Genomic DNA, 53,028 nt, shown 5'->3' with positions numbered 1-53,028 from the left:
GGATGCAGTACCGACCCGGCCTCATCGACGGCCTCATCGCCAAAACCGGCCTCGACCTCCAGCCGCCGTAACCCCAGCCATTGAAGATCTCTAGAAGCTCACTCCACGTCATCGGCACCCCCGTCCAGGATTGGTTGAGGCAGAAGGTCATACCCGGCCTCGAACGAGCGCAAGCGTCTGGCACTGCCGCAGGTGCACACGGCTCCGGAGGGGCTTTCCGTACACGGTAATCGGCCAGGTCAGCGCAATGGACCGGTTAGAAAGCGGTGGGTCCGTCCACAAGGTGTCCACGCCTCTCGGCGGGCGGCATGAGTCCCCCCCCGGGGGCTACATAAACTCTGAGTAGCCCTCGGGGAGGAGGCGGCTGGCGTTGAGGGTGGAACTAGATCGGGAGCTGCCCCTGCGCTGAATCTTGTGTGTCGGGACTGCGAGGCGCGACAACCCGCGGGGCTGCGTCCGGTGTCACCGGCGTCCAGCCGCCGGCCGTTGCTTCGACACGTTCCAAGAAATCCTTGTGTGCCCGCTTCGTGGAGTCGAGTACCTCATGCCATGTCTTCCGTGAAATACGCGGATCGCTGTGTAGTGATGACAGTGAAACCGTATTGAGTCGATCGATGTGATCCACTACAAAGGTTAGCTTACGGTAGGGGAACTGTTGGCCCAGTTCGGGATTATCTTCGAGGAACTGTTCCAGAGAGTTAAGGTAGTTCATCGCGTTTAGAAACTCGGGGTCGGTTAGCTTGTAACCGAGCCTCTTGATTTCCACGATCCAGAGAATTCCAGAGTCGTGCAGCAGGACGAAATCTGGCTCCTTGGCTTTCCGCGTAATCGCGGTCGTGTTGATCTCGCTCCCATTCTTCTTTGCATACCAGACCTCGAAGCTTGCCCGCACGCGCTTCAGAGACTCGTTCATGCCTAGGGGGGTCCATTCGGGGGCAAGAAGCCACGGGGCTTGCTCGATTAGCTCTTGGAGTGGGCGTTCAAGCGTCTTGCCGTCAGTGATGAGGGCTTCCAGTTTTGCTACGACCTCCAGTCGTTCTGCCGCAACCTGCCCAAGGGAATACATTTCCGCTATGTGGGCTTTCTGGAACAAATCCATTACGGCATCGATTGTTGTTTCAGTCGTATCGGCTACTTCTCGCAGTGTCTGAAGCAGACTCCGGTGCGGGCCCAGCGACATTGCTAGTTTACTGATGCGCTCCACGTGCTCGGGGTCTGTGAGGGAGTCTCTGTCGGAGTCTCTAACGAGAAGTGCGGCGGCCTCCTTGACGCTGTCTCGGTACACAGGGTCCGACGGTGCCGCCTCTACAAGCTTCTCGTCCAGCTTCGATGCCTTCATGAAGTCGCGGGTCTTCGCTTGCCTGGCCTGCTCCTCACTTCGTTTCGCAAGTTCGCGCATAAGGGCCTGGCCCCATACACTCAGCGCTTCCCCGAGATCTGAGGACCAGATGATGTCTTGCCGGTCGGATCGGATCAGGTCCTCGTCCTCGTCCAGCCATTCCGCGTGAAGTTCCCCCACAATGGAACTCCGAAGTTTGAACTCCCCATGAAAGCCGGTAGCAATTCCGAAGTCCATGGTCTGAGCCACGAATTTTCCACGAGCGTAGATCCGAACGCCGGCCATATTGGCGTCCTTGTAGGATTTTTCACTGTAAGCAACGTAACCCGTTACCGGCAGATACGATGATTCGAAAGGAACTGGCCGATTGGTTAGATCAATCCTTGTCCCTTCCATCAAGTCAATTTTGAGTTGCCCCAGAGTGAACTGTTCCGATTGCGATGAAGCGTTCTTTACGCAGACGCGCCAGTCGCTACGTTCGAGACCGAAACGGGCTGCTAGCTGTCGATTCAGTTCGTCTCGGCTCGGCACTCGCTTCCGCGAAAAATCTCGCAACTTGATCGTTGTACCGTGGTCGTTCGAGTAGGTTCCGTCCAGCTCGCCGATTTCTGGATTGTAATCGCTTTCTGTGTCCGCAAGCATGGCGGGCAGGTGAAGAATTAGGTGGGACGTCAGATATCCGTCCGGCGTCTTATCGCCACCCGCTGAAATAACCTCGACCGTCTTGCAGATTCCGAAGGGAGCGAGCTTGCCGATACCCTTCCGGCCCATTACGGGCCGGTTCTTGCCGCGGGACTTGTCGCTTCCCGTCCGGGTTCGTCTGTCAGCCCCAACGGTTAGGTAATGATGGTTCACCTCGGCGGGGGTCATGCCATGGCCGTCGTCGGAGATCACGACCTCGTAGGCGGCTGAGAGGTGAGGAGCCTTTGGGTCGTACAGGAATGCGCCCCACGGGAGCGTCACGGTGACGCTCTCCGCGTCTGCGTCGTAGGAGTTCGCGATGAGCTCGGCAAGCACAGCTGCGACGCGGTCATAGAGTTTGATGCCGAGCTTGTCGATCGTCAGCCGGCTGATACGCATGGTGTACACATGCGGTGTGGAAGCGTCCTCCCCGTCGCCCGCTGCGTGTAGTTGCTCGCCCTCGTCGCTGGCCTGCATGGGCAGCTGCGCATGGCCGTCTAACGACTCCGACATCAGGTCCCCCCTGGGATGGCAATGATGGTCCGCCATCTTGCATGAGGCATAGTCAACTTGACTAGGGCGCACGCAGGTTGCAGGAGCGCACACCATGGTCACGACGCGCGGGAGTGAGCTAACATCCAGCCGTGACACAGCCATCTGCCATCGACCTCTTTGCGGGAGCCGGCGGAGCCACCCAGGGGCTCGTGGGAGCTGGCTTCTCCGTCTTGGCCGCTGTAGAGAACGACCCCAACGCTGCCTCCACCCATGCGAAGAACAATCCCGATTCGCATCTGTGGGAAGCCGATATCCGGAAGCTGCCAGCATCGAGCATGCGCAAGCAGTTGCAGCTATCTGCTGGCGAACTGACGCTGTTGAAGACCTGCCCCCCGTGCCAGGGATTCTCCTCCCTGGCTTCCGGGAAAGGGCTGACGGATCACGAGCGTAACGATCTGGTTGTGCATACTACAAGGTTCGTGCGCGCATTCATGCCTAAAGCAGTCCTTCTGGAGAACGTACCGGGCTTGCGGAAGGATGCACGCCTGCAATACGTGCGGAGCTCTCTTGACGCACTTGGGTACACATCGATGGTCTATCGATTTGAGGCTTCAGAATTTCTTGTACCTCAGCGTCGACGTCGCTTGATTATGTTAGCTGTGAGGGGTAAGCGGCAGGTCCTTCCGCAAGATATCGCCGAGATCGTTCCCGATTTTCGAGGAACATCAACAGTTCGGCAAGCTTTTGAGGATCTGGAGTCTCAGGGGCGCACGAACGACCCACTTGCTCGCAAGCGAACCAGTTCGGAGAAAGTCCAGCGGAGGATTGCGGCTATTCCTGTAGGCGGGAGCCGTTTCGATCTACCCGAAGAGCATCAGCTTGAGTGCCATAAGCGACTCGATAAGAAGACCGCGACCGCTTCCTATGGGCGAATCAAGTGGGATGCTCCTTCACCCACGATGACGACGCGTTGCACCACGCCTGCTTGTGGCACATTTGTGCATCCGGAAGAGAACCGAGGAATCACCCTTAGAGAGGCGGCAACATTGCAGACCTTTCCGTACGATTACGATTTCCAGGGTGATTACGGCTCTATCGAGCGTCAAATTGGAAATGCTGTGCCCGTTCAAATGGCGACGGTTCTTGGGGTAGCGGTCCAGAGGATAATCTCTAGCTAGAATCATGGCGCTGTGTGTAGCTACTGCGTGGGACGCGGGTGATTTTCGTACTCACCTCAAGTGACGGGTTAACTCCTGCGGGTTTTCGACTATGTCGGTCGCGAGTGACCCTGTCTACCAGGAGGGCGGTTCCTGCTGTTCGATTTCTGCTCCACGGCTTAACCGGAACGGCGACCTCGACCGGCCATAATCCCGTCGTCCAAGATCTGAAAACCGTGAGGATGACCACCGTTACTACCAGCCAGGGCGATTGCAGCTCGTTCTGGCTTGGAAGCGGCACACTCTGATCAATGATGGTAGCGATATACGTCAGCTCGGTGATCCACTGCCAAGATAGTGACCTTCTTTGCCGCCTGATCGATTTCGTAGATCACACGATACTCGCCCCGTCGAGCACTCCATCGCCCCTCAAAGGGTGCTGACAACTCGGCACCAACACGCCGGGGATTTAGGGCGAGGTCCCCTTGGGCAAACATCAGGACTGAGTCGATAACAGCCGTTGGAACTTTGCCTGAGCCAAAGTCTCGTAGTACCGGTTTGGTGATCTGAACCTCATACGGTTCTAGCGAGGAACTCATGATCACTCCCCCGAGGCCATGGCCCGGCGAACGGCTTCCAGGCTGACGACTTCTCCGGCGTCGGCGGCGGCTTGACCCTCCTGAATCCTTTGGGTCAAGTCTTTGTTGGCTACGACGGCCAGGGTCTCCGTCATGCTGTAGTAGGCGGTCGGAGCTACGACCACTGCCACGACATTGCCGTGATCGTCTTCGACCTCGATCGAAGAAACGTGCTCGTCGTGCATCTTCCCGAGCCATGCGCTGAGCTCTGACCCGAGTTGCCTTGCATTGACTCGGACATTCATAGATTCAGAGTACTGCCGCGCCAGACTTTTGGCGTTGGTTCGGTTAGAGGTCGGCGGAGCGGCTTTGGGCTGGAGCTGCCATGGGGTGAGTGATCATGGCCCCGTAAGCTCATGGCGAGTCGGGCAGTCTGTGGACCTGCCCGTTAAAGCACGACGTTGGGGCCATGATCTTCGTGGCTCGCCCCATGGTGGCTGCCTAAAGCCGTGGAGCCGACCGCCCCAGCCACGGGGCAACGGCCCAGGTAGTGGGTTTGCCCGCCGGGTACCGCCACCACGATCCGGCCTCTTCGGTAACACAAATCTGTCCCTGGCCTGTGGTGCGGCAATCCCCTCATGCCCCATGGCCCGGTGCTGGGTTATTGGCCCCTGGGGTGGGCGACGGACGGGCGGCGGCGCGCAGCTGGTGGCGTAGACATGGAAGCGGCGGGGCGGCGGTCGGCCGGCGCCCCGCCCCCTTGTTGGGGGCCCTCGGTCCTTCGGATTGATCCCTTTCGGGGACGGCTGGGCCTTGTGGTATTCTTGTACGGGGTGGTCCTTCGTCGCGCGCTTCTCGGCCGTGCGGTTGTTCTTGGTCTTTTTCTCCCCTCCAAGGGCGGATCGTGGTGGCGGTACCCGGCGGGCAAACCCGCGTCACCAGGGCCAGAGCCCTAGGCAATGGGTGGTTGGTAGCCCTGGCCGTCCAAGGCGGCCAGCGAGCGCAGCGAGCCTTGATGACGTAGAGAAAGTCTGAGCCACCCGGGCCCCGTTACAGCCTGAACGAGAGCTCCAGCTCGTCGCCCGGTAGGTGGAACTCCTCCAGGGCCAGCGGCTTGTCCGTCTCCGCGAGCGTCACGCGGAGGATGTGCAGGAGCGGGACTCCGTCCGCGAGGCGGAGGGCCTGGGCCTGGTCCGGGAGCGGCATGCGCGTCCGGATGTACTCCGTGAAGTGGAGTTCGTGACCTAGCTCGGTCAGTGCTGTGTAGAGCTCCGGCGCCGGCGGTGGGGCCTCCTCCTCGTACTTGGTGTCGAGGAGTACTGAGAACGGCACGTACGTCCGGTGCAGTTGGCGCACGTGGCCTTGGTCCGCGGTCTGTAGCGCGTCGTACGTGAACATCGGCTCGCCCGGGGGGATGCGGAGCAGGTCCGCCAGAGCCATCGGGGCGTCCGTGCGCGTGGCTACGGGTGGTTCGGCGTCCGTCCAGCGCATGCCGTCGGCCTCGACGTAACGCCCGTCCGTGGTCCGGCGGACGCCGCGCGGGCGCGTGTGGCTGGGGCGGCCGTGGGGCGAGCGGGCGAAGGTTCCTCGGCCCATGATCGCTTCGACCAGGCCGGACGCCCGTAGCTCCGTGAGGCCCTGGCGCACGGTAGGGCGTGTCACTCCGAACTGCTTCGCCAACGACTCCTCGGAGGGCAGCGGTTGGCCGGCCGGGAAGGTGCCGTTCAGGATGCCTTCGCGCAGGTGGTCGGCGATCTGCCGGTACTTCGGCTGCGTGTTCTTCGGCGGCATGTGGGGCCCTCCGTGGGCGTGGGTTCTGCGATCGCGCGCTTCCCGTGAGCAACCTGCCCACGTTTGTGGACAACCTGCCCACGTTCATGGGCAGCTTCGCTTATTCCCAGACGGTTGACAACCCGTAGTACGGGTGGCCCACTCTTGTCTGTGTCACCCGTACTACGGGTGGTTAAGCAACCCGAAGGGTGGCCCTTCGGGTGCCAGAGATGAGGAGACCGAACAGTGGCAGCTCTTCCGATCGACACCGCGAAATTCACGGGGATCATCTGCGCCGTGCCCCCGGCTCCGCGGGTCGCCAACCGCGAGACCGGTCAGCTTCGCGTCGACCGCGAGACCGGAAAGACCGTGTACCAGGTCGGCCTCTGCCTGATGGCCGGAGGCTCGGCGGACGTCGTGAACGTGAGTGTGGCCGGGGAGCCGGCCGGAATTCAGCTCGGCATGCCGGTAGCCGTGCGGGATCTGGTCGCCACCCCGTGGGAGAACGACGGGCGGCACGGCGTCGCCTTCCGTGCCGCGGAGATCCGGCCCCTGAGCGCCCCGGCCACGGCGGGCAAGGGGGCCGGGCAGTGACGATCCTGGCCTCCACTCCTTCGGCTGGGGAGACCTGGTCGAGTGGGGTTCTGTTGGTGGCCGCCGTGCTGGTGTCGGGCCTGCTCATCGCAGGTCCGGCCCTGCGCCGCCGCTACCCCGCGGCTTGGTGGCTGTTACTCGGCTTCCCGGCCACCGCCCTCCGGGTCATGCACACCTGGCGAGCCTTGATGGCCGGGTGCGGACTGGCCGTCAGTCGTCGTCCGGCGCTGACGGTGGTGTCCGGGCTCGTCGGCAATGGGGCGCCTCCCCCTCAGCCGCGCGTGCCCCGGCGCGGCCTCGTACGACCGACCGCCGGTGGGTTCTGGCTGCTGGTGCGGCTGTTACCGGGGCAGGTGCCCGAGGACTTCGTCAAAGCTGCCCCCGCCATGGCTGAGGACTGGCAGGTCCACGCGGTTCGGGTGACCTCCTGGAAGCCAGGGATCGTGCGCGTCGCTGCCTCGATGTCCGACCCGCTGGCGGCTCCTCGGGTCTCGAAGCAGCGCGGGCCCGGTCATCTGCTCCGTGTAGCGGTGGGCGTACTGGAGAGCGGCGCCACGTGGGTGATCGATCTGCGACGCTTGCCGCACTGGTTGATCGTGGGGGCCACCCGCTCCGGTAAGTCGACGCTCATCAACGCGCTCGTGGCGGCCCTCGCGCCGCAACCCGTCGCACTGGTCGGCATCGACTGCAAGGGCGGCATGGAGCTGTCCCTCTACGAACCGCGATTGTCCGCTCTGGCGACCAATCGGAAGCAAGCGGTCCGGCTGCTGACCGCACTCGTCGACCTGACGCTCGACCGCATGACCGTCTGTCGGGCGGCTCGCGTCCGCAACATCTGGGGCCTGCCCGAGAAGGAACGCCCGGTCCCCGTCGTCGTGATCGTCGACGAGATCGCCGAACTCTTCCTCGTCGCGAGCCGGAACGAGAAGGACGAAGCGCAGGCGGCGGGTACCGCGCTGATTCGGCTGGCTCAACTCGGCGCTGCTCTCGGTGTCTTCCTCGTCGTCGCCGGCCAACGTGTGGGTTCGGACTTGGGGCCTGGCGTCACCGCCCTGCGGGCCCAACTCGGCGGCCGTGTGTGTCACCGCGTGGCCGACCCCGGCACGGCCGAGATGGCGCTCGGTGACCTCAACCCCGACGCGCTCAAAGCGGCTCAGGCGATCACCCCGGAACAGGCCGGCACGGCTGTTCTCGCCTCCGGTGACGGCTGGGAGCGCGCTCGGTCGCACCTGGTCACGGAGTCGGAGGCGGAAACCGTCGCAGCCGAGTACGCGCACCTGACTCCAGTCCTGACCGAACTGCACATCGAAGCGGCGTGAGGGGGGGCCTGCCGTGCTGGTGTCCATGTCCGCCGTGCTGCTGCTCGGCCTGCTGATCTGGTTCCTCCTGCGCATCCGCTACCTCCGGTGGGCCGATGCGCTGATCTGCGGAGCTTTCGGCTTCCTGCTCTCCCGAACTGTGGCCGCACCGTTCGTCCAAGCACTTCTCGACGGCGTGAACGGCTTCCTCGGTCAACTCCGCTTCTGAGCAAACCCACTGATCCGAGAAGGGGACTTCCATGTCCGACTACGTCATCCGCTCCGGTGACCGCGCTGCCTTCCTGGCCGGTCTGCGGGAGCTGATCGACTTCCTGACCGTCAATGCGGCCGCCTTCGTACCGCGTCACCTGTCCGTCGTCGTCCTGGTCGACGCGGCCGACTCCGACGCTCGTCGGGCAGGGGTGGAGCGCGTCGCCGTTCCGCTCGACGCACTGACGGAAGACATCGGCCTGGGCTACTTCAGCGCGCGCCGCGATTTCGGTCCGATCTCGTACGGCGTCGCCGCGGTACCGCCCAAGGAGCGGCAGTGATCGCCCGTGCGAAGGGCTCCCGACGGGGCGCGAAGTCGCCAAACCCGACCCCGTCAGGAACCCGCTCCATCCGCCACATGAGCAGTGAAAGGAGTACCTACACTTTGTCCACCGCGCATCATTCGCGCAAATTTCCGTTGCCCGACTGCGTACTCAGGCTGCGTGACGCCCAGGCCTCGGCCTGTGCCGGACGAGAACAGATCGTCCTTGTCGGGCTCGACGGAGCCGAGCAGCGACTGTGCCCCGCGCACGCTGCCGCACTCTGGCTCACGAACCCGACGCTCCGCTTCAGCGCCAAGACCCGGCCGGAAGGCATCGCGGCCGTGATGGGGCAGGCATTCGGTGGCGGGGGTGGTTGCCGATGACCAACGCCCTCCCCGAAAACGTCGCTGCAATTGTCGTCAAAGCATCCGAGCCGGAGTTCAAGGCCTGGCGGCGGAACATCGTCCGCCTCGGCGGCTGCACCAACCCGATCCACCTGGTCGGCGCGGCAACCGTCTACGACACGACCACCGGGGCGGCCCTGCTCTCGTACGGGTCGGACGTCTACGGCGGTCGCCTGCTCACCGCTTGCGGCAATCGGCGGGCGACGGTCTGCCCGGCCTGTTCGGCCCTGTACCGGGCGGATACGTACCACCTCGTCCGAGCCGGACTCGTCGGCGGCAAGCACGTCCCGGAGGTCGTCAGCGGACATCCGCGCGTGTTCGCCACGCTCACCGCTCCTGGCTTCGGCCCGGTCCATACCCGCCGTGAACGCGACGGACGCGTACGGGCATGCCGTCCCCGCCGTGCGGGGGAGCACTGCCCCCATGGAACTCCGTCCGGATGCGGCGAGCGGCACTCGGTCCACGATCCACGCCTCGGCGAACCGCTCTGTCCGCGCTGCTACGACTACGCGGGGGCCGTGCTCTGGCACGCGTTCGCAGGTCGGCTCTGGCACCGGTTCGGGCTGGAGCTGCGGCGGGAGGTTGCCCGGCGGGTCGGCCTTTCGCGTACGGAGTTCAAGGAAGTGGCCCGGCTGTCGTACGCGAAAGTCGCCGAATACCAGCGGCGGGGCCTGGTCCACTTCCATGCCGTGATCCGCCTCGACGGGGCAGAAGGTCCCGGTTCGTCCCTGCCGGGATGGGCGAGTGTGCCGCTGCTGGTGGATACCGTACGGGCGGTGGTCGGCCGGGTGCGGCTGGTCGCTCCGGGGGCGGACGTCATCGGCCCGCGGGTGCTGCGCTTCGGCACTCAGATCGACGTGCGGCCGGTCACCTCGCTCGGGCGCGGAGCGGATGAGCGAGGCCCTGCTTCCGCGGTTGCCGTGGCGGGCTACATCGCGAAGTACGCCACCAAGGGAGCGGAGACCGCCGGCGCGGTGGACGGCCGTATTCACCACGCGCACGACATGGTCACGCTGCCGGTTCGGGCGCATGTGCTGCGCATGATCGGCACGTGCTGGTGGCTCGGCGGCCTGCCGGAGTTCGCGCCCCTCGGGCTGCGCCGCTGGGCGCACATGCTCGGATACGGCGGGCACTTCTCCACCAAGTCACGCCGCTACTCCACCACGCTGACCGCCCTCCGCAAGGCACGTGCCGACCACCGCGCCGAGCAGCAGTGGGCCTCGCTCGGCCTCGCGGACCGCTCGACGGCCAAGGCCGGCCAGTGGCGCTACGCGGGGCGCGGCTACTCGCCGGAAGCGGCGCTCCTGGCCGCCTCCGTACGGGAGAGCGGTGGTCGTCATGGCGCGTGAAAGCGGCACACGACGGGCCGAACTGCTCACCGTGCGCCAGGTGCTCGACGAATTGGGCGGCATCTCCCGACGCACCTTCTACCGCTGGCGAGAGCTGCGCCTCGCTCCGTCCTGCATCCGGTTACCGAACGGGGAGTTGAGGGTCCGGCGGGGCGCGCTCGACGACTGGTTGGAGGAGCGAGCGGAGGGGGTGGCGTCATGAAGTCGTACATAGCCTCCGTCTGGAAGCTTTCGCTCAACAAGACCACCAAGAAGCCGACGTACCTGGTGCGCTGGGTGGTCGACGGCCAACCGTTCAGCGAGTCGCACAAGACCAAAGCGCTGGCCGACCGCTTCCGCGCCAAGCTGGTACGGGCGCTCGACAAGGGCGAGCCGTTCGACACCATCACCGGTCTCCCCGACTCGCTGCGCGGTGGCAAGGCTGCTCTGTCGTTCCTGGACCTGGTGCTGAAGTACGTGGATGCCCGATGGGCTGAGGCATCGGCCAAGCAACGGGACAGCATGACGGATGCGTTGGCGACGGTCGTCCCCACCCTGGTCAAGCCGGGACGCGGGCGCCCCGCTTCGGACGTTCTGCGGCGGGCGCTGCGGTCATACGTCCTTCCGGTCCCCCGCCGGGAACGGGAGCGGCCGGACGGAATCGCGGCGGCGGTCCGGTGGATGCAGAAGAATTCCCTGCCGATCGGAGAGCTTCAAGAGATCGCCCGCGTGCATGAACTGATCGATGCGCTGGGACGCAGGCTCGACGGCAAGCCCGCTGCTACCCAGACGTACCGACGGCGGCGCGCGGTCGTCTTCAACGCACTGGAGTACGCGGTCGAGCTGGAGCACCTGCCGTCCAACCCGCTGAGCCGGGTCCGGCGCAAGCGGGGGAAGCGGGCCGTGCAAGAGGTCGACCGCCGAGTGGTCGTCAACCCGCGGCAGGCCCGGGAGCTGCTGACGTCCCTCACGTACGTGGGTGGCTACGACCGGGCGAGCGGCCGACGGCTGCGGGCGTTCTTCGGGTGCCTGTACTACGCGGCCATGCGGCCGGGGGAGGCCCTGGGGCTTCGCCGCTCCGACTGCACGCTTCCGGCGTCGGGCTGGGGCCGCATCGAGCTGGCGGAGACGCGCCCCACGGCCGGTAAGGCGTGGACGGATTCGGGAGAGGCGCACGACCGGCGCGGCCTGAAGCAGCGGGCCGACGGTGAGGTGCGCATCGTGCCGATTCCCCCTCCGCTGGTCCGCCTGCTCCGCGAACACGTACGGGAGTTCGGCATGGCGAGCGACGGCCGGCTGTTCGCCAGTGAGCGAGGCAACGTCATCGCGGCCTCGTCGTACTCCCGCGCGTGGAAGCAGGCTCGGCAACTGGCACTCGTGCCGCACCAAGCCGCCTCAGTCCTGGCCTTCCGGCCGTACGACCTCCGCCACGCGGGCGTCTCCCAGTGGCTCAACTCAGGAGTGCCCGCCCCGGAGGTCGCAGCTCGCGCCGGCCACTCCGTGGACGTCCTGCTCAAGATCTACGCCAAGTGCATCGACGGCCAGGAGCGGGAGATGAACGGCCGGATCATGCAGGGGCTGGGAGAGGTGGACGACGCCGCGGACTGACGCCGTATCACGACCGACGACCAACGGACCGAAGCCCCGGAGCGCGGAAGCTCCGGGGCTTCCGTCCGTCCACATCTGGTCCACGGAGCTAGGCTGAAGAGCCCGCGAAACGGCCTCTGACCTGCCGCTCGGGCGCTGAAGATCAACACGCCATTACAACGTGATCACTGACAAACGGCTGCTCGCGGCGGCGTCTGCCTGCATACGGCGGTGGATACGCGAAGACCCCGTCCTCAGCGAAACCGCTGATGGCGGGGTCTTCGGGCACCTCATACAAGGTGCCCCCGGCAGGATTCGAACCTGCGCACACGGCTCCGGAGGCCGTTGCTCTATCCCCTGAGCTACGGGGGCGTATCGATCCGCTTGCGCGGCGATGGGTAGAACCCTACCAGCTCTCCAGCGGCTCTCGTGAACAGGTATTTCCGTGATCCATGGCCGCGGGGCGGGGCTCTGGTGGGCGCCCTTCGGCGTGGGTGGTCCAGGCTCGTGGGAGGAGGCGGGCGGAGGGGGGCCGCGGCGTGAGGAGATGTTCCGCGCGGGGCGGAAGTAGGGAAAACCGGGACGCGGTGGTGGGGGCGGACCTACTCTCGAGTTGTGCCAGGCATGCCCGGCCGAGTGCTTGTTGTGGACGACAACAAGGTCATTCGGCAACTGATCAGGGTCAATCTCGAGCTGGAGGGCTTCGAGGTCGTGACCGCGGCTGACGGTGCCGAGTGTCTTGACGTCGTGCAGCAGGTGCAGCCCGACCTCGTCACTCTCGATGTCGTCATGCCCCGACTCGATGGGCTGCGGACCGCCGCCCTTCTTCGTGCCGATGCTCGGACGCGGCATCTGCCCATCGTCATCATCAGCGCCTGTACCCAGTACGAGGTGGAGAACGGGCTCGAGGTGGGTGTTGACGCCTTCCTCGCCAAGCCCTTCGAGCCGAATGAACTCGTAAGGGTCGTACGGCAGTTGGTCGAGGTCGGGCGTGGGCGCGTGCGCGGGGGAGTCGGCAGTGGGTATCTGGGTGCCGAGTCGAATGACGGCGGCGTGGTCGGCGGAGGGTCCGCATGCAGCGACGTCAGCGAGGCCGAGAGTGCCGAGCTCGTTGAGCGTGCCGAGCGTGCCGAGCGCGCCGCTCAGGCCGGTGGCTGACCTCGGCAGTACCCGGGGCTGACCGGGCCAGTACCCGGGGCTGACCGGGCCAGTATTCGTGGCCTGGTCCGCCTCGTTCGCCGCCGTCGTCGGCCGCTCAGAGGTGCATTGCGGAGAAGTGCCGGTCTGCCTTAAGAAACACCAGGTCACGAGGGGGCTGCTTAGCGGCGGGCGGGACTTTTGTGGGATGCGGGTGTGTAACTCGCGGTGGCGTGGGTGTTGTGGGCGTGGGTGTGGCGTGCTTGTTCGTCGGGCATCACCCTGGCCGTACCCGTCCACATCTCGGACCGGGTCCTAAACCAATTCGCGGACCCACCCCCCTCCTCCCATACGCTTGCCCCGTGACCCCCGTCGAGCTCTCCCGTACCGTGCTGCGCGCCATGCGTGCCGCCGTTGATGCCGGGGAGCTCCGGGTGCGTGTGCCGGAGGATGTCGGGAGTGTGCGGGTCGAGCGGCCTCGGCCAGGTGGGTGCGGGGACTACGCCACCAGCGTTGCCCTGCGGGTCGCCCGTGATGCGGGGATGCGGCCCCGGGACGTGGCCGAAGCGTTGTCGCCGTGGATCGCCGCCCAGCCGGGCATCGCCGGGGTCGACATCACCGGGCCCGGCTTCCTCAACGTCACCCTCGCCGGCGCGCCCTCCGAAGCCCTCGTCCGGGAGATCAGCGACAGCGGCCTCCGCTACGGGCACGCCCCCCGCGACTCCGGGCAGCCCGTCCACATCCACGTACCGCACGAAGTCCGCGCCCTCGTCGTCGCCGACAGTGCCCGGCGGATTCTGCGCAGCCAAGGCATGCCCGTCCGCGTCACGTGCGACGCCGCGCCGGAGGTGGCGTGGGTGGACGTCCTCGGCGTACGCGTGGATGGGCATGGGCGCCCCGCGGCCGCCTCGCCCACCCCCCAGCTCCATCCGGCTCACGTCACCCTGCGGCCCGTCCCCGCCTCCGGCGACCCCCTCCGCCTCGGCCGTGACGCCGCCCGCTGGGCCCTGCTGCACCCTGCCCCGCACGACCGCGCCCGCGTCGCCCCGGAGCAGGGCGGCGACGACCACCTCGTGCAGCGGGAGGGCAACCCCCTCTTCCGTGTCCAGTACGCCCACGCCCGCTGCCGCGCCCTCCTCCGCAACGCCACCGCCCTCGGCTTCACCCCCGCCCCCGGCGACCTCAGCCCCAGCGACCCGCACCCCACCCCCCTACTGACCGCCCTGGCGGACTACCCCCCCGTCCTCGCCGCCGCCGCGCGGCACCGGGGGCCCGATCGGGTTGCCCGGCAGCTTGTCGTGGTCGCTGATGCTCTGCTCGCGTATCAGCACGCCGTCCTGCCGCGTGGTGAGGAGAAACCCTCGGCCGCCCACCGTGCCCGGCTCGCGCTCGCCGAAGCGGCCGGGACGGTGCTCGCCGGTGGCCTGTCCCTGCTCGGCATCAGCGCACCCGAATACCTGTGACACCCCTGAGAGGCGGGTGCCACCCCGTGAGAGACGAGACACGCGAGTCATGAGCCGTTCCGCACACCCCGCCGGACCCCGCCACGCCGACGTGCTGCCCGAGGGGCACTACAGCGCGCCGCCCGCCGATCTCAACGCCCTGGACCCCAAGGTCTGGTCCCGTACGGTCGCCCGTGGCGCCGAGGGCGTCGTCAGCACGGGCGGGATCGAGGTGACGCGGCTCGCCGAGGAGTTCGGTACGCCCGCGTACTTCGTCGACGAGGCCGACTTCCGCGCCCGCTGCCGGGCCTGGCGCGACGCCTTCGGCAGTGAGGCCGATGTCTTCTACGCCGGTAAGGCCTTCCTGTCGCGGGCCGTCGTGCGGTGGCTGCACGAGGAGGGGCTCAACCTCGATGTGTGCAGCGGCGGGGAGCTCACCACCGCCCTCGCCGCCGGCATGCCCGCCGAGCGCATCGCCTTCCACGGGAACAACAAGACCCCGGCCGAGATCGAGCGCGCCGTCGAAGCCGGCGTCGGGCGCATCGTGCTCGACTCCTTCCAGGAGATCGCCCGCGTCTCGCACATCGCCGAGCGGCTCGGCAAGCGCCAGCCCGTGCAGATCCGCGTGACCGTGGGCGTCGAGGCGCACACCCACGAGTTCATCGCCACCGCGCACGAGGACCAGAAGTTCGGGATCGCGCTCGCCGGCGGGCAGGCCGCCGAGGCCGTGCGGCGGGCCCTGAAGCTGGACGGGCTCGAGCTCATCGGCATCCACTCGCACATCGGGTCGCAGATCTTCGACATGGCCGGGTTCGAGGTGTCCGCCCGGCGCGTCGTGCAGCTGCTCGCCGAGGTGCGCGACGAGCACGGCGTCGAGCTGCCCGAGATCGACCTCGGCGGCGGCCTCGGCATCGCGTACACCTCCGACGACGACCCCCGCGAGCCGCACGAGATCGCCAAGGCGCTGAACGAGATCGTCACGCGTGAGTGTGCCGCCGCCGATCTCCGTACGCCGCGTATCTCCGTCGAGCCGGGGCGCGCCATCGTCGGGCCCACCGCCTTCACGCTGTACGAGGTCGGGACCGTCAAGCCCCTCGAAGGGCTGCGGACCTACGTCTCCGTCGACGGCGGCATGTCCGACAACATCCGTACCGCGCTCTACGACGCCGAGTACACCGTCGCCCTGGTCTCCCGCTCCTCCGACGCCGAGCCCATGCTGGTGCGCGTGGTGGGCAAGCACTGCGAGAGTGGTGACATCGTCGTACGCGACGCGTTCCTGCCGGCGGACCTCGCGCCCGGTGATCTGATCGCCGTGCCCGCCACCGGTGCGTACTGCCGCTCGATGGCGAGCAACTACAACCACGCGCTCCGCCCGCCGGTCGTCGCCGTGAACGACGGCGCCGCGCGGGTGATCGTCCGCCGCGAGACGGAGGAGGACCTCCTCCGTCTCGACGTCGGATGACACATCAGAGCCAGGGCTCTGGTTCGGGGTCGCCGGTGTCGCCGGTGTCGAATGGCATCGGATAATGAAATACGTGTCTCATGATTCGGACAATGGACTGAAAGTCCATTCCGGTGGGTGAGACTGGTCCAATCGTAGATGTATGAGAAGTGAGGTCGGATGATGCGTACGCGTCCGCTGAAGGTGGCGCTGCTGGGCTGTGGGGTCGTCGGCTCAGAGGTGGCGCGCATCATGACGACGCACGCCGATGACCTCACAGCGAGGATCGGCGCCCCGGTGGAACTCGCCGGGGTCGCCGTGCGGCGCCCCTCCAAGGTGCGTGAGGGAATCGATCCCTCACTCGTCACCACCGACGCCACCGCGCTCGTCAAGCGCGGGGACATCGACGTCGTGGTGGAGGTCATCGGGGGCATCGAGCCCGCCCGCGCGCTGATCACGACCGCCTTCGAGCACGGCGCCTCCGTCGTCTCCGCGAACAAGGCACTCATCGCGCAGGACGGCGCCGCGCTGCACGCCGCCGCCGTCGAGCACGGCCGCGACCTGTACTACGAGGCCGCCGTCGCCGGTGCCATCCCGCTCATCCGGCCGCTGCGCGAGTCGATGGCCGGGGACAAGGTCAACCGCGTACTCGGGATCGTGAACGGGACGACCAACTTCATTCTCGACGCCATGGACACGACGGGGGCCGGCTACCAGGAAGCCCTCGACGAGGCCACCGCGCTCGGGTATGCCGAGGCCGACCCGACCGCCGACGTCGAGGGCTTCGACGCCGCCGCCAAGGCCGCCATCCTCGCCGGGATCGCGTTCCACACGCGCGTGCGTCTCGACGACGTGTACCGCGAGGGCATGACCGAGGTGACCGCCGCCGACTTCGCCTCCGCGAAACGGATGGGCTGCACCATCAAGCTTCTTGCCATTTGCGAACGAGCCGCCGACGGCGGGTCCGTCACCGCGCGCGTGCACCCCGCGATGATTCCGCTCAGCCACCCGCTGGCGTCCGTGCGCGAGGCCTACAACGCCGTCTTCGTCGAGGCCGAGGCCGCCGGGCAGCTCATGTTCTACGGGCCCGGCGCGGGCGGCTCGCCCACCGCTTCGGCCGTCCTCGGCGACCTCGTCGCCGTCTGCCGCAACAAGCTCGCCGAGTCCACCGGACCCGGCGACTCCGCGTACACGCAACTGCCCGTGGGTTCCATGGGCGAGGTCGTCACGCGCTATCACATCAGCCTCGACGTGGCCGACAAGCCGGGCGTGCTCGCCCAGGTCGCGACGGTCTTCGCCGAGCACGGCGTATCGATCGATACGGTCCGTCAGACGGGCAAGGACGGCGAGGCCTCCCTCGTCGTCGTCACCCATCGCGCGCCCGACGCCGCCCTCACCGGCACCGTCGACGCGCTGCGCAGACTCGACACCGTGCGTGGTGTCGCCAGCATCATGCGGGTTGAAGGGGAGTAGGCAGTAATGACCCACCAGTGGCGCGGAATCATCGAGGAGTACCGGGACCGGCTTCCGGTCTCGGCCACCACGCCGGTCGTGACGCTTCGCGAGGGCGGCACACCGCTCGTGCCCGCGCAGGTGCTCTCCGAGCGCACCGGCTGCGAGGTCCACCTCAAGGTCGAAGGCGCCAACCCCACGGGGTCCTTCAAGGACCGCGGCATGACCATGGCCATCACCAAGGCCAAGGAGGAGGGCGCGAAGGCGGTCATCTGCGCCTCCACCGGCAACACGTCGGCCTCCGCGGCCGCCTACGCCGTACGCGCGGGCATGGTCTGCGCGGTCCTGGTGCCGCAGGGCAAGATCGCGCTCGGCAAGATGGGCCAGGCGCTGGTCTACGGCTCGAAGATCCTCCAGGTCGACGGCAACTTCGACGACTGCCTGAACCTGGCCCGCGCCCTCTCCGAGAACTACCCGGTGGCGCTGGTCAATTCGGTCAACCCGTTCCGCATCGAGGGCCAGAAGACCGCCTCGTTCGAGATCGTGGACGCCCTCGGCGACGCCCCCGACATCCACGTCCTTCCCGTCGGCAACGCCGGCAACATCACCGCCTACTGGAAGGGCTACAAGGAGTACGCCGCCGGCTCCGTGTCGACGCGTACCCCCCGGATGTGGGGCTTCCAGGCCTCCGGTTCCGCGCCCATCGTGCGCGGCGAGATCGTCAAGGACCCCTCGACGATCGCCACCGCGATTCGCATCGGCAACCCCGCGTCCTGGCAGCACGCGCTCGCCGCGCGCGACGAGTCCGGCGGCTTCATCGACGAGGTGACGGACCGTGAGATCCTGCGCGCCTACAAGCTGTTGGCCTCGCAGGAGGGCGTCTTCGTGGAGCCCGCGTCGGCCGCCTCGGTCGCCGGTCTGCTGAAGGCCGTCGAGCAGGGCAAGGTCGACAAGGGGCAGCGGATCGTCTGCACGGTCACGGGCAACGGCCTCAAGGACCCCGACTGGGCCGTCGCCGGTGCTCCGCAGCCGGTCACCGTCCCGGTCGACTCGGCCGCCGCCGCAGAGCGCCTCGGCCTGGCGTAACCGTCACGGGGGTGGCACGGGGGGCCCACGACACGCATCGTGCGCCTCCTGTGCGCCCTATGTCGCCACAGAACCTTCCTTCGATAGGCTGTACCGAACCCACCCCGCCGCATATGCCGCGGTACCGCCGTTGTGCGGGTCGGGGCGCCGCCGTTGTGCGCGGCCTCCGGGTGTTCTGTATATGTGGCACGTAACAAAAAGTGGCACGCGACAAACTACGCAGCCTGAAAAACACGCAGCTCAAGGAGAGTCATCGAGCGATGGCCGGTCCAGCGTTCCGCGCCGCCGCCGTCCGGGTGCGCGTCCCCGCCACCAGCGCCAACCTCGGTCCGGGCTTCGACGCCCTGGGCCTGTCGCTGGGTCTGTACGACGACGTGGTCGTCCGGGTGGCCGACTCCGGCTTGAACATCGACATCGCGGGGGAGGGCAGCGACACCCTGCCGCGCGACGAGTCCCACCTGCTCGTACGGTCCCTGCGCACCGCCTTCGACCTGCTGGGCGGGCAGCCGCGCGGCCTGGAGATCGTCTGCGCCAACCGCATCCCGCACGGCCGCGGGCTCGGCTCGTCGTCCGCCGCCATCTGCGCCGGCATCGTCGCCGCGCGCGCCGTGACGATAGGCGGCGAAGCCAGGCTGGACGACGCGGCCCTGCTCGAACTCGCCACCGAGATCGAGGGCCACCCCGACAACGTCGCCGCGTGCCTGCTCGGCGGATTCACCCTGTCCTGGATGGACGGGGGAGCGGCCCGCGCGATCAGGATGGAACCGGCCGGTTCCATCGTTCCGGTGGTTTTCGTACCCGGGAAGCCCGTCCTCACCGAGACGGCGCGCGGACTGCTCCCGCGCACCGTCCCGCACGTCGACGCGGCGGCCAACGCGGGCCGGGCGGCCCTGCTCGTAGAGGCCCTGACCAGGCGCCCCGAGCTGCTGCTCCCCGCCACCGAGGACCGACTGCACCAGGAGTACCGTGCCCCGGCCATGCCGGAGAGCACCGCCCTGGTGGAGCGGCTGCGCGCCGACGGCGTGCCCGCGGTGATCTCCGGCGCGGGCCCCACGGTCCTCGCGCTGGCCGAAGAGAGTGCGGCCGACAAGGTCGCGCGCCTGGCGGGAGAGGGCTGGGCGGCCAACCGCCTGGAACTCGACGCCGCCGGAGCGAGTGTGCTGCCGCTTGCGCCGTGAGGCAGTGAATACAGGGTTTCGGGGTGTCCCGATTCCGAGAGGGGGAATGTTTGTTGGATCCGGTAGTGTAATCTCAAGTCTGCACCCGACCTCACCATGGCGAGGTGCTTTGTGTCCCCGTCCGGGACAACCATTCTTCCGGGAGCCTCCCAAACTGCTTCGTGCCCCGCGCTGAGCAGTCCTGAGCACGCTCCGGAACCGGCGTGACCGAGCCGGGTGACACCGCACTTCAGTGACACCGCGCCGGGAATCGCCATCACCAATGAATTCTTCCGCCGCTTAGGCGGACCACCGCCACGGCACGGTCCACAGCACACAGCCAGGACCGATCGCCGGACAGCACAACCGGTCGCCGAGCCAGACAGGCCGACGTCCGCTCCAGGGAAGGACCCTTCGTGAGCGACACCACCGATCTGATGGGCGTGACTGCCGACACGCCCGCCACGGACGCCTCCGCGGCGCCTGCCACCGGTGCTTCGGCCGGGTCCCGGCGGCGCCGCGGCACCGGCCTCGATGGCATGGTGCTGGCGGAACTGCAGCAGGTCGCATCGGGCCTTGGAATCAAGGGCACCGGGCGCATGCGCAAGAGCCAGCTGATCGAGGTCATCAAGGAGGCGCAGGCCGGGGGCGGAGCCCCGGCGAAGAGCGCCGCGCCCGCCGCCGAAGCGGGCGAGACCAAGCCCAAGCGCCGGGCCACCTCGAAGGCCCGTACGGACGAGGACGCCGCGGAGAGCACCGCCAAGGCGGGCAAGCCGGACAAGGCGGATGGCGGCAAGGCCGGCAAGGCCGCCGCTCAGCAGCAGATCGACATCCCCGGCCAGCCTGCCGGCGGCCCCGCCCGCGCCGGTGAGGCCGAGCGTGCGGGAGACGACCAGCCCGCCGGTGAGCGCCGCCGGCGCCGGGCCACGGCCGACGCGGGCAGCCCCGAGACCATCACCGCCGAGGCGAGGACCGAGTCCAAGGCCGAGCCCAAGGCGGAGGCCAAGGGCGACGCCTCCGAGGCCAGGAACGACAAGGGCGGCGACAACGCCGGTGGCGACGCCGACGGCCGCCGCGAGCGCCGTGACCGCCAGGGCCGCGGCCGTGACCGCGACCGCCGCGGCAACAAGGGCGACGATCAGCAGGGCGGCGGCCGTCAGGACCGCCAGGAGCGTCAGGACCGCCAGCAGGGCGGTGGGCGCCAGGACCGTCAGGACCGGCAGGACCGGCAGCGTGACAACGGTCCGCAGGACGACGACGACTTCGAGGGTGGCCGCCGCGGCCGCCGCGGCCGTTACCGCGACCGCCGTGGGCGTCGTGGCCGCGACGAGCAGGGCTTCGGCAACGAGCCGCAGGTCTCCGAGGACGACGTCCTGATCCCCGTCGCGGGCATCCTGGACATCCTCGACAACTACGCGTTCATCCGTACGTCGGGCTACCTCCCCGGCCCCAACGACGTGTACGTCTCCCTCGCCCAGGTCCGCAAGAACGGCCTGCGCAAGGGTGACCACGTCACCGGTGCGGTCCGGCAGCCCAAGGACGGCGAGCGCCGCGAGAAGTTCAACGCGCTCGTGCGCCTGGACTCGGCGAACGGCATGGCGGCCGAATCCGGCCGCGGGCGACCGGAGTTCAGCAAGCTGACGCCCCTGTACCCGCAGGACAGGCTCCGCCTGGAGACCGACCCGGGCGTGCTGACCACCCGCATCATCGACCTCGTGGCGCCCATCGGTAAGGGCCAGCGCGGTTTGATCGTGGCTCCGCCGAAGACCGGCAAGACCATGATCATGCAGGCGATCGCCAACGCGATCACGGTCAACAACCCCGAGTGCCACCTGATGGTCGTCCTGGTCGACGAGCGTCCGGAAGAGGTCACCGACATGCAGCGGTCGGTGAAGGGCGAGGTCATCTCCTCGACCTTCGACCGTCCCGCCGAGGACCACACCACGGTCGCCGAGCTCGCCATCGAGCGTGCCAAGCGCCTGGTGGAGCTGGGCCACGACGTCGTCGTGCTGCTCGACTCGATCACCCGCCTCGGCCGTGCGTACAACCTCGCGGCCCCGGCCTCCGGCCGCATCCTGTCCGGTGGTGTCGACTCGACCGCGCTGTACCCGCCGAAGCGCTTCTTCGGTGCCGCGCGCAACATCGAGGACGGCGGCTCGCTGACCATCATGGCCACCGCGCTGGTCGACACCGGCTCGCGCATGGACGAGGTGATCTTCGAGGAGTTCAAGGGCACCGGCAACCTCGAGCTCAAGCTGGACCGCAAGCTCTCCGACAAGCGGATCTTCCCGGCGGTGGACGTGGACTCGTCCAGCACCCGCAAGGAAGAGATCCTGCTCGGCAGCGACGAGCTCGCCATCACCTGGAAGCTGCGCCGCGTGCTGCACGCGCTCGACCAGCAGCAGGCGATCGAGCTGCTCCTGGACAAGATGAAGCAGACGAAGTCGAACGCCGAGTTCCTGCTGCAGATCCAGAAGACGACGCCGGCGCCGGGCAACGGCAACGACTGATCGTCGTAGGCGCCTGAAACAGGGTGACCGGAAGGGGCCGGTCCCGTCACATGACGGGACCGGCCCCTTCCGTTTGCCGAGACCTTGACCACACACCCAGGAAGTTCTCACGGTCACTGCCGGTAGCGCTGCTCTGCGTGAAAGCGCAGGTGAGAGGCCAGAAATCGGGGACGACCGGAACTGTGTGTAGTGGCCGGACCCCGGGGCGCACACAGGGTGGCGTGCAACCCTTCTCTCGGTTCTCACGTCTGAGAAGTGACGGAAGGCCACGCCAGACCCTGAAAGCAGGGGGTACCGACCGACGAGGACTGAGGGGCGCATGACTGACGAGAGAAGGGCCGCCGACGCGCCGAGGCGCGGCAAGCGCGGCCGCCGCCGCAAGCCGCGCAGCACGGGCAGGAAGGCGCTCGTCGTCACGGCCTGGACCGCCGCGGGTGTGGCGGTCCTCGGGGGCACCGGTCTCGGCTTCGTGTACTTCAAGCTCAACGGCAACCTCAAGGGCGTCGACATCAACAGCGCGCTCAAGGACCGGCCCGCGGACGTCGACAACGGCTCCCAGGACATCCTCGTGCTCGGCTCCGACTCGCGCTCCGGCGACAACGCCAAGTACGGCAAGGACGAGGGCACCGCCCGCTCGGACACGGCGATGATCGTGCACGTCTACAAGGGCCACAAGAAGGCCAGTGTCGTGTCGATCCCCCGCGACACCCTGATATCCCGGCCCGACTGCACGACCGACGACGGCGAGACCACTCCCGGCGCCGAGCGCCAGATGTTCAACACGGCCTACGAGGTCGGCGGCCCCGTATGCGCGGTCAAGACGGTCGAGAAGATGTCCGGCATCAGGATGGACCACTACCTGGAAGTCGACTTCTCGGGCTTCAAGAAGCTCATCGACACGCTCGGCGGCGTCGACATCACCACCAAGAAGGCGATACGGGACAAGGACAGCCACCTCGACCTGGACGCCGGGACGCACACGCTCACCGGCGAGCAGGCGCTCGGCCTGGTCCGCACCCGGCACGGCGTCGGCGACGGCAGCGACCTCGGCCGCATCCAGCTCCAGCAGGCGTTCATCAAGGCCCTGCTCGACCAGGTCAAACAGGTCGGGGTCTTCGGCAACCCCAAGAAGCTGTACGACCTGGCGAACGACGCGACCAGCGCCGTCACCACCGACTCCGACCTGAACGACGTCAAGAGCCTGGTGGGCTTCGCGGGCGGCCTCAAGGGCATCGGCGCGGGCGACATGAAGATGGTCACGATGCCCATCCAGTACGACCCGGCCGACCCCAACCGCGTCCTGCCCCTCGAAGAGGCCGACCAGCAGGTCTGGGACGCCCTGAAGGCCGACAAGGCCATCCCCAGGTCCGCCACGGAGAAGTCCGCGGGCGACAAGGGCGACGTGGGCGACGTGGTCAGCAGCGAGTAGCGGGCCGGTCACCGTGACGGACCCGCCGGCCAGTCGCGGCGCCGGGCCGCCGGCCCCAGGAATAGATCCCGCCCCACCCCCGTTTTGGGAGATACGACCTGTCCTGGCAGACTGGTACGTCGGCCCCGGTTCACGTACGAGCAATCCGCGCGTACGACCCGGCGCCCTCCCGAAACTAGGAGACACCTTGAAGCGCGACATCCACCCCGAGTACTTCGAGACCCAGGTCAGCTGCACCTGTGGCGCGGAGTTCACCACCCGCAGCACGATCCCCAGCGGCACCGTCCGTGCCGAGGTCTGCTCCGAGTGCCACCCGTTCTACACGGGCAAGCAGAAGATCCTCGACACCGGTGGCCGTGTGGCCCGCTTCGAGGCCCGCTTCGGCAAGGCTGCCGGCTCCAAGAAGTAGCGAGCCACTGCGCCGGTCATCGGCCGCTCCCGGGAGGGGGTGGCCGGGACCGGCGCTTTTGCCGTCCCGCAGCCAAGTCGCAGCCCACTCGCGTGAAACGCAGCCAACTCGCGTGAAACCCGCGGAGAAAACCAGGAGCCCCCGATGTTCGAGGCGGTCGAGGAACTGATCGGTGAACACGCCGATCTCGAGAAGAGGCTCGCCGACCCTTCGGTCCACGCGGACCAGGCCAACGCGCGCAAGCTCAACAAGCGCTACGCCGAGCTGACGCCGATCGTCGGGACGTACCGCTCCTGGAAGCAGACCGGCGACGACATCGAGACGGCCCGCGAGCTGAGCGCCGACGACCCGGACTTCGCCGCCGAGGTCAAGGTCCTCGAGCGGCAGCGCGAGGAGATCACCGAGAAGCTGCGGCTGCTCCTGGTGCCCCGTGACCCGTCCGACGACAAGGACGTCATCCTGGAGGTCAAGGCCGGCGCGGGCGGCGACGAGTCCGCCCTGTTCGCGGGCGACCTCCTGCGCATGTACCTGCGGTACGCGGAGCGCGTCGGCTGGAAGACCGAGATCATCGACGCCACCGAGTCCGAGCTGGGCGGCTACAAGGACGTCCAGGTCGCCGTGAAGACCAAGGGCGGCCAGGGCGCCACGGAGCCCGGACAGGGCGTGTGGGCCCGTCTGAAGTACGAGGGCGGCGTGCACCGCGTGCAGCGTGTGCCGTCCACCGAGTCCCAGGGGCGCATCCACACCTCCGCGGCCGGTGTCCTGGTGACGCCCGAGGCCGAGGAGATCGACGTCGAGATCCACGCCAACGACCTGCGCATCGACGTCTACCGTTCCTCGGGCCCCGGCGGCCAGTCCGTCAACACCACCGACTCCGCGGTGCGCATCACGCACGTCCCCACCGGCGTCGTCGCTTCCTGCCAGAACGAGAAGAGCCAGCTCCAGAACAAGGAGCAGGCCATGCGCATCCTGCGCTCCAGGCTCCTCGCCGCGGCGCAGGAGGAGGCCGAGAGCAAGGCCGCGGACGCCCGCCGCAGCCAGGTCCGCACGGTCGACCGCTCCGAGAAGATCCGGACGTACAACTTCCCGGAAAACCGGATCTCGGACCACCGCGTCGGCTTCAAGGCGTACAACTTGGACCAGGTGCTCGACGGCGACCTCGACGCGGTCATCCAGGCCTGCGTGGACGCGGACTCCGCGGCCAAGCTCGCGGCGGCCTGACCCGCCGCACCGCACGACGCCCGATCACCCGTACGACGCCCCGATCTCCCGCAGCCCCGGAGGACCAGCGTGAACCTGCTGCTCGCGGAAGTGGCCCAGGCCACCCAGCGGCTGGCCGACGCCGGCGTGCCCTCGCCGCGCAACGACGCCGAGGAGCTCGCCGCGTTCGTGCACGGCGTGAAGCGGGGCGAGCTGCACTCCGTCAAGGACACCGACTTCGACGCCCGCTACTGGGAGACGATCGCGCGCCGGGAGGCCCGTGAGCCGCTCCAGCACATCACCGGGCGCGCCTACTTCCGGTACCTGGAGCTCCAGGTCGGCCCCGGCGTCTTCGTGCCGCGCCCGGAGACCGAGTCGGTCGTGGGCTGGGCGATAGACGCGGTCCGCGCCATGGACGTCGTCGAACCGCTCATCGTCGACCTGTGCACCGGCTCCGGCGCCATCGCGCTCGCCCTCGCCCAGGAGGTGCCGCGCTCGCGCGTGCACGCCGTGGAGCTGTCCGAGGACGCCCTGAAGTGGACGCGGAAGAACGTCGAGGGGTCCAGGGTCAAGCTGTCCCAGGGCGACGCCCGCGACGCGTTCCCCGAGCTGGACGGCCAGGTCGACCTGGTGGTCTCCAACCCGCCGTACATCCCGCTCACCGAGTGGGAGTACGTCGCCCCCGAGGCCCGCGACTACGACCCCGACCTGGCCCTGTTCTCCGGCGAGGACGGCCTCGACCTGATCCGCGGCATCGAGCGCACCGCGCACCGGCTGCTCCGCCCCGGCGGCGTCGTCGTCATCGAGCACGCGGACACGCAGGGCGGCCAGGTCCCCTGGATCTTCACCGAGATGCGGGGCTGGGCCGACGCGGCCGACCACCCCGACCTCAACAACCGGCCGCGCTTCGCGACCGCCCGCAAGGCGATGCCGTGACGACCAAGAAGCAGTACGTGTACGAGGAGGCCCGCTAGATGGCACGGCGATACGACACCAATGACGCGACCGACCGCACGACCGGTCTGCGCGAGGCCGCGTCCGCCGTCCGCCGTGGCGAGCTGGTCGTGCTGCCCACCGACACCGTCTACGGCATCGGTGCCGACGCCTTCAGCCCCGAGGCGTGCGGCGACCTGCTCGACGCCAAGGGCCGCGGCCGCAACATGCCGACCCCCGTCCTCATCGGCTCGCCGAACACCCTGCACGGCCTGGTCACCGACTTCTCCGAGATGGCCTGGGAGCTCGTCGACGCCTTCTGGCCCGGCGCGCTGACCCTGGTCGCCAAGCAGCAGCCGTCCCTTCAGTGGGACCTCGGCGACACCCGCGGCACGGTCGCCATCCGCATGCCGCTGCACCCCGTGGCCATCGAGCTGCTCACCGAGGTCGGCCCCATGGCCGTCTCCTCCGCGAACCTCACCGGGCACCCCGCCCCCGAGGACTGCGACGCCGCGCAGGAGATGCTGGGCGACTCCGTCTCGGTCTACCTGGACGGCGGCCCGACCCCCGGCATCGTCCCCTCCTCCATCGTCGACGTCACGGGCAAGGTGCCGGTACTGCTGCGCGCGGGCGCCCTTGACGCGGACGAGCTGCGCAAGGTGGTACCCGACCTCGAGGTGGCGAATTGACAGCCCCTGAGACGGGGCGTGGCATAGCGGGATTCCCGGGCTCTGCGGGCGCCTTCCGCATCCTCCACGTCAGCACCGGCAACGTCTGCCGTTCGCCGATCACCGAGCGGCTGACCAGGCATGCCCTGGCCGACCGCCTCGGTGATCCGCTCACCGGCGGGCTGATCGTGGAGAGCGCGGGCACCTGGGGCCACGAGGGTGCCCCCATGGAGACCAACGCCGAGACGGTCCTCGCCGACTTCGGCGCGGACGCCAGCGGCTTCATGGGGCGCGAGCTCCTCGACGACCACGTCATCCGCGCCGACCTGGTCCTGACCGCCACCCGCGACCACCGGGCGCAGGTCATCTCGATGGGCCACTCGGCGGGCCTGCGCACCTTCACGCTGAAGGAGTTCACGCGCCTCGTACGGGCCATAGACCCCACGACCCTGCCGGAGCCCGACGGCAACGGCGTGGTGGAGCGCGCGCGGGCCCTGGTGCGCGCCGCCGCGGCGCTGCGCGGCTGGCTCCTCGCGCCGAACGTCGAGGCCGACGAGGTGTACGACCCCTACGGGGCGCCCCTGCCGTTCTTCCGTTCGGTGGGCGACGAGATCAACCAGGCGCTCGACCCCGTGGTGACGGCGCTGACCGGGGTGCCCGCGCACACATAGCGGCCTACATTGGATCTGAGGTCACCCCTGCCAGGCCCCGGAGCCCACGATGTCGCTCAGCACGGTCAGTACCGCACCCACCACCAGCGGGACGTCGTACACCGATCTCGACGCGCTGCGCCGACAGGACCCCGAGCTGGCCGAGATCCTCGTGGCGGAGGCCGCCCGGCAGGCCGACGCGGTCCAGCTCGTCGCCGCCGAGAACTTCACCTCGCCCGCGGTCCTCACCGCCCTCGGTTCGCCGCTCGCCAACAAGTACGCCGAGGGCTATCCGGGCGCCCGCCACCACGGCGGCTGTGAGCTGGTGGACGTCGCCGAGCGGATCGCCGTCGACCGCGCCAGGGCCCTCTTCGGCGCCGAGCACGCCAACGTGCAGGCGCACTCCGGCTCCTCCGCCGTCCTCGCCGCGTACGCCGCGCTGCTGCGGCCCGGCGACACGGTCCTCGCGATGGGACTGCCGTACGGCGGCCACCTCACGCACGGCTCGCCCGCGAACTTCTCGGGGCGGTGGTTCGACTTCGTCGGGTACGGCGTCGACACCGCGAGCGGCCTCATCGACCACGAGGAGGTGCGCGCCCTCGCCCGCGCCCACCGTCCTAAGGCGATCGTCTGCGGGTCCATCTCCTACCCCCGCCACCTCGACTACGCGGCCTTCCGCGAGATCGCCGACGACGTCGGCGCGTACCTCATCGCGGACGCGGCGCACCCCATGGGCCTGATCGCCGGGGGAGCGGCGCCGAGCCCGGTCCCGTACGCCGACGTGGTCTGCGCGACCACGCACAAGGTCCTGCGCGGCCCCAGAGGCGGGCTCCTGCTGTGCGGGGCGAACCTCGCCGAGCGGATCGACCGGGCGGTCTTCCCGTTCACGCAGGGCGGCGCACAGATGCACACGATCGCCGCCAAGGCCGTCGCGTTCGGTGAGGCGTCGGCGCCGGCCTTCACCGCGTACGCCCATCAGGTGGTCGCCAACGCCCGGACGCTGGCCGACGGCCTCGCCGCCGCCGGGTTCGCGGTCGCCACCGGCGGCACGGACACCCACCTCGTCCTCGTCGACCCGTCCCCCCTGGGAGTGGGCGCGCGGGAGGCCCGCGGCAGACTCGCCGCAGCCGGGATCATCCTCGACACCTGCGTCCTGCCGGACGGCGAGACCCGTGGCCTGCGGCTCGGCACCGCCGCCGTCACCACCCAGGGCATGGCGGGCCAGGAGATGGTGCGGCTCGCGGGGCTGCTGGCCTCAGCGGTGCGCGACGAGCCCGACGTACGGGAAGAGGTGCGCGAACTGGTGGGACGATTTCCGCCGTATCCGGCATAGGACGGGGTAGGCGCGTCGGTGACTCACACGTACTCGTGCAACCATCGTCGCTACCCGTAAGTCCCCAACCGTATGCGCGCAAAGCTAGGCTGTGGGGCTGAGATGGCCAGCGATATCTGTGGGGAAGCCCGTGCGTGAATATCTCCTGACGCTCTGCATCACGGCCGCGGTGACCTATCTGCTGACCGGGCCGGTGCGGAAGTTCGCGATCGTGGCCGGCGCCATGCCGGAGATCCGCGCTCGCGACGTGCACAGGGAGCCCACGCCCCGGCTCGGGGGCATCGCGATGTTCTTCGGCCTGTGCGCGGGCCTCCTGGTCGCCGACCACCTGCCGAACCTCAACGCGGTCTTCGAGAACTCCAACGAGCCGCGCGCGCTGCTCTCCGGGGCTGCGCTGATCTGGCTGATCGGCGTCCTGGACGACAAGTTCGAGATCGACGCCCTGATCAAACTCGGCGGCCAGATGATCGCCGCCGGCGTCATGGTCATGCAGGGTCTGACGATCCTTTGGATCCCGGTCCCGGGCGTCGGCACGGTGTCGCTCACCTCGGGCCAGGGCACCCTGCTCACGGTGGCGCTCGTCGTCATCACCATCAACGCGGTGAACTTCGTGGACGGCCTCGACGGCCTCGCCGCGGGCATGGTCTGCATCGCCTCGGCGGCGTCCTTCATGTACGCCTACCGGATCTGGTACGGCTACGGCATCGAGGCCGCGGCGCCCGCCACGCTCTTCGCCGCCATCCTGATGGGCATGTGCCTGGGCTTCCTGCCGCACAACATGCACCCCGCCCGGATCTTCATGGGCGACTCCGGGTCGATGCTGATCGGCCTGATCCTCGCGGGCGGCGCGATCTCCGTCACGGGGCAGGTGGACCCGGCGGCGATGAAGCTCAACTTCGGCACCGGCCGCGATGCCACGCACGCGATGCTGCCCGTCTTCATCCCGCTCCTGATGCCGCTGACGATCATCGCGATCCCCTTCGCCGACCTCGTCCTCGCGATCGTCCGGCGCACCTGGAACGGCAAGTCGCCGTTCGCCGCCGACCGGGGCCACCTGCACCACCGGCTCCTGGAGATCGGGCACTCGCACAGCCGCTCGGTGCTGATCATGTACTTCTGGTCGGCGCTCATCGCCTTCGGCACGGTCGCGTACTCGGTGCACTCCACGAGCGTGTGGATCCTCTTCGTCATCGTCGCGCTGAGCGCGCTCGGCCTCGTGCTGCTCCTGCTGCCACGCTTCAGGCCGCGCACCCCGCGGTGGGCCGAGGCGTTCGTGCCGCCGCGCTACCGCCGCCGTCGCGCGGCCACCGGACAGGACGCCGCGCCAGCGACGTACGGGACGGCTGAGAGCGAACAGGGCGCGAGTGACGCGGAGGTGAAGGCTCCGGTCGGCGCGGGCGTCAACGGAGCTACCGCCCTCGGTGCCCGCTCGCGCCTCCAGGACCGGGGAGAGGCGCCTTCGTCGCATTGACACGCGACGCCGAACCGCCCCATTACCAGACAACTCGCCTCGTGGAGTGCACATGCGCGCGGAATACTTCTCATGTGTGACGGCGAGCACACCCAGCAGGTAAAGACCTCATCAAATAGTTTGTGATACCGTTCACGAAAGCCCGGGATAGAGCCGAAGGACCGTAGTGCGACGGTCCATCCGGCCCGAGTGTCATCTCGATCCGGGTCTACGCTCGTCCATGACGACACCCTGCCCCCATCAGTTAGCGGAGCTGCCGCCATGCCGTCTCAAGACACCCGAATTCTCCTTCAGTCCGCTGTGCCCGCAGCTGCCGTCGGCGCGATCGTCGCCGTCGTCAGTGGTGTGGTCGCGGGCGGCAAAGGGGCCATCGGAGCTGTCGTCGGCACCGTGGTCGTGATCGCTTTCATGGGACTCGGGATGTTCGTGCTGCAACGGACGGCGAAATCGCTTCCGCACCTGTTCCAGGCGATGGGCATGATGCTCTATGTCGCCCAACTGCTGCTGCTGCTCATCTTCATGGGGCTGTTCAAGGACACCACGCTCTTCAACCCGCGGGCGTTTGCCGCCGCACTCGTGGCGGCGACTGTCGCGTGGATGGCCGCTCAGGCTCGTGCGTACATGAAGGCCAAGATCCTTTACGTCGATCCCGACTCCGACAGTGGCTCCTCGAAGAAGGACAAGCCGGAGAAGTCGGGGTCCTCGACGTGAAGGGTAGGGCCGGGATAAATAGCCGTTCGAGATCCTGCTATCGTCCGGTGCCAACTGCGGCACTGCCGGCGCGGGCATCTGAGCTGACGCCTGCACGATCGCGAGGCTCGATGCCTGAGCGCCGCTCACACTTCCGAAACACCAGTCCGGTGCCGCCCCGCGGCTGCGCGCCGCGCCGACACGACAACGAGGTTGCCGTACCTATGCGTCACGCCGAAGGAGCCCGCGGTGAGTGCTGACCAAACTGAGCTCGCCTTCAACTGGAGCTGTCGGATCATGTCCGACGACGGCTGTGGCTTCCCGGCTCCGGGCCTGCACTCGTTCCTCTTCAAGCCGATGTTCACCGTCGGTGGGTTCGAGTTCAACAAGGTCATGCTGCTCGCCCTGCTCACCACGCTCGTCGTGGTCAGCTTCTTCTACATCGCGTTCGGCAAGGCCAAGATGGTCCCGGGCAAGCTGCAGATGATGGGCGAAGCCGGCTACGACTTCGTACGCCGCGGAATCGTCTACGAGACGATGGGCAAGAAGGACGGCGAGAAGTACGTCCCGCTCATGGTCTCGCTGTTCTTCTTCATCTGGATCATGAACATCTGGTCCGTGATCCCGCTGACCCAGTTCCCCGTCTCGTCGATCATCGCCTACCCGGCGGTGCTCGCGGCGGTCGTCTACCTGGTCTGGGTCCCCCTCACGTTCAAGACGCACGGCTTCGTGGGTGGCTGGAAGAACATCACGGGTTACGACAACTCGCTCGGCCCGATCAAGTGGCTCGTGTCGTTCATCGAGTTCTTCTCGAACCTCCTCGTGCGCCCCTTCACGCACGCGGTGCGACTCTTCGCCAACATGTTCGCCGGTCACCTGATGCTGGTGATGTTCACCGTCGCCTCCTGGTACCTGCTGAACAGCTTCTTGATCCCGGCCGCCGGCGTCTCCTTCGTGATGACGATGGCCATGATCGTTTTCGAGCTTTTCGTGCAGGCTGTTCAGGCGTACGTCTTCGTGCTCCTCGCCTGCTCGTACATCCAGGGCGCTCTCGCCAAGCAGCACTGAGCCCCTCCGATACCCCTAAGCGCCCGGTGGCCAACCCCCACCGGTCCATGAAAGAGAAGGAAGTAACGGCATGTCCGCGACTCTCGAGCTCGCCGCCCTCCAGGGTGACATCAAGGCCCTCGGCTCCATCGGCTACGGCCTCGCGGCCATCGGCCCCGGCATCGGTGTTGGCATCGTCTTCGGTAAGGGCACCGAGGCTCTCGCCCGTCAGCCCGAAGCTGCCGGCCTGATCCGTGCCAACCAGATCCTCGGTTTCGCCTTCTGTGAGGCGCTCGCCCTCATCGGCATCGTCATGCCGTTCGTCTACGGCTCCTGATCGCCCGAGACGATTAGCCCCGTTCGACGAAAGGCAATGATGTGATCGCCAACCTGGTACAGCTGGCGGCCGAGCACGCGGAGGAGCAGAACCCGCTCATCCCGCCGGGTCCCGAGCTGCTCGTCGGCGCCATCGCCTTCGCCATCGTCTTCTTCTTCTTCTGGAAGAAGCTCCTCCCGAACATCAACAAGGTTCTGGAAGAGCGCCGGGAGGCGATCGAAGGCGGTATCGAGAAGGCCGAGGCCGCTCAGACCGAGGCCCAGAGCGTTCTTGAGCAGTACAAGGCTCAGCTCGCCGAGGCACGGCACGAGGCCGCGCGTCTGCGCCAGGAGGCGCAGGAGCAGGGCGCCACGCTCATCGCCGAGATGCGGGCCGAGGGCCAGCGTCAGCGCGAGGAGATCGTCGCCGCCGGCCACACGCAGATCGAGGCCGACCGCAAGGCCGCCGCGCAGGCGCTGCGACAGGACGTGGGCCAGCTGGCCACCGACCTGGCAGGCAAGCTCGTCGGTGAGTCCCTCGAGGACCACGCCCGGCAGAGCCGCACCATCGACCGCTTCCTCGACGAGCTCGAGGAGAAGGCCGAGGCGGCTCGATGACAGCGCACGGAGCTAGCCGCGAGGCCCTGGCCGCCGCGCGCGAGCGCCTCGACGCGCTGACGGACAACACCGCGGTCGACGCCGAGCGTCTCGCGGACGAGCTGGCCGCGGTCACCGCGCTGTTCGGCCGTGAGGTCTCGCTGCGCCGGGTCCTGACCGATCCGGCGCAGTCCGGTGAGGCCAAGGCCGAGCTGGCCGGGCGCCTGCTGACCGGAAAGGTGGGCGGCGAGACCGCCGACCTGCTGGCCGGCATGGTGCGCTCGCGCTGGTCGCAGTCGCGTGACCTGGTGGACGCCCTCGAGGAGCTCGCCAACCTCGCCGACCTGACCGGTGCGCAGAAGGCCGGCGCGCTGGACGACGTCGAGGACGAGCTCTTCCGGTTCGGCCGGATCGTCGCGTCCAGCACCGGGCTGCGCTCGGCGCTGACCGACCGCGCCGCCTCCGGTGCGGCCAAGAGCGAGCTGCTGCGCAGCCTGCTCGGCGGTCGCGCCCAGTCGGTGACGGAGCGGCTCGTCGAGCGCCTTGTGACCGCGCCGCGTGGACGTAGCCTGGAAGAGGGCATCGAGTCCCTCTCCAAGCTGGCCGCGGACCGCCGCAACCGCATGGTCGCCGTCGTCACTTCCGCTGTTCCGCTCTCGGACCCGCAGAAGCAGCGTCTCGGCGCCCTCCTGGCCAAGGTGTACGGACGCCCGATGCACCTGAACCTCGACGTGGACCCCGAGGTCCTCGGCGGGATCACGGTGCAGGTCGGCGACGAGGTCATCAACGGCAGCATCGCGGACCGCATCGAGGAAGCCGGCCGCCGCGTGGCCGGCAAGTAACGCAAACGAAGAGCATGACCTACGGCCCTAGTTGGGCCGTGCAGAGGATTCCTGGGGGCTGACCCCAGACCCCCCAAGAAAACTTCGGGCCCAACAAGGAGAGCAGGGAACCCAGATGGCGGAGCTCACGATCCGGCCGGAGGAGATCCGGGACGCGCTGGAGAACTTTGTCCAGGCGTACAAGCCGGACGCGGCCTCGCGCGAGGAGGTCGGTACGGTCACCGTCGCCGGCGACGGTATTGCCAAGGTCGAGGGCCTCCCCTCGGCGATGGCGAACGAGCTGCTCAAGTTCGAGGACGGAACCCTCGGTCTCGCGCTGAACCTGGAAGAGCGCGAGATCGGCGCCGTCGTCCTCGGCGAGTTCAGCGGTATCGAGGAGGGTCAGCCGGTGCAGCGCACCGGTGAGGTTCTCTCCGTCGCCGTGGGCGAGGGTTACCTCGGCCGCGTCGTCGACCCCCTCGGCACCCCGATCGACGGCCTCGGCGAGATCGAGACCAGCGGACGTCGCGCCCTCGAGCTGCAGGCTCCGGGCGTCATGGCCCGTAAGTCGGTGCACGAGCCGATGGAGACCGGCTACAAGGCCGTCGACGCGATGACCCCGATCGGCCGCGGCCAGCGTCAGCTGATCATCGGTGACCGCCAGACGGGCAAGACCGCCCTGGCAGTCGACACGATCATCAACCAGCGCGACAACTGGCGCACGGGCGACGTGAACAAGCAGGTGCGCTGCATCTACGTCGCCATCGGTCAGAAGGGCTCCACCATCGCCTCCGTGCGCGGTGCCCTCGAAGAGGCCGGCGCGCTGGAGTACACGACCATCGTCGCCGCCCCGGCGTCCGACCCGGCGGGCTTCAAGTACCTGGCGCCCTACACCGGTTCGGCCATCGGCCAGCAGTGGATGTACGAGGGCAAGCACGTCCTCATCATCTTCGACGACCTCTCGAAGCAGGCCGACGCCTACCGCGCCGTGTCCCTGCTGCTCCGTCGCCCGCCGGGGCGCGAGGCCTACCCGGGTGACGTCTTCTACCTGCACTCGCGTCTGCTCGAGCGCTGCGCGAAGCTCTCGGACGAGCTGGGCAAGGGCTCGATGACCGGTCTTCCGATCGTCGAGACCAAGGCGAACGACGTGTCGGCGTTCATCCCGACCAACGTCATCTCCATCACCGACGGCCAGTGCTTCCTGGAGTCGGACCTCTTCAACGCCGGTCAGCGCCCCGCGCTGAACGTCGGTATCTCCGTCTCCCGAGTCGGTGGTTCCGCGCAGCACAAGGCGATGAAGCAGGTCTCGGGCCGTCTGCGCGTGGACCTCGCCCAGTTCCGTGAGCTGGAGGCGTTCGCCGCCTTCGGTTCCGACCTGGACGCCGCGTCGAAGGCTCAGCTCGAGCGCGGCCAGCGCATGGTCGAGCTGCTCAAGCAGCCGCAGTACGAGCCGATGGCGACCGAGGACCAGGTCGTGTCCGTGTGGGCCGGTACCACCGGTCGCATGGACGAGGTGCCGGTCAACGACATCCGCCGCTTCGAGAAGGAGCTCCTGGAGTACCTGCACCGCAAGGAGCAGGGCCTCATGACCTCCATCAAGGAGGGCGGCAAGATGTCGGACGACACGCTTCAGGCCGTCAGCGACGCCATCGCGGAGTTCAAGAAGCAGTTCGAGACCTCGGACGGGAAGCTTCTCGGCGAGGACGCTCCGGCCGCGGCCAAGTGACGTAAGGAAGGGACCTGACTCATGGGAGCTCAGCTCCGGGTCTACAAGCGTCGCATCCGATCCGTCACCGCGACCAAGAAGATCACCAAGGCGATGGAGATGATCGCCGCCTCGCGCGTCGTCAAGGCGCAGCGCAAGGTGGTGGCCTCCACGCCGTACGCGACCGAGCTCACCCGCGCGGTCACGGCGGTCGGCACTGGCTCGAACACGAAGCACCCGCTGACGACCGAGGCGGAGACGGCGACCCGTTCCGCGGTTCTGCTCCTCACGAGCGACCGCGGTCTGGCCGGCGCCTTCAACTCGAGCGCCATCAAGGCCGCGGAGCAGCTGACCGCGCGCCTGGAGGCCGAGGGCAAGGAGGTCGACACGTACATCGTCGGCCGCCGCGGTCTGGCCCACTACAACTTCCGCGAGCGCAAGGTCGCGGAGTCGTGGTCGGGCTTCACCGACGAGCCCACGTACGCGGATGCCAAGAAGGTCGCGGCGCCGCTGATCGAGGCGATCGAGAAGGAGACGGCGGAGGGCGGCGTGGATGAACTCCACATCGTCTACACCGAGTTCGTCTCGATGATGACGCAGACGGCCACCGACGGCCGTCTGCTGCCGCTCAGCCTCGAAGAGGTAGCGGAGGAGTCGCCCACCAAGGGCGAGATCCTTCCGCTGTACGACTTCGAGCCGTCGGCGGAGGACGTCCTCGACGCCCTGCTGCCGCGCTACGTCGAGAGCCGTATCTACAACGCGATGCTCCAGTCGGCTGCCTCCAAGCACGCCGCCACGCGCCGCGCGATGAAGTCGGCCACCGACAACGCCGGGGATCTGATCAACAGCCTCTCCCGGCTTGCCAACGCGGCCCGCCAGGCCGAAATCACCCAGGAAATCAGCGAGATCGTCGGCGGCACAGCAGCGCTGGCCGACGCGACCGCGGGGAGTGACAAGTAATGACGACCACTGTTGAGACGGCCGTTGCCACGGGCCGCGTCGCCCGGGTCATCGGCCCGGTCGTCGACGTGGAGTTCCCCGTCGACGCGATGCCGGAGATCTACAACGCCCTGCACGTCGAGGTCGACGACCCGGAGACCGCAGGCGCGCGGAAGACGCTGACCCTCGAGGTCGCCCAGCACCTGGGTGACGGCGTGGTCCGCTCCATCTCGATGCAGCCCACCGACGGCCTGGTCCGCCAGGCGCCCGTCACCGACACCGGCAAGGGCATCTCGGTGCCGGTCGGCGACGTGACCAAGGGTCGTGTGTTCAACACGCTCGGTGAGGTCCTGAACGACGACCCGTCCACGGTCGCCGACGCCGAGCGCTGGACGATCCACCGCAAGGCCCCGGCCTTCGACCAGCTCGAGTCGAAGACCGAGATGTTCGAGACCGGCCTGAAGGTCGTCGACCTTCTCACCCCGTACGTCAAGGGTGGAAAGATCGGTCTGTTCGGTGGTGCCGGTGTCGGCAAGACCGTTCTGATCCAGGAAATGATCGTCCGTGTGGCCAAGCTGCACGACGGTGTCTCCGTCTTCGCCGGTGTCGGCGAGCGCACCCGTGAGGGCAACGACCTCATGGTCGAGATGGAGGAGGCCGGCGTTCTCGACAAGACCGCGCTGGTCTTCGGCCAGATGGACGAGCCGCCGGGCACGCGTCTGCGCGTCGCCCTGGCCGGTCTGACCATGGCGGAGTACTTCCGCGATGTGCAGAAGCAGGACGTGCTGTTCTTCATCGACAACATCTTCCGCTTCACGCAGGCCGGTTCCGAGGTCTCGACCCTGCTCGGCCGCATGCCCTCCGCGGTGGGTTACCAGCCGAACCTGGCCGACGAGATGGGTCTCCTCCAGGAGCGCATCACGTCGACCCGTGGTCACTCGATCACCTCGATGCAGGCGATCTACGTCCCCGCGGACGACCTGACCGACCCGGCCCCGGCCACCACCTTCGCCCACCTCGACGCGACGACGGTTCTCTCCCGTCCGATCTCGGAGAAGGGCATCTACCCGGCCGTGGACCCGCTGGACTCCACGTCCCGCATCCTGGACCCGCGCTACATCGCGCAGGACCACTACGACGCCGCCATGCGCGTCAAGACGATCCTGCAGAAGTACAAGGACCTCCAGGACATCATCGCGATCCTCGGTATCGACGAGCTCGGCGAAGAGGACAAGCTCGTCGTCGCCCGTGCCCGTCGCGTGGAGCGCTTCCTGTCCCAGAACACCCACGCCGCCAAGCAGTTCACCGGTGTGGACGGTTCGGACGTGTCCCTCGACGAGTCGATCGCGGCCTTCAACGCGATCTGCGACGGCGAGTACGACCACTTCCCGGAGCAGGCATTCTTCATGTGCGGTGGTCTTGAGGACCTCAAGAAGAACGCCAAGGAGCTCGGCGTCTCCTGAGGCCGGCTGCTCTGATGGAGAGGGGCGGGGAGCACCCCGCGCAGGGGTGGTGTCCCGCCCCTCTCCGCACGCCCACTAGAATTTGACCCAACACCCGGCGAAGCCGCCGGGTGGTGACCCGAGGAGCCACCCTTGGCTGCTGAGCTGCATGTCGAGCTGGTCGCGGCGGACCGCAGTGTCTGGTCCGGTGAGGCCACCCTGGTCGTCGCGCGCACCACGTCCGGCGACATCGGCGTCATGCCCGGTCACCAGCCGCTGCTCGGTGTGCTGGAGTCGGGCCCTGTGACCATTCGTACGAGCGACGGCTCCACGGTCGTCGCCGCCGTCCACGGGGGATTCATCTCCTTCGCGGACGACAAGCTGTCGCTGCTGGCCGAGATCGCGGAGCTGTCCGACGAGATCGACGTCCAGCGTGCGGAGCGGGCGCTGGAGCGCGCGAAGGGCGAGGCCGACGCCTCCGCCGAGCGGCGCGCCGACGTCCGACTGCGTGCGGTGGCGGCGCGCTGACCCCAGCGCGCGGCGTAACGTGACTCAGCCGCGGCCAGGTCCGGGAACATCCCGGACCTGGTCGCGGCTGAGGCAATGCGGGTGCAATGTCGGTCCGTTTTCGAAGAGGCGAGGAGGTCGGTGCCGATGATCCTCACTCTGCTCGTGTGCGGACTTGCTGTGATCGCGCTGGTTTTGGTGGGGCTCTTCGTCTTCGGGCTGAGGCGCCGGCTGATCCAGCGCTCCGGCGGCACCTTCGACTGCAGCCTGCGCTGGGACGCCCCCGAGAAGGGCGACACCTCCGGCAAGGGCTGGGGCTACGGCGTGGCCCGCTACAACGGTGACCGTGTCGAGTGGTACCGCGTCTTCTCCTACGCCCCCCGGCCCCGCCGCGTCCTTGAGCGCTCGGCCATCGAGGTCGTCGACCGCCGGGCGCCCGACGGCGAGGAAGAGCTGGCGCTGCTCTCCGACGCCATAGTCCTCGGCTGCCTCCACCGCGGAGTGCGCCTGGAGCTGGCGATGAGCGAGGACGCCCTGACGGGTTTCCTGGCGTGGCTGGAGGCGGCGCCGCCCGGCCAGCGGGTGAACGTGGCGTAGTTTCTCCCGCACGCATGGAGAAGCCGGGAAGACAGGGGGCGATCCTGTCTTCCCGGCTTCGTTCGTGGGGCGGTCCGGAGGCTACTTCAGACCGTCGTTGATCGCGCTGACCAGCTCACCATTGCTGGTGTCACCGCTGAACTCCCAGAAGAAGGCACCGCCGAGCTTCTGGTCCTTGGCCCAGGCCATCTTGGACTTGATGGTCGCCGGGGTGTCGTAGGACCACCAGTTCGTGCCGCAGTGCGCGTACGCGGTACCGGCGACCGTCCCGTTCGCGGGGCAGCTGTTCTTGAGGACCTTGTAGTCCTCGATCCCTGCCTCATACGTCCCGGGTGCCGCGCCGGTCGCCGTGCCGCCCGGCTCCTTCTGGGTGACGCCGGTCCAGCCGCGGCCGTAGAAGCCGATGCCGAGGAGCAGCTTTTCCGCGGGCACGCCCTTGGCCTTGAGCTTGGAGATCGCGGCGGCGGAGTTGAAGCCGTCCTGCGGGATGCCCGCGTAGGACGTCAGCGGGGAGTGCGGGGCCGTCGGGCCCTTGGCCGCCCAGGCGCCGAAGAAGTCGTACGTCATGACGTTGTACCAGTCGGCGTACTGCGCCGCGCCGCCGTAGTCGGCGGCGTCGATCTTGCCGCCGCTGGAGCCGTCCGCGGTGATGGCCGCGGTGACCAGGCTCTTGGAGCCGAACTCGGACCGGAAGGCCTGCATCATGTTCTTGAAGACGGCCGGGCCCGAGGTGTCACAGGACAGACCGCAGGCGTTGGGGTACTCCCAGTCCAGGTCGACGCCGTCGAAGACGTCGGCCCAGCGCGGGTCCTCGACCAGGTCGTGGCAGGACTTGGCGAAGGCCGCCGGGTTCTTCATGGCGTCGGTGAAGCCGCCGGACCAGGTCCAGCCGCCGAAGGACCAGAGGATCTTGATGTCCGGGTACTTGGCCTTCAGCTTGCGCAGCTGGTTGAAGTTGCCGCGCAGGGGCTGGTCCCAGGTGTCGGCGACGCCGTCGACGCTCTGGTCGGCGGTGTACGCCTTGTCGGTCGCCGCGTAGGCGTCGCCCATGGTGCACTTGCCGCCCTGGACGTTGCCGAAGCTGTAGTTGATGTGCGTGATCTTCCCGGCGGAGCCGGAGGACGCGATGTTCTTGGCGTGGTAGTTCCGGCCGTAGACGCCCCACTCGGTGAAGTAGCCGAGCTTGACCTTGTCGCCGGGCTCGGGCTCGGGACCGCCGCCGCCGGTGGTGCGGACCTTGACGGCTTCGCTCGCCGGGCCCGTCTGGCCTGCGGTGTCGCGGGCCTGCACGCTGTACGAGTAGTCGGTGCCGGCGGTGAGGTCCTTGTCGGTGTACGAGGTGTCGGACACCGTGGAGACCTTGGCGCCGTCCCGCAGGACGTCGTAGTTCTTGACGCCCTTGTCGTCGGTGGCGGCGCTCCAGTCGAGCTTCACCGAGGTGTCGGTGATGCCGGAGGCCTTCGGGGTGCCGGGCGCGGTGGGCGGCTTGTCGCCGGGGACGCTGCCGCCGTCACAGCTGTTGCCGTTGAGCGTGCACTCACTGGGGGAGCCGGAGCCGGTGCCGTTGAACCCGAAGGAGACCGAGGCGCCGGGGGCGAGCGTCCCGTTCCAGCCGAGGTTCTTGCCCGTCCAGCGGGCGCCGGAGTTGGTGACGGTGGCGTCCCAGGCGGAGGTCACCTTGGTGTCCGAGGGGAAGTCCCACTGGACGTTCCAGGAGCTGAGCGTGGTGGTGCCGGTGTTCTTGATGGTCCACTTGCCCTCGAAGCCGCTGCCCCAGTCCTGGGTCTTGGCGTACGTGGCGGTGGCCTCGGCGGTGGCATCGGGGGCGGCCTCGGCGGAGCCGCCGAGCGCGACGAGGGTGGCGAGCGGGAGCAGGAGCGTGGTCATTGCGGCCACGGCTCTGTGTCTGCGCCTGAGTCTTGGGCGTGCGTCGGTCTGTGTGAAGCGCACGAGGTGCTCCTCGGGTGAGTTCCGGGGGTCATAGGGGTAGATCCCTGCGCCGCCCGTGAGCACGTGGAACACGTGGGGGAGTGCTCACCGCAGTGCGGTGAGAATAGAAAGGTCTGGACCATCGGTCAAGAGGTCTGAACCAATGGCCGGATCGCACCGCTCCGATGGGATCAGGCAACCCCGCCCGAACGGATCAGACACCCAATTCCTGCGCGAGCACGGCAGCTTGCACCCTGCTGCGCAGGCCGAGCTTGCCGAGCAACCGGCTGACGTGGGTCTTCACCGTGGCCTCCGCCATGGAGAGACGGCCCGCGATCTCCGCGTTCGACAGGCCGCCGCCGATGCAGGCGAGGACCTCGCGCTCGCGGCGCGTGAGGCTGTCCAGGACCGCGGGGTCCGGCGCGTTCCCGCTGCGCACCGCCTTGGCCGGGGCGGCGAACTCGGCGATCAGACGGCGTGTGACGGCGGGGGCGATCAGGCCCTCGCCGCGCGCCACCGTGCGGACGCCCTCGATGAGGTCCTTCGCCTCGGTGTTCTTCAGCATGAACCCGCAGGCGCCCGCGCGCAGCGCCCCGAAGACGTACTCGTCGAGGTCGAAGGTGGTCAGGACGAGGACGTCCGCGAGCCCTTCGGCGACGACCTGCCGCGTCGCCGCGACCCCGTCGAGGCGCGGCATCTGCACGTCCATCAGGACCAGGTCGGGGCGGAGCTCGCGCGCGAGGGCCACCGCCTGCTCGCCGTCCGCCGCCTCGCCGACCACCTCGATGTCGGGGGCGCTGCGCAGGATCAGGACGAGTCCCGCGCGTACGGCTGACTGGTCTTCGGCGACAAGCACCCGGATCATTCCTCGGCTCCTTCGTCTGCGGGGTCGACGGGCAGGGTCGCGGAGACGATCCACACCTTGCCGTCAGGGCTGTTCTCGGGGCCCGAATCGAAGGCACCGCCGAGCAGTTCGGTGCGCTCACGCATGCCGACGAGGCCGGCTCCGGAGCCGGGGGCGCGCGGCCCGGACGGATCGCCGTACGGGCTGCTCACGCGGACCTTCAGGGCGCGGCGCCGCTGGACGAGGCTCACGGTGACCGGGCCGGGCGAGGCGTGCTTGAGGGCGTTCGTCAGGGACTCCTGGACGATGCGGTACGCGGCGAGCCCGACCGGCGCGGGCAGCTTCGGCTCCCGCGGGGTGCGGGCGTCGTCGAGCGTGACGTCGAGGCCGTTGGTGCGGGCGCCCGCGACCAGGGCGGCGAGTCCGTCGAGGGTGGGCGCGACGGCCGGTTCCAGGTCACCGCTGTCGTCGCGCAGGATGCCGATGAGGCGGCGCATCTCGGCCAGGCCCTCGACGCTGTTCTCCCGGATCACGACGAGCGCGTCCGTGCTCGTCCTCGGGTCGTCCAGGGAGAGGGCGGCCGTGGAGTGGATGGCGATCGCCGAGAGGTGGTTGGCGACCATGTCGTGCAGTTCGCGGGCCATCCTCGCGCGCTCGGCCGTGACGGCCTGGACGCGGTCCATCTCGGCGAGCAGCGCCGTCTGCTCGGCCCGCAGCCTCGCCGCCTCCGCGGCCTCGCGGTGGTTGCGCACCAGGACGCCCGTGGTGGCGGGGGCGAAGGAGATCACCCCGGTGACGACGCCGAGCAGGATGGCCTCGGGGTCCCTGAACCAGGCGAGGAAGCCGACGGTCACCGCCACGGTGATCAGCCCCGTGGTCACCGGGATGCGGCGCGCGGCGGCGGGCGTGCCGTACACGACGGCCGCGTACACGATGTCCGTGAACATCATGATCGAGGCGAGGTTGCCCTCGGTGAACTGGTCGGCGACCAGGGCGAGCGTGCCGACGGTGAGGGCGACCTGCGGGGCCGTCCTGCGCACCAGCTCCAGGCAGGCGAGGACGGCCAGCGGGATGAGCGCCCAGGCGCCGCTGAAGTGCCTGCCCGGCTGGGTGTGCAGCCCGAGCGCCCACAGCGCCAGCCCGCTGAGCAGGCTGAGCGTGGCGATCCCGACGTCGACGCGGTGCGGGCGGGCGAGGGACAGGGCCATGCCCCCATCCAACACGGTGGGCTCGGGCCATTGCCTGGTCCTGGGGGAGGAACCCGGCCGGTGGTGACTACATCGAACTGGGTACGGCGCTGGTTGCGGACGCCCGCGCCCAGGGCCCGGGGCCGCCGCTACATCGAAGGATGCAGCCCGGCTTCGTCACTGACGACGACGACCGGCGGCTCGTGGGACGCCAGCCTTGAAGGGTGACCGAGGAAGCGACCCTGAGGAGTGAGCCGTGATCGTCACACTGATCATCATCTGCGAGGTCGGCTTCTGGGTGCTGCTCGCCGCGGGTCTCGCGCTGCGCTACTGGGCGAAGATGCCGCGTACGAGTGTCGGCGTGCTGCTGTGCGAGCCGCTCCTGGAAGTGCTGCTGTTCGTGGTCACCGCGATCGACCTGAGGAACGGGGCGGAGCCGGACTGGAAGCACGGCCTCGCCGCCGTCTACATCGGCTACTCCGTCGCGCTCGGCCACTACACGATCAAGTGGGTCGACGTCCGCGTCGCCCACCGCTTCGCCGGCGGGCCCGCCCCCGTGACACCGAAGTACGGGGCCGCCCGCGCCGTCCACGAGTGGAAGCTCGCCGCGCGCTGGGTGCTCGCCGCGCTGATCGCCATGGCGCTGCTCCAGGGCGCCGCCTGGTACGTGGGCGGCGAGGGCGACACCGGTTCGCTGCGGATGTGGCAGCAGCGGATGCTGTGGCTGATCGGCATCAACGTCGTCATCGCCGCCACGTACACCCTCTTCCCGAAGAAGGCACCGGCAGCGGAGGCCGGCAAGGAGCGCGAGAACGAGGACGTCCTGACCAAGCTCTAGCGGCGCCGGGTCTAGCGCTCGCCGCCCGGCACCCACAGCACGTCGCCGACCGCCTTGTTGGCCGTGCGCGCCAGGATGAACAGGAGGTCGGAGAGGCGGTTGAGGTAGGTGGCCGTCAGGGGGTTCATGCTCTCCCCGTGGACCTCGATGGCCGCCCACGTCGAGCGCTCGGCCCGCCGCACCACCGTGCACGCCTGGTGCAGCAGGGCCGCGCCCGGCGTGCCGCCCGGAAGGATGAAGCTGCGCAGCTTCTCCAGCTCCTCCAGGAAGCGGTCGCAGTCCTCCTCCAGCTTGTCGACGTAGGACTGCTCGACGCGCAGCGGCGGGTACTTCGGGTCCTCGACGACCGGCGTCGACAGGTCGGCGCCCACGTCGAACAGGTCGTTCTGGACCCGTACGAGGACCTTCACGACCTCCGCGTCGAGCTGTCCGAGCGCGATCGCCGTGCCGATGGCCGCGTTGGCCTCGTTGGCGTCGGCGTACGCGGAGATCCGCAGATCGGTCTTGGCGGTCCGGCTCATGTCCCCGAGGGCGGTGGTGCCCTGGTCGCCGGTCCTGGTGTAGATGCGCGTCAGATTGACCATGCGTCCGAGCGTAGTCAGGCACCGGCCCGCTTGAAGACCCGTGTGCCCACCGTCACGGAGAACAGCACGAAGGCGACGGCCATCAGGACCCCGTACAGCATGGTGGCGGTCGCGTACTCGCCCACGTACGCCGCCCGCACCGCGTCGACCAGGTAGCGGAACGGCATGAAGTGCGACAGGACGTCCAGCCAGGCCGGCGCGAGCGCCATCGGCAGCATCAGTCCGGAGAGCAGCATCGCGGGCATGCTCACCGCGTTCACGGCGGGGCCGAACTCCTGCGGCTTGCCGACCTTCATGGCGAGCGCGTACGAGAGCGAGGCGAGCCCCGCGGTCAGGAGCGCCACGAAAGCGAATCCGATGAGGACGCCGGCGAGGGGCGCCCTGAGCCCCATCACCAGCGCGGCGAGCACGAGCAGCACCGCCTGGAAGACGAAGAGCGCGGCGTCGCGCAGGATGCGGCCGAGCAGCAGCGCGAGGCGGCTGACGGGCGTCACCCGCATCCGCTCCACCACGCCGAACTGCTTCTCGATGATGAGCGCGAAGCCGCTGAAGGTCGCCCCGAAGAGACCGAGTTGCAGCAGCAGCCCCGGGACGAGCACCTGCCAGGAGTCGCCCCGGGAGCCGAGCGGCAGACCGGTGAGCAGGGGCCCGAAGAAGAGCAGGTAGAGCAGGGGCGTCAGGACGCCGAAGAGGATCTGGAACTTGGAGCGCAGGGTCTGCCGGGCGTACCGCCCGAAGATCAGCGCGGTGTCGGAGAGCAGGACGGGCATGGGGTCCCTCGGTGCTGTGGGCGGGCGGGTGTACGGGTCAGACGGCGACCGGCGCCTGCTCCTCGGGTGCGAGGTCGCGGCCGGTGATGGCGAGGAAGGTGTCCTGGAGCGTGGCGTCGATCGAGCCGCCGTACCGCAGCTTGAGCGCGCTCGGCGTGCCGTCGGCGACCACGACGCCCCGGTCCACGACGACCAGGCGGTCGGAGAGCGCGTCGGCCTCGTCGAGGTAGTGCGTGGTGAGGAAGACCGTCGTGCCGTACTCGTCGCGCAGCCGCCGCACCAGCGTCCACAGGTCGGCCCGGCTGCCCGGGTCGAGCCCGGTGGTCGGCTCGTCGAGGAAGAGCACCTCGGGCCGGTGCGTGAGCCCCATCGCGATGTCCAGGCGCCGCCGCTGGCCGCCGGAGAGCGCCGCGCAGGGCCGCTCCATCAGCTCGGTCAGGCCGAGGTCGCGCGCCAGCTCCTCGGCGCGGGCCTCGGCGCGCGCCCTGGGCAGGCGGTACAGGCGCCCCTGGGTGATCAGTTCCTCGCGTACGGAGACGCTGAGGTCGACGCCGCCGGACTGGGCGACGTAACCGATCCGGCCGCGCACGCCCGCCGGGTCCTCCGTCAGGTCGTGGCCCGCCACGGTGGCGGTGCCGCCGGTGGGCGGGAGCAGCGTGGTCAGCATGCGCAGCGTGGTGGTCTTGCCCGCGCCGTTCGGCCCGAGGAAGCCGAGGATCTCGCCCGCCCGCACGCTCAGGTCGATGCCGCGGACGGCCTCGACGGGCCCGCCCTTGGTCCGGAAGGTCCGGGCGAGGCCGGACGTGCTGATGATTGCCATGGCCCCACAAAAACAGAGTCCCTTAAATTTTGCAACGCCACCAAATTTCTATGCTCCGCAAAATTCAAGGGCGACCAGCGACGCATACGATGACCGCATGACCGAAGGGCTCAGGGAGCGCAAGAAGCGGCAGACCAAGCAGCGGATCTCCGACATCGCCACGGGGCTCTTCCTGGAGCGCGGCTTCGGCGCGGTGACCGTCGCGGAGATCGCGGACGCGGCGGACGTCTCCGCCAACACGGTGTACAACTACTTCCCCGCCAAGGAGGACCTCTTCCTCGACCGGGGCGAGGCCGTCGTCGACCGGCTCGCCGGGTACGTGCGGGGGCGCAGGAGCGGGGAGTCGGCGGCCGCCGCCGTCCTGCGCGAGCTCCGCTCCGACGTGGAGGGCGTCTCGCCCTCCATCGGCCTCTTCGCGGGCTGGGCCGACTTCATGAAGGTCATCACCGACGCGCACCCCCTGCGCTCCCGCCTCTGGGAGATCCAGCAGGAGGCGCTGGCCCGGCTCACCGGGACGCTCGCCGAGGAGACCGGCGCCGCCCCCGGTGACCCGCTGCCCGGCCTGGTCGCCGGTCAGCTCTCCTGGCTCCATGCCACGCTCATGGCGTGGATCGGCGACGAGATGGTCGAGCGCCGCGACGTCGCCGAAGTGTCGCGCGAGGCCCTCTGTCTGCTGGACGAGATGGAGGACCTCCTCGGCGAGAAGGTCCTCAACTACGCGACCCGGCCCGCCGGATGACCCGTACCCCCGCGTGACGCGCCGCACAGCGCGGCCCGTACCAGTGTGATGTCCGTCATTTGAGACGTGACGCGCATCTCTTCACGGCCACAGGTGCGCCCCCGACCGCTAATGTCCGCCGCAGAGGCATGCGTAAGCCGCGTGTAAGCCAAGCGTGATAAGCGGTAGGGGAGTCGGAACAGTGGCACGGAAGCTCGCCGTCATCGGAGCCGGACTCATGGGGTCCGGTATCGCTCAGGTCTCCGCCCAGGCGGGCTGGGACGTCGTCCTGCGCGACGTCACCGATGAGGCCCTGACCCGTGGCACCGACGGGATCAAGGCGTCGTACGACAAGTTCGTGGGCAAGGGCAAGCTCGCCGCCGACGACGCCGAGGCCGCGCTCGGGCGCATCACGGCCACCACCGACCTGGACGCCGTCGCCGACGCGGACATCGTCGTCGAGGCCGTGTTCGAGAAGCTGGAGGTCAAGCACGAGATCTTCCGCACCCTCGACAAGCTCGTGCGCGACGACGCCGTACTCGCCTCCAACACCTCCGCCATCCCGATCACCAAGATCGCGGCCGTGACGGACCGTCCGGAGCGCGTCGTCGGCGCCCACTTCTTCTCGCCGGTCCCGATGATGCAGCTCTGCGAGCTCGTGCGCGGTTACAAGACCAGCGACGAAACCCTCGCCCGCACCCGCGAGTTCGCCGAGTCCGTCGGCAAGACCTGCATCGTCGTCAACCGCGACGTCGCCGGCTTCGTGACGACCCGTCTGATCTCCGCGCTCGTCGTCGAGGCCGCCAAGCTGTACGAGTCGGGTGTCGCAAGCGCCGAGGACATCGACATCGCCTGCAAGCTCGGCTTCGGCCACGCCATGGGCCCGCTCGCCACCGCCGACCTCACCGGCGTCGACATCCTGCTCCACGCCACGAGCAACATCTACACCGAGTCCCAGGACGAGAAGTTCGCCCCACCGGAGCTGATGCGCCGGATGGTTGACGCCGGTGACATCGGCCGCAAGAGCGGGCAGGGCTTCTACAAGCACTGAACCAGCACTGACGTACGCCGCCTGACGCCTCGTCTGACCTTTCAGTGGCCTCCGGGTCACCCCTCGGAGTGAATTCGGTATCGGTTCGCTTACGGACGGCAACTTCCTCGCCCAAGCGGCAGTCAGTTGCTGTGACATACGCAGATCGCCGCAAGGATCAGCAGACGCCTACGGACCATCCGTCACAGCAGACACAGCACTCTGCACACAGCACTCTCGGGGAGCGCATATGCACATCAGGGGCGACCAGGCCCAGCTGGTCGTCGGGGGACGCCTCGACGTACGCAGCGCGGCGGACGCCCGTACGGTCCTGCACTCGGCCGTCGACGACGGCGCCGGCGACCTGGTGCTCGACCTGTCCGAACTCGACTCGTGGGACGCCACGGGACTCGGCGTCATCATGGGCGCGCACCGCCGCGCCGGACGGTGCGGACGCAGGCTCGTCCTGCGCCACGTGCCGCCGCAGATGCAGCGCCTGCTCGTCGCGACGAGGCTCCACCGCATCCTCGCGATCGAGGGCGGCATCGGCGTCGAATCGCTCCCCAGAGCCTGAAGCACGCATTCCTCATGAGACTGTGACGTCTCGGACGGGGCGGTACCCCGCTCTCTCGTAGATACTGGACGAAGGTCTAGGGTTCGGTCGCCCACCGATATACGAACCCGCGCGGGGGCACCGGACCAGAAGCGACAGCGCAGTGTGCACGAAGGCCGGAGGGGGCTCTGCACATCACGCATCTGGGGGGCTGGGACCATGGACCCGATGAACCGGGAACCCGAAGAGTACGGCCACGGGCAAGGTGGCGACGACCACGACGGCTCCGCGCGACCGCAGCGTCCACGCGATCCTCTGACTCCGGACTTCGGCCAGCAGGCACCCGCCCTGGCCCGCACCGTACAACTGGTGTCCGGTGACTTCCTGCTCACCGTCAACCCCGTCGACGGCAGCGAGATCGAACCCTGCCCGCCCGGGGAACGGCCGGACACACCCGCCAAGCGCACCGCGGGCGAACGCGCCGAGCTGCGCCGCGCCGCCATGCCGCCCGTGCCGCCGGGACCCGCGCTCCCCAGGATGCCGCTCCTGGAGCGCCAGGAAGAGCGTGAGCGCCTCGTACGGCTGCTCGCACGCGGCAGGTCGGTGCGGCTCACCGGGCCCGCCGGATCGGGACGCACGGCGCTGCTCAACGCCGTCGCCGACGACTGCGCCGATCTCGCGCCCGACGGCGTGGTCCGGCTCTCCGGCTGCCGCAGGACACCCGGCGAACTGCTCCAGGACCTCTTCGCGGCCGTCTACGACGCACCCCTGCAGCGGCCCGACCACGCCTCCCTGCTCGAACTCGTCAACGGCATCGGTGCCGTCGTCGTCCTCGACGACCTGGAGTTCGGCGGCGCGGGCCTCGACGAGGTGCTCGACGCGACGCCCGAGTGCGCCTTCCTCATCGCCACGACACCCGACGTCGCCGCCCCCTCCACCGGCTCCCACCTCGAAGAGGTGTTCCTCGGCGGACTCGGCCGCGGCGGCAGCCTCGAACTCCTGGAGCGCGTCGTCGGCCGCGTCCTCGACGACGAGGAGGCCGGCTGGGCGGGCGACCTGTGGTTCGAGTCCGAGGGCCTGCCGCTGCGCTTCGTCCAGGCGGGCGCCCTGCTCCGCCAGCGCGACCAGCTCCGCGCCGACCCGCACGCCTTCGAGGACAACGGCTACTTCGCGGACGTCCCGGTCGACGCGCCCTTCGAAGCCGACGACACCGAGGTCCCGCTGCCCTCGCTCGCCGACGGCGCCGCGCCCGCGGCCCTGCTCGCCTCCCGGCTGAGCCCCTCGGCCCGCGCCACCCTGGAGTTCGCCGTCGCGCTCGGCGGTGAACTGCCGCACCAGGCACACCTGCCCGCCCTGGTCGGCGACACCCACGCCGACGCCGCACTCGCCGAGCTGGTGAGCTGCGCCCTGGTCACCGCGGTGGGCGCGCACTACCGCCTCGCCCCCGGCGTGCGCACCCAGCTGGAGAGCGCCGGGTACGCCGACGACAGCGCCGAGCGGGCCCGCGCCGCCGCCCAGCACTACGCCTGGTGGGCCGGACACCCCTCGGTCGCCCCCGGACGGGTCGCCGCCGAGGCGGACGCGGTCCTCGCGGCGCTCTCCGCGCTGGTCACCGCGGAGAGCGGCACCGCGGTCCTGCTGGCCCGCACCGCGGCGCCCGCCTTCGCGGGGGGCCTCGCCTGGGGCGCCTGGGAACGCGCCCTGCGGTCCGGCCAGGAGGCGGCGCGCAACGCGGGGGAGGTCGCCGAGGAGGCGTACTTCCACCACGAGCTGGGCATCCTCGCGCTCTGCGGCGGACGGCTCGACCGGGCGCGCGCCGAGCTGGAGGCGTCCATCGGGCTGCGCGGCGCCCTCGCCGACAAGCGCGGCATGATCTCCGGACGCCGTGCCCTCGCCCTGGTCGCCGACCGCTCGGGCGGCGCACTGCCCGGCGGGCGCACCGCCGCGGGGGAAGAGGTCCCCGACGCGCGCTACGAGGAGTCGGCGTCGCCGCCCGGCGGCGTCCCCGCGGCCTTCGTGCCGCCGGTGCCGCCCGCGGAGCCGGAGACCCTGGTCAGCAGCAGGGTCACGCCGGTCATCGTGCCCGCCAAGGCGCCTAGCCGCCGCTCCATCCTCAGCGGCACCCGGCGCAACCTCGTCGCCGCGGGCGCGGGAGCCCTGCTCGTCGCCGTCCTCGGCACGGTCGTCACGCTGGGCGCCACGTCCGACGACGGCCCCGGCGAACGGGTCAAGACGGAGCAGTCCGCCACGGAGGACCAGGGCGACGACGGCCTGACCGCCGACAAGCCGCAGGACGCCACCAGCCGCCCCGGCTCGGGCGACGACGGCGCCATCGGCACCTCCGACGGCCCGACACCGAGCGGCGAGCCGTCGGACGGCCCGAGCGACAGCGGTGAGCCGTCCGGCAAGCCCTCGGACGAGCCGAGCGACGAGCCGACCACGAAGCCCCCCACGACGAAACCGCCGACGACCAAGCCCCCGACGACGAAGCCGCCCACGACGAAGCCTCCGACGACCAAGCCGCCCACGTCCCGGCCCCCGACGTCGGAGCCGCCGACGAGCGACTCCCCGCCCACCTCGCCCGACAACTCGAACTCGGCGAGCCGCCCGACGGGCTCACCGGCGACGCGAAGCGCCGTCGACCCCTCCAGCGGGTCGACGGCGCCAGGGACGGTGTAGGGCCGCTCAGAGCCTGTGTCATAACCCCGGCCGGGCGCGCGACGCCTGGCACGCACGCTCGCGGCGTTGCCGAAACGCCCTAGTAGCTCCGCTACGAGGACGCTCCGGCGCCTTGCGATCGCACGCACCAGACGCCGCACGCTGATCCGACCGGGGTTATGACACAGGCTCTCAGAACAGCCGCAGCTTGTCGTCCTCGATGCCGCGCATCGCGTTGTAGTCGAGGACGGCACAGCCGATGCCGCGGTCCGTGGCGAGGACGCGGGCCTGCGGCTTGATCTCCTGGGCGGCGAAGATGCCCCGGACCGGCGCGAGATGCGGGTCGCGGTTCAACAGCTCCAGGTAGCGGGTCAGTTGCTCGACGCCGTCGATCTCGCCGCGGCGCTTGATCTCGACGGCGACGGTCTGCCCGTCGGCGTCGCGGCAGAGGATGTCGACCGGGCCGATCGCCGTCATGTACTCGCGACGGATGAGCGAGAAACCATCGCCCAGTGTCTCGATGCGGTCGGCGAGCAGCTCCTGGAGGTGCGCTTCCACGCCGTCCTTGATGAGGCCGGGGTCCACGCCGAGTTCGTGCGAGGAGTCGTGGAGGATTTCCTCCATCGTGATGATGAGCTTCTCGCCCGCCTTGTTCACGACGGTCCACACACCGGCGTCGTCCCCTGCTCCCTCCTTCAGCGTGCAGGGCGGGGACATCCAGTTCAGGGGCTTGTAGGCCCTGTCGTCCGCGTGGATCGAGACGCTGCCGTCCGCCTTCACGAGGATCAGACGGGGGGCCGACGGGAGATGGGCGGTGAGCCGGCCCGCGTAGTCCACGGAGCATCGGGCAATGACGAGACGCATGGGGCGCAACGCTACTCGACTCGGGGTGGTGCACGCGATTCGCCCTCAGCCGCCGGCGGCCGTCGCGCGGCTCGCACCACTTGTCCGTCGATGGACCTGTTCGATCCTGGCCGGTTATGCGTCCAATCTCCTGGTGCGGCGCCCGACCGGTGCCTACCGTAGAAGCGGGAGGTCGTCATCCGCGCACGCTGCGTATGCGGACTCCGTCCCTGTCCGTAGGCCCCCGCTCCCCGGGGGTGTGAGAGGAGAACCCATGTCGCTCGACGTCTCACCGGCACTGTTGGAACAGGCCGAGCGAGGCGAGGTCGACGAAGCAGCATTCGTCGACTGCGTCCGGACCTCCCTGCCTTACGCATGGGAGATGATCAGCTCCCTGGTGGCTCAGCTGAAGGTCGACGGCGGAGAGTTCGCCGACAACCAGACGCCGCCGCCGGACGAGCAGGCACGTGGGCAGCTGCTGCGCGCGCTCGCGAGTGACGCGATTCGCGGCGCGCTACAGCGGCACTTCGGAGTACGTCTGGCGTTCCAGAACTGTCACCGTGTGGCGGTCTTCCCGCTGGACTCGGCGGTGGATGACCGGCTCGCCCGATTCACCTCGATCCGGGGTCAGCTGCTCAACCAGTCACCCGAACTCCGGGACTGCTGACGTTTGTTGCTGCCGCTCCGTACGCGGGAGGTGTGACGGTCCGGAGCGGCAGCTCCCGTCTCAGCCGAGCTGGGGCAGTACCTCGGCCCCCAGCCTTCGTACGTTCTCCTCCGTGGTCGCGAGATCGCCGGAGCCCTCGACGAGCAGCGCGAAGCGTGTGATGCCCGTCCGCTCCGAGGTGGCGGCGATGCGGTCGGCGCACACCTGCGGGGTGCCCACGGGGTGGAGCCCGCAGAGCATTTCGGTGTAGGCCAGCGGGTCACGCATGGCGCGCTTGCGGCCGTCCACCGTGACATGTGCCTCCAGGCCCTGCTTGAGCCAGCCCGGCATCGCTTTCTGTAACGTCTCCGCGGCCTCCGGGCGGTGGTCCGCGATCTGCACGACACCCGCGGAGACGTGGCACGCCGCGGCCAGCACGTCCGGCGGGTGCCCGGCTGCACGTGCGTGCCGGTTCCACAAGGCCACCATTTCGGCCTTCTCGTCGTCGCCCACGTGCATGCCGAGCAGCATCGGCAGTCCGCGCCGCGCGGCGAGCCGCACGCTGGACGGCGAGGTGCAGGCGACGATCACTTCGGGGCCGCTCGCGCCCTGGCCGTTGAGGGCCTCCTGCGGCCGGGGCACGACGTCGACCTCACGGAAGGGGAACCGCTCGTCGCGGCTCCCGACCCGGGGCTCGCGCAGCCACCGGAGCAGCAGGTCGAGCGAGTCGGGGAACCCCTTCTCGTACGCCCCGAGGCCCGCTCCGAAGACCTCCAGGTCCACCCACGGGCCGCCGCGGCCGACGCCGAGCGAGAACCTGCCGCCGGACGTGATGTGCAGCAGCGCGGCCTGTTCGCCGAGTGCCA

General features: G+C 68.8%; 52 protein-coding genes and 1 tRNA gene (1 of these 53 only partly in view). 40 read left to right on the top strand and 13 right to left on the bottom strand.

The genetic code is table 11. The features are described from left to right. Nucleotides 1–382: 382 nt before the first annotated feature. Nucleotides 383–2,497 (bottom strand): ATP-binding protein, encoded by a 2,115-nt coding sequence (locus tag ACZ6JY_RS28085; RefSeq protein WP_469200092.1) that lies wholly within the window; start codon nt 2,495–2,497, stop codon nt 383–385. 167 nt (nt 2,498–2,664) lie between these two features. Here ACZ6JY_RS28085 and ACZ6JY_RS28080 point away from each other — a divergent pair, with 167 nt between their 5' ends. Further along, nucleotides 2,665–3,693: a DNA cytosine methyltransferase gene (locus ACZ6JY_RS28080; RefSeq protein WP_469200090.1), complete on the top strand. Its 1,029-nt coding sequence runs from the start codon at nt 2,665–2,667 to the stop codon at nt 3,691–3,693. Nucleotides 3,694–3,980: 287 nt separating this feature from the next. Here the strand turns inward: ACZ6JY_RS28080 and ACZ6JY_RS28075 are convergent, their stop codons facing one another. The 3 genes from ACZ6JY_RS28075 to ACZ6JY_RS28065 all read right to left on the bottom strand — a co-directional run bounded on the left by ACZ6JY_RS28075 (nt 3,981) and on the right by ACZ6JY_RS28065 (nt 6,041). Further along, nucleotides 3,981–4,169 carry a type II toxin-antitoxin system RelE family toxin gene (locus ACZ6JY_RS28075; protein WP_469200140.1) on the bottom strand — a complete coding sequence of 63 codons (189 nt, stop codon included), beginning with the start codon at nt 4,167–4,169 and terminating at the stop codon, nt 3,981–3,983. A 104-nt stretch (nt 4,170–4,273) separates the two neighbouring features. Continuing rightward, nucleotides 4,274–4,495: a hypothetical protein gene (locus ACZ6JY_RS28070; protein WP_469200088.1), complete on the bottom strand. Its 222-nt coding sequence runs from the start codon at nt 4,493–4,495 to the stop codon at nt 4,274–4,276. Nucleotides 4,496–5,300: 805 nt separating this feature from the next. Beyond that, entirely contained in the window at nt 5,301–6,041 is a 741-nt protein-coding gene (locus ACZ6JY_RS28065) for a GntR family transcriptional regulator (protein WP_469200086.1), read from the bottom strand. Between the two features lie 225 nt (nt 6,042–6,266). Here ACZ6JY_RS28065 and ACZ6JY_RS28060 point away from each other — a divergent pair, with 225 nt between their 5' ends. The 8 genes from ACZ6JY_RS28060 (at nt 6,267) to ACZ6JY_RS28025 (ending at nt 11,785) form a co-directional block, all read left to right on the top strand. Continuing rightward, entirely contained in the window at nt 6,267–6,614 is a 348-nt protein-coding gene (locus ACZ6JY_RS28060) for an SCO3933 family regulatory protein (RefSeq protein ID WP_469200084.1), read from the top strand. Beyond that, on the top strand, nt 6,611–7,933 hold the full coding sequence (locus tag ACZ6JY_RS28055; RefSeq protein ID WP_469200082.1) for an FtsK/SpoIIIE domain-containing protein: 1,323 nt from the start codon (nt 6,611–6,613) through the stop codon (nt 7,931–7,933). Before ACZ6JY_RS28060 ends, ACZ6JY_RS28055 begins: the two co-directional genes overlap by 4 nt. A gap of 13 nt (nt 7,934–7,946) precedes the next feature. After that, entirely contained in the window at nt 7,947–8,141 is a 195-nt protein-coding gene (locus ACZ6JY_RS28050; protein ID WP_469200080.1) for a hypothetical protein, read from the top strand. A 31-nt stretch (nt 8,142–8,172) separates the two neighbouring features. Then, the gene (locus ACZ6JY_RS28045; RefSeq protein WP_469200078.1) at nt 8,173–8,463 is read left to right on the top strand and encodes a hypothetical protein; all 291 of its coding nucleotides are present in this window, start codon (nt 8,173–8,175) and stop codon (nt 8,461–8,463) included. 104 nt (nt 8,464–8,567) lie between these two features. After that, nucleotides 8,568–8,828 (top strand): hypothetical protein, encoded by a 261-nt coding sequence (locus ACZ6JY_RS28040; RefSeq protein WP_469200076.1) that lies wholly within the window; start codon nt 8,568–8,570, stop codon nt 8,826–8,828. Beyond that, nucleotides 8,825–10,198: a replication initiator gene (locus ACZ6JY_RS28035; protein WP_469200074.1), complete on the top strand. Its 1,374-nt coding sequence runs from the start codon at nt 8,825–8,827 to the stop codon at nt 10,196–10,198. The genes ACZ6JY_RS28040 and ACZ6JY_RS28035 overlap by 4 nt, the downstream gene beginning before the upstream one ends. Further along, a complete protein-coding gene (locus tag ACZ6JY_RS28030; protein ID WP_469200072.1) occupies nt 10,188–10,400 on the top strand; it encodes a helix-turn-helix transcriptional regulator in 213 nt (70 codons plus the stop codon). Before ACZ6JY_RS28035 ends, ACZ6JY_RS28030 begins: the two co-directional genes overlap by 11 nt. After that, nucleotides 10,397–11,785 (top strand): tyrosine-type recombinase/integrase, encoded by a 1,389-nt coding sequence (locus ACZ6JY_RS28025; protein ID WP_469200070.1) that lies wholly within the window; start codon nt 10,397–10,399, stop codon nt 11,783–11,785. Before ACZ6JY_RS28030 ends, ACZ6JY_RS28025 begins: the two co-directional genes overlap by 4 nt. Nucleotides 11,786–12,064: 279 nt before the next feature. Here ACZ6JY_RS28025 and ACZ6JY_RS28020 read toward each other — a convergent pair. Then, nucleotides 12,065–12,136 (bottom strand) — tRNA-Arg (locus tag ACZ6JY_RS28020). Between the two features lie 273 nt (nt 12,137–12,409). On the opposite strand from ACZ6JY_RS28020, the gene ACZ6JY_RS28015 reads away from it, so the two are divergent. The 25 genes from ACZ6JY_RS28015 (at nt 12,410) to ACZ6JY_RS27895 (ending at nt 38,742) form a co-directional block, all read left to right on the top strand. Then, nucleotides 12,410–12,922: a response regulator gene (locus ACZ6JY_RS28015; protein ID WP_469200068.1), complete on the top strand. Its 513-nt coding sequence runs from the start codon at nt 12,410–12,412 to the stop codon at nt 12,920–12,922. Between the two features lie 341 nt (nt 12,923–13,263). Further along, nucleotides 13,264–14,364 (top strand): ArgS-related anticodon-binding protein NrtL, encoded by a 1,101-nt coding sequence (nrtL, locus tag ACZ6JY_RS28010; RefSeq protein WP_469200066.1) that lies wholly within the window; start codon nt 13,264–13,266, stop codon nt 14,362–14,364. Nucleotides 14,365–14,413: 49 nt separating this feature from the next. Continuing rightward, nucleotides 14,414–15,805 carry a diaminopimelate decarboxylase gene (gene lysA, locus ACZ6JY_RS28005; protein ID WP_447040013.1) on the top strand — a complete coding sequence of 464 codons (1,392 nt, stop codon included), beginning with the start codon at nt 14,414–14,416 and terminating at the stop codon, nt 15,803–15,805. 162 nt (nt 15,806–15,967) lie between these two features. Beyond that, entirely contained in the window at nt 15,968–17,257 is a 1,290-nt protein-coding gene (locus ACZ6JY_RS28000) for a homoserine dehydrogenase (RefSeq protein WP_469200138.1), read from the top strand. A gap of 6 nt (nt 17,258–17,263) precedes the next feature. Then, nucleotides 17,264–18,322 (top strand): threonine synthase, encoded by a 1,059-nt coding sequence (thrC, locus tag ACZ6JY_RS27995; RefSeq protein ID WP_469200063.1) that lies wholly within the window; start codon nt 17,264–17,266, stop codon nt 18,320–18,322. 260 nt (nt 18,323–18,582) lie between these two features. After that, nucleotides 18,583–19,500, top strand: coding sequence for a homoserine kinase (thrB, locus tag ACZ6JY_RS27990; protein ID WP_469200061.1), 918 nt, complete (start codon nt 18,583–18,585; stop codon nt 19,498–19,500). A gap of 395 nt (nt 19,501–19,895) precedes the next feature. Then, entirely contained in the window at nt 19,896–21,989 is a 2,094-nt protein-coding gene (rho, locus tag ACZ6JY_RS27985; RefSeq protein WP_469200059.1) for a transcription termination factor Rho, read from the top strand. A 319-nt stretch (nt 21,990–22,308) separates the two neighbouring features. Next, the gene (locus tag ACZ6JY_RS27980) at nt 22,309–23,418 is read left to right on the top strand and encodes an LCP family protein (protein WP_469200057.1); all 1,110 of its coding nucleotides are present in this window, start codon (nt 22,309–22,311) and stop codon (nt 23,416–23,418) included. Nucleotides 23,419–23,605: 187 nt separating this feature from the next. Further along, nucleotides 23,606–23,827 carry a 50S ribosomal protein L31 gene (gene rpmE, locus ACZ6JY_RS27975; RefSeq protein ID WP_469200055.1) on the top strand — a complete coding sequence of 74 codons (222 nt, stop codon included), beginning with the start codon at nt 23,606–23,608 and terminating at the stop codon, nt 23,825–23,827. Nucleotides 23,828–23,971: 144 nt separating this feature from the next. After that, on the top strand, nt 23,972–25,048 hold the full coding sequence (gene prfA, locus ACZ6JY_RS27970) for a peptide chain release factor 1 (RefSeq protein WP_469200053.1): 1,077 nt from the start codon (nt 23,972–23,974) through the stop codon (nt 25,046–25,048). Nucleotides 25,049–25,117: 69 nt separating this feature from the next. After that, on the top strand, nt 25,118–25,963 hold the full coding sequence (gene prmC, locus ACZ6JY_RS27965) for a peptide chain release factor N(5)-glutamine methyltransferase (RefSeq protein ID WP_447040020.1): 846 nt from the start codon (nt 25,118–25,120) through the stop codon (nt 25,961–25,963). A 38-nt stretch (nt 25,964–26,001) separates the two neighbouring features. Then, entirely contained in the window at nt 26,002–26,649 is a 648-nt protein-coding gene (locus ACZ6JY_RS27960) for an L-threonylcarbamoyladenylate synthase (protein ID WP_447040021.1), read from the top strand. After that, entirely contained in the window at nt 26,646–27,299 is a 654-nt protein-coding gene (locus tag ACZ6JY_RS27955) for an arsenate reductase/protein-tyrosine-phosphatase family protein (protein ID WP_469200051.1), read from the top strand. Before ACZ6JY_RS27960 ends, ACZ6JY_RS27955 begins: the two co-directional genes overlap by 4 nt. Nucleotides 27,300–27,348: 49 nt before the next feature. Continuing rightward, nucleotides 27,349–28,611, top strand: a complete 1,263-nt coding sequence (locus ACZ6JY_RS27950) for a serine hydroxymethyltransferase (RefSeq protein WP_469200049.1) — start codon at nt 27,349–27,351, stop codon at nt 28,609–28,611. Between the two features lie 130 nt (nt 28,612–28,741). Then, nucleotides 28,742–30,082 (top strand): MraY family glycosyltransferase, encoded by a 1,341-nt coding sequence (locus tag ACZ6JY_RS27945; RefSeq protein WP_469200047.1) that lies wholly within the window; start codon nt 28,742–28,744, stop codon nt 30,080–30,082. A 261-nt stretch (nt 30,083–30,343) separates the two neighbouring features. After that, nucleotides 30,344–30,793: a hypothetical protein gene (locus tag ACZ6JY_RS27940; RefSeq protein WP_469200045.1), complete on the top strand. Its 450-nt coding sequence runs from the start codon at nt 30,344–30,346 to the stop codon at nt 30,791–30,793. A 276-nt stretch (nt 30,794–31,069) separates the two neighbouring features. Next, nucleotides 31,070–31,840, top strand: a complete 771-nt coding sequence (gene atpB, locus ACZ6JY_RS27935; protein ID WP_469200136.1) for a F0F1 ATP synthase subunit A — start codon at nt 31,070–31,072, stop codon at nt 31,838–31,840. A 70-nt stretch (nt 31,841–31,910) separates the two neighbouring features. Next, complete coding sequence (atpE, locus tag ACZ6JY_RS27930) at nt 31,911–32,156, top strand: ATP synthase F0 subunit C (protein ID WP_016643250.1); 246 nt, start codon at nt 31,911–31,913, stop codon at nt 32,154–32,156. A 41-nt stretch (nt 32,157–32,197) separates the two neighbouring features. Continuing rightward, nucleotides 32,198–32,752: a F0F1 ATP synthase subunit B gene (locus ACZ6JY_RS27925; RefSeq protein WP_469200043.1), complete on the top strand. Its 555-nt coding sequence runs from the start codon at nt 32,198–32,200 to the stop codon at nt 32,750–32,752. After that, nucleotides 32,749–33,573 carry a F0F1 ATP synthase subunit delta gene (locus tag ACZ6JY_RS27920; protein ID WP_469200041.1) on the top strand — a complete coding sequence of 275 codons (825 nt, stop codon included), beginning with the start codon at nt 32,749–32,751 and terminating at the stop codon, nt 33,571–33,573. The genes ACZ6JY_RS27925 and ACZ6JY_RS27920 overlap by 4 nt, the downstream gene beginning before the upstream one ends. Before the next feature lie 115 nt (nt 33,574–33,688). Then, complete coding sequence (gene atpA / locus ACZ6JY_RS27915; protein ID WP_469200039.1) at nt 33,689–35,278, top strand: F0F1 ATP synthase subunit alpha; 1,590 nt, start codon at nt 33,689–33,691, stop codon at nt 35,276–35,278. Nucleotides 35,279–35,299: 21 nt separating this feature from the next. Next, nucleotides 35,300–36,217: a F0F1 ATP synthase subunit gamma gene (locus tag ACZ6JY_RS27910; RefSeq protein ID WP_469200037.1), complete on the top strand. Its 918-nt coding sequence runs from the start codon at nt 35,300–35,302 to the stop codon at nt 36,215–36,217. Continuing rightward, nucleotides 36,217–37,659, top strand: coding sequence for a F0F1 ATP synthase subunit beta (atpD, locus tag ACZ6JY_RS27905; RefSeq protein WP_469200035.1), 1,443 nt, complete (start codon nt 36,217–36,219; stop codon nt 37,657–37,659). The genes ACZ6JY_RS27910 and atpD overlap by 1 nt, the downstream gene beginning before the upstream one ends. A 132-nt stretch (nt 37,660–37,791) precedes the next feature. Further along, entirely contained in the window at nt 37,792–38,166 is a 375-nt protein-coding gene (locus ACZ6JY_RS27900) for a F0F1 ATP synthase subunit epsilon (protein ID WP_363253620.1), read from the top strand. Between the two features lie 126 nt (nt 38,167–38,292). Then, nucleotides 38,293–38,742 carry a DUF2550 domain-containing protein gene (locus ACZ6JY_RS27895; RefSeq protein WP_447040032.1) on the top strand — a complete coding sequence of 150 codons (450 nt, stop codon included), beginning with the start codon at nt 38,293–38,295 and terminating at the stop codon, nt 38,740–38,742. Nucleotides 38,743–38,823: 81 nt separating this feature from the next. On the opposite strand, the gene ACZ6JY_RS27890 is transcribed toward ACZ6JY_RS27895, so the two are convergent. The 3 genes from ACZ6JY_RS27890 to ACZ6JY_RS27880 all read right to left on the bottom strand — a co-directional run bounded on the left by ACZ6JY_RS27890 (nt 38,824) and on the right by ACZ6JY_RS27880 (nt 42,723). After that, a complete protein-coding gene (locus ACZ6JY_RS27890) occupies nt 38,824–40,629 on the bottom strand; it encodes a glycosyl hydrolase family 18 protein (protein ID WP_469200134.1) in 1,806 nt (601 codons plus the stop codon). A gap of 256 nt (nt 40,630–40,885) precedes the next feature. Continuing rightward, nucleotides 40,886–41,536 carry a response regulator gene (locus tag ACZ6JY_RS27885; protein ID WP_469200032.1) on the bottom strand — a complete coding sequence of 217 codons (651 nt, stop codon included), beginning with the start codon at nt 41,534–41,536 and terminating at the stop codon, nt 40,886–40,888. Further along, complete coding sequence (locus tag ACZ6JY_RS27880; RefSeq protein WP_469200030.1) at nt 41,533–42,723, bottom strand: sensor histidine kinase; 1,191 nt, start codon at nt 42,721–42,723, stop codon at nt 41,533–41,535. Before ACZ6JY_RS27880 ends, ACZ6JY_RS27885 begins: the two co-directional genes overlap by 4 nt. 235 nt (nt 42,724–42,958) lie before the next feature. On the opposite strand from ACZ6JY_RS27880, the gene ACZ6JY_RS27875 reads away from it, so the two are divergent. After that, nucleotides 42,959–43,540, top strand: a complete 582-nt coding sequence (locus tag ACZ6JY_RS27875; protein WP_469200028.1) for a hypothetical protein — start codon at nt 42,959–42,961, stop codon at nt 43,538–43,540. 11 nt (nt 43,541–43,551) lie between these two features. On the opposite strand, the gene ACZ6JY_RS27870 is transcribed toward ACZ6JY_RS27875, so the two are convergent. The 3 genes from ACZ6JY_RS27870 to ACZ6JY_RS27860 are packed head-to-tail and all read right to left on the bottom strand — an operon-like array spanning nt 43,552 to nt 45,714. Continuing rightward, a complete protein-coding gene (locus tag ACZ6JY_RS27870; RefSeq protein WP_469200026.1) occupies nt 43,552–44,124 on the bottom strand; it encodes a cob(I)yrinic acid a,c-diamide adenosyltransferase in 573 nt (190 codons plus the stop codon). A gap of 14 nt (nt 44,125–44,138) precedes the next feature. Continuing rightward, complete coding sequence (locus ACZ6JY_RS27865) at nt 44,139–44,894, bottom strand: ABC transporter permease (RefSeq protein WP_469200024.1); 756 nt, start codon at nt 44,892–44,894, stop codon at nt 44,139–44,141. A gap of 37 nt (nt 44,895–44,931) precedes the next feature. Continuing rightward, on the bottom strand, nt 44,932–45,714 hold the full coding sequence (locus ACZ6JY_RS27860; protein WP_469200022.1) for an ATP-binding cassette domain-containing protein: 783 nt from the start codon (nt 45,712–45,714) through the stop codon (nt 44,932–44,934). Between the two features lie 97 nt (nt 45,715–45,811). On the opposite strand from ACZ6JY_RS27860, the gene ACZ6JY_RS27855 reads away from it, so the two are divergent. The 4 genes from ACZ6JY_RS27855 to ACZ6JY_RS27840 all read left to right on the top strand — a co-directional run bounded on the left by ACZ6JY_RS27855 (nt 45,812) and on the right by ACZ6JY_RS27840 (nt 50,694). Further along, on the top strand, nt 45,812–46,453 hold the full coding sequence (locus tag ACZ6JY_RS27855) for a TetR/AcrR family transcriptional regulator (protein WP_469200020.1): 642 nt from the start codon (nt 45,812–45,814) through the stop codon (nt 46,451–46,453). Between the two features lie 181 nt (nt 46,454–46,634). Continuing rightward, the gene (locus ACZ6JY_RS27850) at nt 46,635–47,483 is read left to right on the top strand and encodes a 3-hydroxyacyl-CoA dehydrogenase family protein (protein ID WP_469200018.1); all 849 of its coding nucleotides are present in this window, start codon (nt 46,635–46,637) and stop codon (nt 47,481–47,483) included. Nucleotides 47,484–47,712: 229 nt separating this feature from the next. Further along, nucleotides 47,713–48,036 carry an STAS domain-containing protein gene (locus ACZ6JY_RS27845; RefSeq protein WP_030792181.1) on the top strand — a complete coding sequence of 108 codons (324 nt, stop codon included), beginning with the start codon at nt 47,713–47,715 and terminating at the stop codon, nt 48,034–48,036. A gap of 198 nt (nt 48,037–48,234) precedes the next feature. Further along, nucleotides 48,235–50,694: an ATP-binding protein gene (locus tag ACZ6JY_RS27840; RefSeq protein ID WP_469200015.1), complete on the top strand. Its 2,460-nt coding sequence runs from the start codon at nt 48,235–48,237 to the stop codon at nt 50,692–50,694. A gap of 171 nt (nt 50,695–50,865) precedes the next feature. Here the strand turns inward: ACZ6JY_RS27840 and nucS are convergent, their stop codons facing one another. Then, the gene (gene nucS, locus ACZ6JY_RS27835) at nt 50,866–51,537 is read right to left on the bottom strand and encodes an endonuclease NucS (RefSeq protein ID WP_469200013.1); all 672 of its coding nucleotides are present in this window, start codon (nt 51,535–51,537) and stop codon (nt 50,866–50,868) included. Nucleotides 51,538–51,790: 253 nt separating this feature from the next. Here nucS and ACZ6JY_RS27830 point away from each other — a divergent pair, with 253 nt between their 5' ends. Beyond that, complete coding sequence (locus ACZ6JY_RS27830; protein WP_447040042.1) at nt 51,791–52,183, top strand: SCO5389 family protein; 393 nt, start codon at nt 51,791–51,793, stop codon at nt 52,181–52,183. A 60-nt stretch (nt 52,184–52,243) separates the two neighbouring features. Here ACZ6JY_RS27830 and ACZ6JY_RS27825 read toward each other — a convergent pair whose 3' ends face one another. Continuing rightward, nucleotides 52,244–53,028 carry the 3' portion of an LLM class flavin-dependent oxidoreductase gene (locus ACZ6JY_RS27825; RefSeq protein ID WP_469200010.1) on the bottom strand. The gene runs 250 nt beyond the window's last position, so the window shows 785 of its 1,035 coding nt (coding positions 251–1,035); its start codon lies off the right edge, out of view — the gene reads right to left on this strand; it ends in the stop codon at nt 52,244–52,246.

The organism is Streptomyces sp. NPDC046335 (genome assembly GCF_055587985.1).
The sequence above is the reverse complement of the archived record's forward strand: the minus strand, read 5'-3'. Positions and strand labels throughout refer to the sequence as shown.

Bases quoted from the DNA above. Each gene is read 5' to 3' on its own strand.
- ACZ6JY_RS28085 (WP_469200092.1), bottom strand. From the start codon at position 2,497: ATGCAGGCCAGCGACGAGGGCGAGCAACTACACGCAGCGGGCGACGGG.
- ACZ6JY_RS28075 (WP_469200140.1), bottom strand. From the start codon at position 4,169: ATGTTTGCCCAAGGGGACCTCGCCCTAAATCCCCGGCGTGTTGGTGCC.
- ACZ6JY_RS28070 (WP_469200088.1), bottom strand. From the start codon at position 4,495: ATGCACGACGAGCACGTTTCTTCGATCGAGGTCGAAGACGATCACGGC.
- ACZ6JY_RS28065 (WP_469200086.1), bottom strand. From the start codon at position 6,041: ATGCCGCCGAAGAACACGCAGCCGAAGTACCGGCAGATCGCCGACCAC.
- ACZ6JY_RS28045 (WP_469200078.1), top strand. From the start codon at position 8,173: ATGTCCGACTACGTCATCCGCTCCGGTGACCGCGCTGCCTTCCTGGCC.
- ACZ6JY_RS28035 (WP_469200074.1), top strand. From the start codon at position 8,825: ATGACCAACGCCCTCCCCGAAAACGTCGCTGCAATTGTCGTCAAAGCA.
- ACZ6JY_RS28030 (WP_469200072.1), top strand. From the start codon at position 10,188: ATGGCGCGTGAAAGCGGCACACGACGGGCCGAACTGCTCACCGTGCGC.
- ACZ6JY_RS28025 (WP_469200070.1), top strand. From the start codon at position 10,397: ATGAAGTCGTACATAGCCTCCGTCTGGAAGCTTTCGCTCAACAAGACC.
- lysA (WP_447040013.1), top strand. From the start codon at position 14,414: ATGAGCCGTTCCGCACACCCCGCCGGACCCCGCCACGCCGACGTGCTG.
- ACZ6JY_RS28000 (WP_469200138.1), top strand. From the start codon at position 15,968: ATGCGTACGCGTCCGCTGAAGGTGGCGCTGCTGGGCTGTGGGGTCGTC.
- thrC (WP_469200063.1), top strand. From the start codon at position 17,264: ATGACCCACCAGTGGCGCGGAATCATCGAGGAGTACCGGGACCGGCTT.
- thrB (WP_469200061.1), top strand. From the start codon at position 18,583: ATGGCCGGTCCAGCGTTCCGCGCCGCCGCCGTCCGGGTGCGCGTCCCC.
- ACZ6JY_RS27980 (WP_469200057.1), top strand. From the start codon at position 22,309: ATGACTGACGAGAGAAGGGCCGCCGACGCGCCGAGGCGCGGCAAGCGC.
- prfA (WP_469200053.1), top strand. From the start codon at position 23,972: ATGTTCGAGGCGGTCGAGGAACTGATCGGTGAACACGCCGATCTCGAG.
- ACZ6JY_RS27960 (WP_447040021.1), top strand. From the start codon at position 26,002: ATGGCACGGCGATACGACACCAATGACGCGACCGACCGCACGACCGGT.
- ACZ6JY_RS27950 (WP_469200049.1), top strand. From the start codon at position 27,349: ATGTCGCTCAGCACGGTCAGTACCGCACCCACCACCAGCGGGACGTCG.
- ACZ6JY_RS27940 (WP_469200045.1), top strand. From the start codon at position 30,344: ATGCCGTCTCAAGACACCCGAATTCTCCTTCAGTCCGCTGTGCCCGCA.
- atpB (WP_469200136.1), top strand. From the start codon at position 31,070: ATGTCCGACGACGGCTGTGGCTTCCCGGCTCCGGGCCTGCACTCGTTC.
- atpE (WP_016643250.1), top strand. From the start codon at position 31,911: ATGTCCGCGACTCTCGAGCTCGCCGCCCTCCAGGGTGACATCAAGGCC.
- ACZ6JY_RS27920 (WP_469200041.1), top strand. From the start codon at position 32,749: ATGACAGCGCACGGAGCTAGCCGCGAGGCCCTGGCCGCCGCGCGCGAG.
- atpA (WP_469200039.1), top strand. From the start codon at position 33,689: ATGGCGGAGCTCACGATCCGGCCGGAGGAGATCCGGGACGCGCTGGAG.
- ACZ6JY_RS27910 (WP_469200037.1), top strand. From the start codon at position 35,300: ATGGGAGCTCAGCTCCGGGTCTACAAGCGTCGCATCCGATCCGTCACC.
- atpD (WP_469200035.1), top strand. From the start codon at position 36,217: ATGACGACCACTGTTGAGACGGCCGTTGCCACGGGCCGCGTCGCCCGG.
- ACZ6JY_RS27895 (WP_447040032.1), top strand. From the start codon at position 38,293: ATGATCCTCACTCTGCTCGTGTGCGGACTTGCTGTGATCGCGCTGGTT.
- ACZ6JY_RS27890 (WP_469200134.1), bottom strand. From the start codon at position 40,629: ATGACCACGCTCCTGCTCCCGCTCGCCACCCTCGTCGCGCTCGGCGGC.
- ACZ6JY_RS27885 (WP_469200032.1), bottom strand. From the start codon at position 41,536: ATGATCCGGGTGCTTGTCGCCGAAGACCAGTCAGCCGTACGCGCGGGA.
- ACZ6JY_RS27880 (WP_469200030.1), bottom strand. From the start codon at position 42,723: ATGGCCCTGTCCCTCGCCCGCCCGCACCGCGTCGACGTCGGGATCGCC.
- ACZ6JY_RS27870 (WP_469200026.1), bottom strand. From the start codon at position 44,124: ATGGTCAATCTGACGCGCATCTACACCAGGACCGGCGACCAGGGCACC.
- ACZ6JY_RS27865 (WP_469200024.1), bottom strand. From the start codon at position 44,894: ATGCCCGTCCTGCTCTCCGACACCGCGCTGATCTTCGGGCGGTACGCC.
- ACZ6JY_RS27860 (WP_469200022.1), bottom strand. From the start codon at position 45,714: ATGGCAATCATCAGCACGTCCGGCCTCGCCCGGACCTTCCGGACCAAG.
- ACZ6JY_RS27855 (WP_469200020.1), top strand. From the start codon at position 45,812: ATGACCGAAGGGCTCAGGGAGCGCAAGAAGCGGCAGACCAAGCAGCGG.
- ACZ6JY_RS27845 (WP_030792181.1), top strand. From the start codon at position 47,713: ATGCACATCAGGGGCGACCAGGCCCAGCTGGTCGTCGGGGGACGCCTC.
- ACZ6JY_RS27840 (WP_469200015.1), top strand. From the start codon at position 48,235: ATGGACCCGATGAACCGGGAACCCGAAGAGTACGGCCACGGGCAAGGT.
- nucS (WP_469200013.1), bottom strand. From the start codon at position 51,537: ATGCGTCTCGTCATTGCCCGATGCTCCGTGGACTACGCGGGCCGGCTC.
- ACZ6JY_RS27830 (WP_447040042.1), top strand. From the start codon at position 51,791: ATGTCGCTCGACGTCTCACCGGCACTGTTGGAACAGGCCGAGCGAGGC.